Source organism: Anabaena sp. UHCC 0204, assembly GCF_009711975.1.
In the GTDB taxonomy this organism is placed as follows: domain Bacteria; phylum Cyanobacteriota; class Cyanobacteriia; order Cyanobacteriales; family Nostocaceae; genus Dolichospermum.
The window spans coordinates 1-57,671 of sequence record NZ_VIKW01000015.1 but is presented as its reverse complement, the minus strand read 5'-3'; the positions used below and the strand labels follow the sequence as shown (position 1 = coordinate 57,671).

Annotated in this window: 54 protein-coding genes, 1 tRNA gene and 1 pseudogene (1 of these 56 running past the window's edge); 35 read left to right on the top strand and 21 right to left on the bottom strand. The window is 36.5% G+C overall.

All coding sequences use genetic code 11. The features are described 5' to 3' along the window. Positions 1-8 carry the 3' end of a response regulator transcription factor gene (locus tag FJR04_RS14030; protein ID WP_168495748.1) on the top strand. It extends 763 nt beyond the left edge of the window, so 8 of the gene's 771 nt are visible here — the last part of the coding sequence; its start codon lies off the left edge, out of view; the stop codon is at positions 6-8. A 34-nt stretch (positions 9-42) separates the two neighbouring features. Here FJR04_RS14030 and FJR04_RS14025 read toward each other — a convergent pair whose 3' ends face one another. The 3 genes from FJR04_RS14025 to FJR04_RS14015 all read right to left on the bottom strand — a co-directional run bounded on the left by FJR04_RS14025 (position 43) and on the right by FJR04_RS14015 (position 2,218). Further along, positions 43-786, bottom strand: coding sequence for an ATP-binding cassette domain-containing protein (locus tag FJR04_RS14025; RefSeq protein WP_168495746.1), 744 nt, complete (start codon positions 784-786; stop codon positions 43-45). A 40-nt stretch (positions 787-826) separates the two neighbouring features. Further along, positions 827-1,387: a hypothetical protein gene (locus FJR04_RS14020; RefSeq protein WP_168495744.1), complete on the bottom strand. Its 561-nt coding sequence runs from the start codon at positions 1,385-1,387 to the stop codon at positions 827-829. A 129-nt stretch (positions 1,388-1,516) separates the two neighbouring features. Next, positions 1,517-2,218: a L,D-transpeptidase gene (locus FJR04_RS14015; protein ID WP_168495845.1), complete on the bottom strand. Its 702-nt coding sequence runs from the start codon at positions 2,216-2,218 to the stop codon at positions 1,517-1,519. Between the two features lie 313 nt (positions 2,219-2,531). Between FJR04_RS14015 and FJR04_RS14010 the strand changes: the two genes are divergently transcribed. From FJR04_RS14010 to FJR04_RS13980, 7 genes are all read left to right on the top strand, one after another. Next, positions 2,532-3,188, top strand: a complete 657-nt coding sequence (locus FJR04_RS14010; protein WP_168495742.1) for a sigma-70 family RNA polymerase sigma factor — start codon at positions 2,532-2,534, stop codon at positions 3,186-3,188. Positions 3,189-3,304: 116 nt separating this feature from the next. Next, positions 3,305-3,787, top strand: a complete 483-nt coding sequence (locus FJR04_RS14005) for an anti-sigma factor (protein ID WP_168495740.1) — start codon at positions 3,305-3,307, stop codon at positions 3,785-3,787. A 322-nt stretch (positions 3,788-4,109) separates the two neighbouring features. Next, the gene (locus tag FJR04_RS14000; RefSeq protein ID WP_168495738.1) at positions 4,110-5,006 is read left to right on the top strand and encodes a DUF4351 domain-containing protein; all 897 of its coding nucleotides are present in this window, start codon (positions 4,110-4,112) and stop codon (positions 5,004-5,006) included. Positions 5,007-5,107: 101 nt separating this feature from the next. Further along, complete coding sequence (locus FJR04_RS13995) at positions 5,108-5,293, top strand: hypothetical protein (RefSeq protein ID WP_168495736.1); 186 nt, start codon at positions 5,108-5,110, stop codon at positions 5,291-5,293. Continuing rightward, entirely contained in the window at positions 5,290-5,469 is a 180-nt protein-coding gene (locus FJR04_RS13990; RefSeq protein WP_168495734.1) for a hypothetical protein, read from the top strand. The genes FJR04_RS13995 and FJR04_RS13990 overlap by 4 nt, the downstream gene beginning before the upstream one ends. Positions 5,470-5,596: 127 nt before the next feature. Further along, positions 5,597-8,878 (top strand): class I SAM-dependent DNA methyltransferase, encoded by a 3,282-nt coding sequence (locus tag FJR04_RS13985; RefSeq protein WP_168495732.1) that lies wholly within the window; start codon positions 5,597-5,599, stop codon positions 8,876-8,878. Next, entirely contained in the window at positions 8,875-9,681 is an 807-nt protein-coding gene (locus tag FJR04_RS13980; protein WP_168495730.1) for a hypothetical protein, read from the top strand. Before FJR04_RS13985 ends, FJR04_RS13980 begins: the two co-directional genes overlap by 4 nt. Positions 9,682-10,189: 508 nt before the next feature. Here the strand turns inward: FJR04_RS13980 and FJR04_RS13975 are convergent. Together FJR04_RS13975 and FJR04_RS13970 are read right to left on the bottom strand one after the other, a co-directional pair. Beyond that, a tRNA-Ala gene (locus FJR04_RS13975) sits at positions 10,190-10,262 on the bottom strand. 27 nt (positions 10,263-10,289) lie between these two features. After that, positions 10,290-11,039 carry an HAD family phosphatase gene (locus FJR04_RS13970; protein ID WP_168495728.1) on the bottom strand — a complete coding sequence of 250 codons (750 nt, stop codon included), beginning with the start codon at positions 11,037-11,039 and terminating at the stop codon, positions 10,290-10,292. 276 nt (positions 11,040-11,315) lie between these two features. Between FJR04_RS13970 and FJR04_RS26650 the strand changes: the two are divergent. Both FJR04_RS26650 and FJR04_RS13965 read left to right on the top strand, forming a co-directional pair. Further along, positions 11,316-11,546: pseudogene (locus FJR04_RS26650) on the top strand (RtcB family protein); the annotation flags it as partial. Further along, positions 11,535-13,061 carry an RtcB family protein gene (locus FJR04_RS13965; protein ID WP_371717996.1) on the top strand — a complete coding sequence of 509 codons (1,527 nt, stop codon included), beginning with the start codon at positions 11,535-11,537 and terminating at the stop codon, positions 13,059-13,061. The pseudogene FJR04_RS26650 and the gene FJR04_RS13965, both read left to right, overlap by 12 nt. 134 nt (positions 13,062-13,195) lie before the next feature. Here FJR04_RS13965 and FJR04_RS13960 read toward each other — a convergent pair whose 3' ends face one another. From FJR04_RS13960 to FJR04_RS13950, 3 genes are all read right to left on the bottom strand, one after another. Continuing rightward, entirely contained in the window at positions 13,196-14,920 is a 1,725-nt protein-coding gene (locus FJR04_RS13960; RefSeq protein ID WP_168495724.1) for a cation:proton antiporter, read from the bottom strand. A 274-nt stretch (positions 14,921-15,194) separates the two neighbouring features. Then, positions 15,195-16,637, bottom strand: coding sequence for an S-layer homology domain-containing protein (locus tag FJR04_RS13955; RefSeq protein WP_168495722.1), 1,443 nt, complete (start codon positions 16,635-16,637; stop codon positions 15,195-15,197). Between the two features lie 157 nt (positions 16,638-16,794). Next, positions 16,795-18,603, bottom strand: coding sequence for an S-layer homology domain-containing protein (locus tag FJR04_RS13950; RefSeq protein ID WP_168495720.1), 1,809 nt, complete (start codon positions 18,601-18,603; stop codon positions 16,795-16,797). Between the two features lie 368 nt (positions 18,604-18,971). Between FJR04_RS13950 and FJR04_RS13945 the strand changes: the two genes are divergently transcribed. Continuing rightward, positions 18,972-19,865: an alpha/beta fold hydrolase gene (locus FJR04_RS13945; RefSeq protein WP_168495718.1), complete on the top strand. Its 894-nt coding sequence runs from the start codon at positions 18,972-18,974 to the stop codon at positions 19,863-19,865. A gap of 101 nt (positions 19,866-19,966) precedes the next feature. On the opposite strand, the gene FJR04_RS13940 is transcribed toward FJR04_RS13945, so the two are convergent. The 3 genes from FJR04_RS13940 to FJR04_RS13930 are packed head-to-tail and all read right to left on the bottom strand — an operon-like array spanning position 19,967 to position 23,154. Next, positions 19,967-20,896: a hypothetical protein gene (locus tag FJR04_RS13940; RefSeq protein ID WP_168495716.1), complete on the bottom strand. Its 930-nt coding sequence runs from the start codon at positions 20,894-20,896 to the stop codon at positions 19,967-19,969. A 3-nt stretch (positions 20,897-20,899) separates the two neighbouring features. Then, positions 20,900-22,000 (bottom strand): DUF3696 domain-containing protein, encoded by a 1,101-nt coding sequence (locus FJR04_RS13935; protein WP_168495714.1) that lies wholly within the window; start codon positions 21,998-22,000, stop codon positions 20,900-20,902. Further along, positions 21,997-23,154, bottom strand: coding sequence for a DUF262 domain-containing protein (locus tag FJR04_RS13930; protein ID WP_168495712.1), 1,158 nt, complete (start codon positions 23,152-23,154; stop codon positions 21,997-21,999). The genes FJR04_RS13935 and FJR04_RS13930 overlap by 4 nt, the downstream gene beginning before the upstream one ends. A gap of 271 nt (positions 23,155-23,425) precedes the next feature. On the opposite strand from FJR04_RS13930, the gene uvrA reads away from it, so the two are divergent. Both uvrA and FJR04_RS13920 read left to right on the top strand, forming a co-directional pair. Beyond that, positions 23,426-26,368, top strand: coding sequence for an excinuclease ABC subunit UvrA (gene uvrA, locus FJR04_RS13925; RefSeq protein ID WP_168495710.1), 2,943 nt, complete (start codon positions 23,426-23,428; stop codon positions 26,366-26,368). Between the two features lie 172 nt (positions 26,369-26,540). Continuing rightward, complete coding sequence (locus FJR04_RS13920; RefSeq protein ID WP_168495708.1) at positions 26,541-26,960, top strand: DUF29 family protein; 420 nt, start codon at positions 26,541-26,543, stop codon at positions 26,958-26,960. A 164-nt stretch (positions 26,961-27,124) separates the two neighbouring features. Here FJR04_RS13920 and FJR04_RS13915 read toward each other — a convergent pair whose 3' ends face one another. Then, on the bottom strand, positions 27,125-27,688 hold the full coding sequence (locus FJR04_RS13915; RefSeq protein ID WP_168495706.1) for an SRPBCC family protein: 564 nt from the start codon (positions 27,686-27,688) through the stop codon (positions 27,125-27,127). 360 nt (positions 27,689-28,048) lie between these two features. Here FJR04_RS13915 and FJR04_RS13910 point away from each other — a divergent pair, with 360 nt between their 5' ends. The 21 genes from FJR04_RS13910 to dhaL all read left to right on the top strand — a co-directional run bounded on the left by FJR04_RS13910 (position 28,049) and on the right by dhaL (position 52,496). Continuing rightward, complete coding sequence (locus FJR04_RS13910) at positions 28,049-28,243, top strand: hypothetical protein (protein ID WP_168495704.1); 195 nt, start codon at positions 28,049-28,051, stop codon at positions 28,241-28,243. Positions 28,244-28,283: 40 nt separating this feature from the next. Beyond that, positions 28,284-28,448, top strand: a complete 165-nt coding sequence (rd, locus tag FJR04_RS13905) for a rubredoxin (RefSeq protein WP_168495702.1) — start codon at positions 28,284-28,286, stop codon at positions 28,446-28,448. A 47-nt stretch (positions 28,449-28,495) separates the two neighbouring features. Then, positions 28,496-29,728 carry an NAD(P)/FAD-dependent oxidoreductase gene (locus FJR04_RS13900; RefSeq protein ID WP_168495843.1) on the top strand — a complete coding sequence of 411 codons (1,233 nt, stop codon included), beginning with the start codon at positions 28,496-28,498 and terminating at the stop codon, positions 29,726-29,728. 633 nt (positions 29,729-30,361) lie between these two features. Further along, a complete protein-coding gene (locus FJR04_RS13895) occupies positions 30,362-31,786 on the top strand; it encodes a sugar transferase (protein ID WP_168495700.1) in 1,425 nt (474 codons plus the stop codon). Between the two features lie 43 nt (positions 31,787-31,829). Next, the gene (locus FJR04_RS13890; RefSeq protein ID WP_168495698.1) at positions 31,830-32,810 is read left to right on the top strand and encodes a glycosyltransferase family 2 protein; all 981 of its coding nucleotides are present in this window, start codon (positions 31,830-31,832) and stop codon (positions 32,808-32,810) included. Between the two features lie 154 nt (positions 32,811-32,964). Further along, entirely contained in the window at positions 32,965-34,623 is a 1,659-nt protein-coding gene (locus FJR04_RS13885; protein WP_168495696.1) for an alkaline phosphatase family protein, read from the top strand. 50 nt (positions 34,624-34,673) lie between these two features. Further along, entirely contained in the window at positions 34,674-35,312 is a 639-nt protein-coding gene (locus tag FJR04_RS13880; protein WP_168495694.1) for a hypothetical protein, read from the top strand. Positions 35,313-35,379: 67 nt separating this feature from the next. Beyond that, complete coding sequence (locus FJR04_RS13875) at positions 35,380-36,318, top strand: aldo/keto reductase (RefSeq protein ID WP_168495692.1); 939 nt, start codon at positions 35,380-35,382, stop codon at positions 36,316-36,318. A gap of 14 nt (positions 36,319-36,332) precedes the next feature. Next, on the top strand, positions 36,333-37,379 hold the full coding sequence (locus FJR04_RS13870) for a glycosyltransferase family 2 protein (protein WP_168495690.1): 1,047 nt from the start codon (positions 36,333-36,335) through the stop codon (positions 37,377-37,379). A gap of 50 nt (positions 37,380-37,429) precedes the next feature. Continuing rightward, positions 37,430-38,863, top strand: coding sequence for an oligosaccharide flippase family protein (locus FJR04_RS13865; RefSeq protein ID WP_168495688.1), 1,434 nt, complete (start codon positions 37,430-37,432; stop codon positions 38,861-38,863). Positions 38,864-38,872: 9 nt separating this feature from the next. After that, a complete protein-coding gene (locus FJR04_RS13860) occupies positions 38,873-40,114 on the top strand; it encodes a hypothetical protein (RefSeq protein WP_168495686.1) in 1,242 nt (413 codons plus the stop codon). A 31-nt stretch (positions 40,115-40,145) separates the two neighbouring features. Beyond that, positions 40,146-41,249, top strand: coding sequence for a glycosyltransferase family 4 protein (locus tag FJR04_RS13855; protein WP_168495684.1), 1,104 nt, complete (start codon positions 40,146-40,148; stop codon positions 41,247-41,249). Between the two features lie 154 nt (positions 41,250-41,403). Further along, entirely contained in the window at positions 41,404-42,687 is a 1,284-nt protein-coding gene (locus tag FJR04_RS13850; RefSeq protein ID WP_254445287.1) for a choice-of-anchor Q domain-containing protein, read from the top strand. A gap of 176 nt (positions 42,688-42,863) precedes the next feature. Next, complete coding sequence (locus FJR04_RS13845; RefSeq protein ID WP_168495680.1) at positions 42,864-44,132, top strand: O-antigen ligase; 1,269 nt, start codon at positions 42,864-42,866, stop codon at positions 44,130-44,132. Positions 44,133-44,208: 76 nt separating this feature from the next. Then, a complete protein-coding gene (locus FJR04_RS13840; protein WP_168495678.1) occupies positions 44,209-45,276 on the top strand; it encodes a glycosyltransferase family 4 protein in 1,068 nt (355 codons plus the stop codon). Between the two features lie 53 nt (positions 45,277-45,329). Beyond that, a complete protein-coding gene (locus FJR04_RS13835) occupies positions 45,330-46,130 on the top strand; it encodes a WecB/TagA/CpsF family glycosyltransferase (RefSeq protein WP_168495676.1) in 801 nt (266 codons plus the stop codon). Further along, positions 46,127-47,308 (top strand): endo-1,4-beta-xylanase, encoded by a 1,182-nt coding sequence (locus tag FJR04_RS13830; RefSeq protein ID WP_168495674.1) that lies wholly within the window; start codon positions 46,127-46,129, stop codon positions 47,306-47,308. The genes FJR04_RS13835 and FJR04_RS13830 overlap by 4 nt, the downstream gene beginning before the upstream one ends. 167 nt (positions 47,309-47,475) lie before the next feature. Then, on the top strand, positions 47,476-49,680 hold the full coding sequence (locus tag FJR04_RS13825; RefSeq protein ID WP_254445286.1) for a polysaccharide biosynthesis tyrosine autokinase: 2,205 nt from the start codon (positions 47,476-47,478) through the stop codon (positions 49,678-49,680). Between the two features lie 36 nt (positions 49,681-49,716). Then, on the top strand, positions 49,717-50,760 hold the full coding sequence (gene lpxD / locus FJR04_RS13820; RefSeq protein WP_168495670.1) for a UDP-3-O-(3-hydroxymyristoyl)glucosamine N-acyltransferase: 1,044 nt from the start codon (positions 49,717-49,719) through the stop codon (positions 50,758-50,760). Positions 50,761-50,782: 22 nt separating this feature from the next. After that, on the top strand, positions 50,783-51,856 hold the full coding sequence (gene dhaK / locus FJR04_RS13815) for a dihydroxyacetone kinase subunit DhaK (RefSeq protein ID WP_168495668.1): 1,074 nt from the start codon (positions 50,783-50,785) through the stop codon (positions 51,854-51,856). Between the two features lies 1 nt (position 51,857). Continuing rightward, positions 51,858-52,496, top strand: coding sequence for a dihydroxyacetone kinase subunit DhaL (gene dhaL / locus FJR04_RS13810; RefSeq protein ID WP_168495666.1), 639 nt, complete (start codon positions 51,858-51,860; stop codon positions 52,494-52,496). 459 nt (positions 52,497-52,955) lie between these two features. Here the strand turns inward: dhaL and FJR04_RS13805 are convergent, their stop codons facing one another. Beyond that, entirely contained in the window at positions 52,956-53,357 is a 402-nt protein-coding gene (locus FJR04_RS13805; RefSeq protein ID WP_168495664.1) for an HNH endonuclease, read from the bottom strand. Continuing rightward, positions 53,354-53,716, bottom strand: a complete 363-nt coding sequence (locus tag FJR04_RS13800; protein ID WP_168495662.1) for a hypothetical protein — start codon at positions 53,714-53,716, stop codon at positions 53,354-53,356. Before FJR04_RS13800 ends, FJR04_RS13805 begins: the two co-directional genes overlap by 4 nt. Before the next feature lie 112 nt (positions 53,717-53,828). On the opposite strand from FJR04_RS13800, the gene FJR04_RS13795 reads away from it, so the two are divergent. Continuing rightward, a complete protein-coding gene (locus FJR04_RS13795; protein ID WP_168495660.1) occupies positions 53,829-54,371 on the top strand; it encodes a transposase in 543 nt (180 codons plus the stop codon). 131 nt (positions 54,372-54,502) lie between these two features. Here the strand turns inward: FJR04_RS13795 and FJR04_RS13790 are convergent, their stop codons facing one another. The 7 genes from FJR04_RS13790 to FJR04_RS13760 all read right to left on the bottom strand — a co-directional run. After that, entirely contained in the window at positions 54,503-55,081 is a 579-nt protein-coding gene (locus FJR04_RS13790; RefSeq protein WP_168495658.1) for a GTPase, read from the bottom strand. 17 nt (positions 55,082-55,098) lie between these two features. Beyond that, positions 55,099-56,289 (bottom strand): GTPase, encoded by a 1,191-nt coding sequence (locus FJR04_RS13785; protein ID WP_168495656.1) that lies wholly within the window; start codon positions 56,287-56,289, stop codon positions 55,099-55,101. A gap of 87 nt (positions 56,290-56,376) precedes the next feature. Then, positions 56,377-56,520 carry a hypothetical protein gene (locus FJR04_RS25735; protein WP_174763549.1) on the bottom strand — a complete coding sequence of 48 codons (144 nt, stop codon included), beginning with the start codon at positions 56,518-56,520 and terminating at the stop codon, positions 56,377-56,379. After that, complete coding sequence (locus FJR04_RS13775) at positions 56,517-56,801, bottom strand: hypothetical protein (RefSeq protein ID WP_168495654.1); 285 nt, start codon at positions 56,799-56,801, stop codon at positions 56,517-56,519. Before FJR04_RS13775 ends, FJR04_RS25735 begins: the two co-directional genes overlap by 4 nt. A gap of 106 nt (positions 56,802-56,907) precedes the next feature. Then, entirely contained in the window at positions 56,908-57,042 is a 135-nt protein-coding gene (locus tag FJR04_RS26485) for a hypothetical protein (RefSeq protein ID WP_256366796.1), read from the bottom strand. A gap of 68 nt (positions 57,043-57,110) precedes the next feature. Further along, the gene (locus FJR04_RS13765) at positions 57,111-57,320 is read right to left on the bottom strand and encodes a hypothetical protein (protein WP_168495652.1); all 210 of its coding nucleotides are present in this window, start codon (positions 57,318-57,320) and stop codon (positions 57,111-57,113) included. A gap of 109 nt (positions 57,321-57,429) precedes the next feature. Then, positions 57,430-57,671, bottom strand: a 242-nt coding sequence (locus FJR04_RS13760; protein WP_168495650.1) for a DUF4926 domain-containing protein, incomplete at its 5' end; no start/stop codon positions are given.

The window sequence follows — 57,671 nt, the reverse complement described above, 5'->3', positions numbered from 1 at the left end:
GTTCTTAAAGCAGGTAATTGTCAATTGTCAATTGTCAATTATTTAAGTCCATTCTGCTAGTGCTTGAGTTTCTGCTTGCATCAAGCTGGTTGTTAGCTTGTCCCAGTCTATCTCAGCAGCGGGTTGATTGACTACTAATTGACCTTGCTGAAGATGTAAGAGATGGGTACAAAACTCTTGAACTAAATCTATTTGGTGATTTACCATCAAAATCGCCGTTGATTGGGTTTGAGTTAGTTGGGTGAAGATATTGATTAAGTTAGAGCAGTTGGGGGCATCTAAGGCTGATGTAGGCTCATCTAAGAGAAGAATTTGGGGTTGGGTGACTAGGGCGCGAGCGATCGCAATTAACTGTCTTTGTCCAGAAGAAAGTTGCACCTCAGTTCGTCCTAACCATTGTTCAGGAATTTGCAGTTGTTCTTGCCAATAACTGACTTTTTCCTGAATGGTTTGCTTCGGTAAACCGCGCAGAATTAAAGGATAAGCCAAAGCTTCCTGAACTGTCATCCCCAACAACTTAGATTCTTGTTGTACAAGCATTACCTGTTGACGCAGTTGGATAATGGGAATTTGGCGATATTCCTGATTTTCGAGATAAATTTTGCCGCTAGTGGGTTCACTTAGGCGGTTAATGAGGCGTAATAAGGAAGTTTTACCAGCACCAGCTTCACCGACAATGGCCAAGCGATCGCCTGGTGATACCCGAAAGGAAATATCCTGTAAAATCGGGTATTGGTGTTGATGCTGTAACTGCCGATAAAGATTTATAGATTCTAGCCTGAGCATAGGGAACAATTGATAATTGACAATTGACAATTGATAATTATTAATTACCCATTAACAAAGCAGTTTGAATAGTCCAAACATCTACCAAAAGCAATAATAGGGTACAGGCTAACAGAATTAAATACATCCAAGGTTGTGATAGAGGGCGAACCTCTGTGGTATCAATGCCTGTTTTTGCTTGGACTATATTTACAAACTTAGCAAATCCAGACACACGCATGGGTAATAAATAAGCTTTACCATCTTGACTCAGGAAATAATAGACTAAACCGCCTTGACCAGTAGTACGGGGTTTTAACTCTTTGACATCTGACCATGATAAACTCCAACCTGGACGGAAAAACCGGGGAACCCAGGCTGGGTAAGTCACTTTAATCCCTTCTTCATCTAAAATTACCCTTTCAGTCAACACCGCATACAACAACACAAAGCCGCAACCAATTCCCACCCATAATAATGAAGGGGGAGTAGGTGCGGCTGTTGCTTGTGCTAAGAAGGGTAAAGGAACAGTCAATGCTAAATATAGACTTAACAGTGTGATCCGAATGAGGGGAGACAATCGAAAAACAGAAGTTGATTGATTAATTGGGTTTGCTGTCACGGCTTGATCATGATTGACATTAAGTTTATGGTATCCCCGCTTTCCACACTTCATTCGGAAATATACAAAGATTACGCCATTTGAGGACGGAATATAGCGATCGCATTGGTGTCATGTATCCTCAAATTTTCAATCACGCACTAATACTGGTGTACCTATACTCACTTGGCTATACAACATTTTGACATCAGAATTACGCATTCTCAGACAACCATGAGAAACAGCCGCGCCTACTAAATCAACATTTGGTGTACCATGAAAACCAATTTCGTTACGGCCATCTGACCAAAAACCAATCCATCTATCTCCTAAAGGACTATCAGTTCCACCTTCAAAGATTGCACCTGTAATGGGATGTCGCCAGATGGGATGGTGTTCTTTGTGCATGATTTGAAAATTGCCGGTTGGTGTTTCCCAACCCTTTTTGCCTATAGCAATGGGGTAACTAGCTATCACTTCATCATATCGAGAAACATAGGCGCGGCGATCGCTTAAATCCACCACCACTTGCGTCCCATCTTGTGCAGTTACTGGCTTTCTGGAGTTATTTATAGCATCTCTAACAGTAGCTAAACTTGACTGAGGCGTTTTCCCTGGAGAATCCAAATTGATCACAGCGGATTTTTGAGGAGAGGTAGGCACAGAAGCAGCAATTGCACTATCTCCCATTTCTACTTGTGAACGTTGCCTATAGACTCCTGTGGATGCAGATTGATTTAACTGTCCCGTTGTACTCCTCGTCTGTAAATGGACAGCCAGAGATAAAATTGCTGTACCAAAACAGAGAAACATGACCATAGTCACTACAGATTCATTTCTTGCCATTGCGATCGCCTATTATTTATCCCTGACATATCTGAGAACTGGTACTTAATAAAATTTTACCAATTACCAACTACCAATTACCAATCAAGTATTTTAGTGGACGGTTGTCAAACTGATCACTATTTTAAATTTAACAAAGACTTGATCCGTGTCATCTTTTTCCTTCTTTTCCCATACCTACACTCCGATTGCGAAACCTGTGAAAACTCCTTTTTATTTATATTTCCGTGTTCCGATTATAAATCCGTCACCTTACTGAGGAACTTTTGATTAATTATCCAGTCTAATAGAGGGGAGTGATTTAAAGCCAGTCCTATCTATGAGTCAATCCATTAGTGTATCTTGGTCAACAGTTGATGCCACCTACCCAGCAGCATCGGTGCAAGTTGACAAACTTTCAAACCACGATCTCATTTTGCGCTGTCAAGTCGGATTGCGTCCAGACCGTGCTGCCTTTGCAGAACTGTTACGCCGCTATCAAACTCAAGTTGATCGAGTGTTATATCATTTAGCGCCTGATTGGTCTGACAGAGCCGATTTAGCCCAGGAAGTTTGGATTCGTGTGTATCGGAATATCAGCCGATTACAAGAACCTGCTAAATTCCGCGGTTGGTTAAGTCGGATTGCCACAAATTTGTTCTATGATGAGTTACGCAAACGCAAACGGGTCGCCAGTCCCCTATCACTGGATGCCCCGCGGACGTTAGATGACGGTGAAATGGATTGGGAAATTGCCGGTGATACGCCAGGTCCTGAAGAGGAACTGACAACCAGAGAATTTTATGAGCAGTTGCGAGAAGCGATCGCGGATTTACCAGAGGTTTTTCGGACTACAATAGTTCTTAGGGAAATTGAAGGGATGGCTTATGAAGAAATTGCTGAAATCACCGGAGTTTCACTAGGAACAGTGAAATCTAGAATAGCTAGAGCTAGATCGAGATTACAAACTCAGTTGCAAAGCTATCTAGATACATAATCTACATCATGTTCCCTCAATTCTATGGCAGAATTTAAGAAATATTAAGGTCTGTCAAAGAAAATATATATTTTCTGCCATTGAGAACTAAAAATGAATCAACGGGTACTATGGATATGGAGAAGCGCGATTGTTTCGAGTTATTAAGTGCCTACCTAGATGGCGAAGTAACAGCTACTGAACGCAGGCAGGTAGAAGAATGGTTATCAACAGATGCCTCTATCAAATGTTTGTATAAAAGACTATTAAATCTCAGACAAGGCTTGCATAATATACCTATTCCCGCAGGTAATCAATCAACGGAAACCACGATTGAGCAAGTATTGACTCGTGCTAACCGCCGTTACCAGTTCAGCTTAATATTTGGTGGTGCAGCCATAGCTGCTTGTGTTTTGGGGGCAATTTCTGGTTTATTACCAGGTAACTCATCCAGAATGCTGGAAATGGCACAAACACGACCAATGACAGAATTGACACCAGAAGCTACACAGCCAGTAGCTGTAGATTTACCTTTAATGGTTGCTTTAAACAACCCAGTCATTGAAATTCCCAAAACAGCAATAGCTCCTACTCAAAAACCAGTTAATAACCTCAACTAATTAGCTGGTAAACTACAATCACTCCACCAGATATCAATTTACAGTATCGCCTCTAGCTGGTAGATATTTCGTGTTGTCATAAAATACATCTAAGTCAAGCCAAAGATGAGCCTTTTAGCTCGTAAACCTCTATACAGTAGCGATTGTAGAGGTTTTTTGATGTCTGTTGATTTAGGTGGTAATCTTCTAAATCATTGTTGATATAAGGGAATTTCGTTTATACACATATACATAGTGGTAAATTTGTACAGTGCGTAAGTCCTAACTGCTATATAATAGAAGTCTAAATTATTTCCCAGATTTTACTCAAGATTAAAATTCAATGACTAGGTTTATACATGATAAATTCGCCAAAGACTATCTAGAAGAATTATTAAAAGATTACGGAGAAGTCAAAGCATCAGAAAAAGTTTCAGGAGAGATTAAAGAAATAGATGTTTTATTTACACCTGCTAAACAACAAACTTCTAAATTACAAATACTGGGGTTACTAGGAAGACTTGCCGAAAATCCTGCAATAATAGAACCATACCGCAATCCAGCTTCTACCGATGAAATCTGCGACTGTATTCTCAAGTTATTAGAAGTAAAGGCTTTATTGCGACGAGAAGCCAAAGCCAATAAAATCAAACTTCAGGAGTCAGAAATTCCTAAATTGTGGATTTTAACCCCCACTATATCTGAAACTCGTTTATCTAGCTTTGGAACTATCCAAAAAGAAGGTTGGTTATCGGGAGTACATTTTTTAGCAGATGCCTTGCGAACAGCAATTGTGGCGATACACCAACTACCGCAAACACCGGAGACTTTATGGTTGAGGCTTTTGGGTAGGGGAAGCATACAATCACAAGCAGTTATCGAGTTGCAAGCGTTACCATTAGATCATCCTTACCAAAAAGCCACCCTGGAATTAGTTTACAACTTGCGCGAAAATTTGAGAGTAAATCAAGAACTAGAAACAGATGATAGGGAGTTAATTATGCGACTAGAACCACTTTATCAAAGAAATAGAGAACAAGCTAAAGAAGAAGGAAGACAAGAAGGAGAAAAAGACTTAATACTGCGTCTACTACATCGCCGGATTGGTGAAGTTGATGCGTTATTAATCGAGCGAATTACAGGATTATCAATTGAACAGTTAGAAAATTTAGGAGAGGCGTTATTAGATTTTTCTAGTGTGGCTGATTTAGAAGCTTGGTTAACCCAACACTCAATCTAATTCATTTTGATTGTTCGGGAGTTAATTATGCGACTAGAACCAATTTTCAAACAACCTCTTACAATTTATAATTATTTAATCTGCTTCAATAACTGCGGAATGTGGGTTTTAATCCCCCTCCTTCTCGGCAACAGTTGGAGGCTGTGGCTAAGGCTGTGGGGGTTGATGCTGATTTAGAGCAGATGTTACCACCTGCTGGGGTGGGAATGAATCTTGAACCTATTCGACTTTGTGCTGCTTGTTATGTGAGTCGCCTTGTCATCGGATTGAGTGGCAGTTTAAGGTGACTCAGGCGTGTCAGCATCATCATTTAAGTTTGCTGTCTGAGTGTCCTAATTGTGGGGCTAGGTTTAAAGTTCCAGCATTGTGGGTTGATGGTTGGTGTCATCGGTGTTTTATGGCGTTTGGGGAGATGTTAAGAGCGCAAAAACATATTTCCATAGCACTGCGAATTGAAATCTGAGAAATCCGGGTCAAAGATGGAGGGGTGAAGACGAACAGAAGTAAGGAATGCTTGCAAAGGGTAGCTGTAAGGAATAAGATGATATTTCAAATGGTTGTGTCCAGTCCAAATATTTAAGTCTAATCCAATGGTTGTAGGGTTAAGCTCCATTCGCGAACTTTTAGAAACCGCTTATTCCGCTCTTGATTTTAACGAGGGTGAACTTTTGGATGCAGACGCTACTCCTAATGATTTAACACTGGAACAATGGATTAACAAAGGGGACTGGTTGTCCCTGGCCAAGCAAGTTGGTGCAGAAAAGATTTTTTTTGTAGAAGATGATCCTGTAATTGTTTTTGCAAGTCGGGAAACCCAAGATAGAGAAACTCTGCGACAAGCTTTTAACAGTATCTGGTGTATGGCTAGACCTCAAATTTTGTTTCTCGCTATAAAAGGTGAACTTTCTGTTTATGATCTCACAAAACCTCCTGCTAAAACACTTCAAGAATGGGAAAAAATTAAGCCTTTAGCAATTGTAAAAAAAGCATCTGAAGTTGCGAAAAAACTAAATAATTACCACCGAGAAATAGTAGAATCAGGTAAGCTTTTTGAAGAAAAACATTTTGGTCATGATGACCAACGTGCAGATCAATCTCTAATTAGGGATTTAAAGACAGTTCGTGCTAGACTAACCTCTCCTAGCGTGGATAAAAAACTAGATGATAAATATGCTCATGCACTAATTGGTAGATCAATTTTCATTCGTTACTTGGAAGACAGAGAGATTTTGACTCGGGATTACTTCGAGGAAGTTGCTGCAAAAAACCCTGCATGGAAAGTCATACTTAATAGAGAAATAGGTAAATCTGACATTCATCAGGATATGGAAAGGCTTCTATACCCACGAGTTTTAGAAGATAAAGAATTTACATATGCTTTATTTGATAAGCTATCAGAAGATTTTAATGGGGATATGTTTCCATCTGATATTCAAGAAAAAAAAGCAGTAGACATAGAACATCTTAAGTTAGTGCAAGGTTTCTTGAGAGGCGATGTAGATCCTCAGCAAAAACTTTTCTTTTGGGCATACAAGTTTGACATTATTCCTATTGAACTTATTAGCAGTATTTATGAAGAATTTTATTTAACTTCAAATGCTGATTCAGGAAACCACGGTACACACTATACTCCAAGCTCGCTTGTAAGATTTGTTCTTTCTAAAGTTCTCACACCACAATCTCTTGAAAAGAATCCTAGAATTATCGATCCATGTTGTGGTTCAGGGATTTTTTTGGTTGAAGCTTTTAGAAGAATTGTACGTTATCTTACCTATAAGCAAAATGGAACAAGACTAGGTTCGGAAGAGCTTAGAAAAATTATTAGAGAGCAAATAGCGGGGATTGAGATCAATGAAGAGGCTGTGCGTGTTGCTGCTTTTAGTTTGTATTTAGCTCTCTTACATTATCAACAACCACCAGCGATTTGGGAGCAGATAAAAAATGGACAAACCCTTCCTAGTCTCAAGTACCAAAAAGATATTTTAACATCTAATGAAAGATTCAATAATTTAATTGAAGCCAATGCTTTTGATATAGAATCAAAAGTTAATGATATTAATGTACTAAGTGATTTTGGCAGTAGTTGTGCTGATATTGTAGTTGGTAATCCACCTTGGGGTGAACCTAAAGACGATGATAAATTAGGGAAAGCAGCTTTAGAGAAAGGACTTAAATGGTGTAGTGAAAGAGGTTATCCAGTTGGTGATAAAGAAAGGTCTCAAGTTTTTATTTGGAGAACACTTGATCTTCTACGAGATGGAGGTTATGCAGGGCTATTAGTCTCTACTGGTATATTTTTCAAACGTCACCAAAAGAGCAAGCAGTTTCGGCAGCAGTTATTAAGCTCAATTAAACTGATAGAAGTTATCAATTTTTCCCATACAAGAGATATATTTTTCAAAGCAATTTCTCCATTTGCATCTATAGTTTTTCAAAAAACATCTGATATTGATACTCAGCAACAAATAGTTGATTATTTTTCTGCAAAAAAATCTGCTCATGCTGCTAGTTTAAAATCAGTAGTCCTAAGCCATGTAGATATTCAACGAGTTCGGCAAAGTGATTTTATTGAAAATGATAAACTGTGGAAAATTTATTGGTGGGGAAATCACAGAGATCATGATTTGATTGATGTTTTAGAACTAAATCCGCCACTAAGAGATTTTTGCGATATTGAGAATTCAGGCCAGGGTTTCCAGAAAGGAAAAGGAAAAGATTCATTTTCAAGTGAAAAGCTTCCCAATTACAGAGAGTTTCCGACTAGATTTTTTACAAAATATGGTCTTCTGGATATGCAGCAACTTAAAACTATTCCTGAGCGACTTTACCGTACAGGAAAAAGTGAAAATTTATATTCAGGAATGCGGATTTTAATAAAACGTGGTATTTCTCAGACTACTTCACCTAAAGGACAAATTATTTCTCGTCTTGAGTCAAGTACGTTTTGTTTTCGTCACTCTATCTATTGTATAAAACTAGCAGAGCCGACTGATTGGCGGTACAAAGTTATTTTAGGAATTTTATGGTCATCACTTGCCAGATACTATTTCTTTCTAACTAGTAGTAACTGGGGAAACTGGCATTATGAAATTTATTATCATGAACTACTCGACTTACCAATTCGGTTTCCAGAAATTCAGGAACAAAGAGACAAACTTGTTCTTATTGTTGATAAATTGATAAATTTTAACCTAACTCCTCGAAATATGTTGGCGTTAAATGGCAAAACTCAGTTAGAAATAAATAAGGAGATTGCCAAGCTTGAATCTCAACTTGATGGAGCAGTATTTGATCTATATGAACTAAGAGTATCAGAGCGTGACTTAATTCGTGATATGTGTGATACTGGCATCGAATTTTTTTACAATAATATTAAAAGTCAAGCGGTTAAGCCTGTAATTGCTCATGGACTTCAGCTAAAGTATGGAGTTCTTCAAGATATTTCATCTGCAATAGGAATTTCAGACGAGTTCAAAGATTACTTGAGTGTGTTCTTGAAAATTTGGAACCGTGAGATTTATCCAGAAGGAGAGTTTAGCTGGAGAATAATATCTTCTTGTAAAATAACAACTATGTTATGTGTTATATTTTCTACACAAGAAGTAGGTCAATCATTCTCTCAACTTCCAGAAAATGATGAGGATGCATGGATACAAGTGTTGAGAGAACTTGACGACAGCTTATTAGTGCCTTACGATAGTAATCGTATATACATAGATGGTATGATTCGTGTAGTAACAGACACTAATATTATAATCATTAAGCGTAATCAAAAAAGACTTTGGACAAAGAGTATGGCTCGTGAAGATGTCGAGGCAACTCTAATTCAAGCCATCAATTTGCAGGAGTCTAACCAGGATATTTCTTTATGAGCGGTCTTTTACTAGGTAAGTTAAATTCGTGGGCTAACTTTGAGAAGTGCGTATTAGAAATAATTATTCTAGCATTAGAAATGCTTAACAAAAGCTCCTCTCTTCCATTGATTGAAGATGCTCAAAAGGGTGATAGCCTAAATCGCAGGTTGGATATATGTATCCGTCGTGCTATTCTTGAGTGGGAAAAAATTAATGAAACTGATATTGCTACAAGCCCAAAACTTAACCTCAAAAAACAACCCGATCTAGAAAATGAGCAAGTTTTTGAGGATTATGAAATAAAAAAACCTGATTTTCAATGGGAGTTTAGAGATCGATTAGGAAAAAAGGATAACCTAAATTCAATATTCAAAAACTATGAAATAGAATGTAAACGTTTAGGGAAGAAAGATATTTCAGGAAGGAGTTTTGTTGCGGAATATGTCAACAAAGGAATTCTTAGATTTACGACAAGTACACACCGTTACGGTCAATTCACTTCTTCAGGTGCAATGATTGGTTATGTTCAGGATATGGAGCTACAAGATATCTTAAATGAAGTAAATAGTTTTGCTGTATCTGCTTCTTTACCAGAGATTCTTCTTTCACCGGAAGGTTGGAAAGTGGAAACCAGTATACTTGAACATAGGCTAGATCGCCTGGATGTTCAGCCTACCCAATTTGATCTAAGACATCTCTGGTTAGATATGCGGAACAATTATGAAAACAATGCCAGTCCTCCTGTGAAAAAGCAAACAGCTAAGAACAGAAGCAGACAGGTTAAAAAAACTGAATCTTCTAAAACAATCCAAAGCAACTGAGTTTTTAAGTTCTTATTATCAAGTAGTTGGCGCTTATTTTTCTCTTAAATATGTCCATTGGTAAAGTAATATTTGTCAAATTCCTTTATACTAATTCTCTATAACTTTCAAAAAATACATTTTTATACAGCTTACTAAGTAATAATTTTAGATTTTCCATCTTAATGTGTTTCTTAATAGTATTTCTGCTGTCAGCACAACACGTGCTACGAATGGAAGATACACTCTAAATCAAAAAATTTGTATTTATTTAAAGTCAATGGGCAATAGAGACCTATAAGTTTCATTACTTATGGCTAGTTATTTCATAATTTAGCGTGTCAATTTCAGTGTCAACTGTTTATAAATAACATCCAGCCACACAGGAATCACAGCCTTACCTTCATCCAGGGAAGCGATCGCTCTTTTCCGATCAAATTCTACTAAATAAAGTGAATTTGCGAATACCGTATCTGGAGAATAACGACATTAATTTGCGAAATGCGACATATAATGTGCGAATGTACAATGGAGAATAGGAGACTCGAACCCCTGACCTCTGCGGTGCGATCGCAGCACTCTACCAACTGAGCTAATTCCCCTTATTAATCTGACATACATACCATATCTTAACATTCAGGGACAATAGTTTCCACATCTTTTTGCGAAAAAACTTCCTGTACCCGCTGTAAATCCAAATCAATCAGATAATCAATCGTCCAGTTAGCTTGACGTTGGAGCATATGGAAGGGATAAGTATTTGCTACTCCTACCACTTGCATTTGAGCGCGTTTGGCGGCTTGGATACCTACGGGAGTGTCCTCAATCACTAAACACTCATGAGGTTTTAGACTTAATTCTGGATATTCCTGATTTAGTCGGTCAACAGCCAACAAATAACCTTCTGGGTTAGGTTTACTCGTGCTGATATCATTCCCCGACACAATTACAGAAAAGTATTCAGCTAATTTAGCAGATGTTAATACTATTTCTATTTCTGGGTATAAAGCATCACTGACTAACCCCAACTTGAGATGACGGGAACGAATCTGAAAAATTACATCTTCAATCCCAGAATACAAAGGCAATTTTTCTAGTTTCTCCAATTCCTGCACATAAGCTTGAGCTTTGCGAGTGAGTAACTGCATCATGTATTCTTCCGTCACGAGCCTACCACGATTTTTCAGCAGGTTCTGAACATAAGCGCGATGGCTTTGCTCTCCACAGGTACTAATTTTACCTAAACTAGCTTGACGTTCCTGCACCCGTTGGGGTTGAAGATTTTCCTGAACGAGAATCTCATCTATTAGTTGGATATGAATTGGTCCATCCTTAATGATGACACCATTAAAATCAAATAAAACTGCCTTTAAACTCATAGTGCAAACTGGAAACAATCCTCCAGATTATTATTATTCATTTTGGTATCCAGGAAAATATGATCACAGTGAATTACCGGAATATATTCAAGATTAACCTATTTTTGTAAATATAGGTTGACAAAATTATAATTCATGTAATATATATGTAGTATGTAATGATTGGGTTTAAAAAGTTCTTGTTAAAAAGATATATTTATTGAGTTTCTCCACTTATCAAGAGAGAGAGTTTCTCAAACCGATCATCATATTCATCTAAAATTGTTAATTAAAATTATGCCCTACGAACAATTAGGAATTACTACACCACACCCGGTTTTATCTTGGGCAAATCATTCTTTAGGCTCAGATGAAACTAAAATGGCCAAGAATGTAGCCTCATTGCCATTTGTATTTAAGCACGTGGCTTTAATGCCCGATGTTCACTTAGGAAAAGGCGCATTAGTTGGTTCAGTTATTGCTACTAAAGACGCTATTATTCCTGCGGCTGTTGGCGTGGATCTTGGTTGCTTTATCGGAGAAACTTTGATTCCTTTAGTTGATGGAAAATCCTATCCTATCAAAGGATTAGTTGACAAAAATGAAGAATTTATAGTTTATGCCTGCACCCAAACCGGAAAAATTGTAGCTGCTAAAGCTACTGCAAAATTAACGAGAACAAATGCGCCTCTTGTTAAAGTAATTTTAGATAATGGTGAAGAGATAATCTGTACTCCAGATCATCAATTTATGCTTCGAGATGGCAGTTACAAAGAAGCACAATTACTGGAAATAGGTACTTCTTTAATGCCTTTTTATTCCCAAGTTGATAAAGATGGTTATACACTCATATCTCAACCATATTCTGGAAGATGGCAAAAGGCACATTGGATGATTGCTCGTTCTGGTTTATTAGGTAAAATTAATGAATTGGATAACCGTCCAGGAAATATTGAACTGATAGATGATCTCATTCATTATAATCACAAAATTGTTGCAATAATTCCCCTAAATTACACAGAAAATGTGTATTGTCTCACAGTACCGGAGTATCATAACTTTGCTCTCAAAGCAGGAGTATTTGTTCACAATTGCGGTATGAGTGCTATCAAAACACAATTTACAGGTGAACAATTAGAAGGCAAACTAAAGAAAATTCGCCTGGATATTGAAGCAGCAATTCCCACAGGATTTAATGAAAACAAAGATGTAGAAAAAGCAGTAACTAACTGGCAACGTTGGCGCGATTTTTCTAACTTGCATCGTGGTGTGCAAGATTTAGAAAGTAAAGCCATGAAACAAATGGGTTCTCTAGGGGGAGGAAATCATTTTATTGAAATATGTCTGGATACAGAAAACCAAGTTTGGTTAATGCTGCATTCTGGTTCTCGCAATATTGGTAATAAATTAGCACAATGCCATATTAATACTGCTAAAGAATTAGCGAAAATGGCAAATAATAAATTACCAGATCCCGATTTAGCTCACTTTGTCGTAGGGACACCAGAATTTAAAGCCTATTGGCAAGATTTACAATGGGCGCAAAATTATGCACATTTTAACCGTGATGTAATGATGTTCCGATTTAAAAAAATCGTTGAAAAACATATTAATGGAGGAAAAGTTACCAAACCTTTATTAGAGGTAAATTGTCATCACAATTACGCCGAAAAAGAAGTACATTTTGGCGAAGATGTGTATGTAACTCGTAAAGGTGCAGTTCGCGCTCAAACAGAAGATTATGGGATTATTCCTGGTTCAATGGGAGCAAAATCTTTCATTGTTAAAGGTAAAGGTAATGCTCATAGTTTTTGTTCTTGTTCCCATGGTGCAGGGAGATTAATGTCAAGAAGTAAGGCTAAAAATGTCTATACTCTTGATGATTTAATTGCCCAAACTGAAGGTGTAGAATGTCGTAAAGATACGGGAGTGTTAGATGAAATTCCTGCTGCTTATAAACCTATTGAGCAAGTAATGGCAAATCAAGCCGATTTGGTGGAAATAGTCGCAACACTTAAACAAGTTCTTTGCGTTAAAGGTTAAGGTAGGGTGGGCAATGCCCACCTGATTTGACAATTTTTTTGAGTCCTTATACCAAATAGAATAAGATTTCAAGAATAATTAACCGCAGATGAACGCAGATGAACGCAGATAAATACGGGTGTTTGTTATTTCGTTTATTCTTTGTCTGGTCTAACACTTAAGTATCTATCTTTGCGAATAGTATTGATCACAGTTTGGATGTAATTTTCTGCTGCACCCAAGGTTTTTAGTAAATGATTTCCTAACTCTAATGCGGCTTCAAATTCAGGTTGTACGACTTCTTTCGCACCCATTTGAGTCAAGATGTCAATTTCTTTGTTACTGTGTGAACGAGCAATTACATCTAAATTAGGGGCAATAGTCAAAGCATTTTTCAAAAGTAAGCGGGTACTGGCAGGATCTGGAAGGGCGATCGCTAAAGCTTTGGCAGTTTCTAAATGTGCTTTTTCTAATACTAATTCCGAATCTGCATCACCGAAAATGTAAGGAATTTGGCGTGTTCTTAATCTTTGTACAGATGCTTCGCTATTTTCAATTACTAAAACTGGATATCCTTCTGTTTGTAAGATGTTGACAATTACTTGCCCAACTCTACCATAACCTGCTACTACTACATGACCAGTAATTATTTCTGGCATAGATATTGTTTTTGGTGCAGAAAAGCGTTGTAAGAACTTTGTGAGGAAGGGATTTTGATTCAGATAATCGGCAATTAAAGGTGCAACTTTGAGTGAGAAAGGTGTAAGAATTAGTGTAATTGCTGTTGTGCCTAATAGTAAAGAATAGGTTTGTGGAGACAGCAATTCTAATTTTAACCCAGCTAATGCTAATACAAAAGAAAATTCACCAATTTGGTTAATTCCTAAACTGACTATAATAGCATTTTTGAGAGAATAGCCAAACTTTAAAACAATGCCTAAAATAATTGCTGCTTTACCCAACAATACCAAAGTTACAAGTCCTAATATTAGTCCAAAATTGTTGATCAGAATAGTTGGATCAATCAGCATTCCAATTGATGCAAAAAACAGACTAGCAAATGTATCTCGCAACGGTAAAATTTTTGCTAGTGCCTGATCAGCATAATCAATTTCCGATATCATTAAACCAGCAACAAACGCTCCCATAGCAATGGAAAGACCTAAATATGCAGTTATTAAAGCAACTCCTAAACATAAAGCAATGACAACTAACAGAAATAATTCATTACTTTCTGTGGCAGCAATATTACTTAAAATGCGGGGAACTATCCACACACTTAATATAATTGCTGTTATTGCAAACAGGGCAATTTTGAGTAAAGAAAATCCCAATGCTACAGCAATATTTTCGGGTTGTTGCAAAGCAGGAAGTATTGCTAACATTACACCCAAAGCTAAATCTTGGGTAATTAAAATTGCCAGCATAATTTGTCCATGCACGGTATTAGTTTCACCCTTTTCTGTGAGTGTTTTTAATACTATTGCTGTGGAAGAAAGAGATAAAACTGCTCCTAAGAAAATGCCTTTTGTAATTCCAGAAGCCCAACCTGTGGAGACAGTTACTATTGCAACTAGAGCAATTGTTAAACCAATTTGTAGTAAACTACCTTTGATGGCAATATCTTTAACTCGTTTTAATTCTGCTAAAGAAAATTCTACACCCAGAGCAAACAGTAGAAAAGCGACACCAATTTCTGCTAAAGATTTAATATCAGCAACATTGCTTAATAACTTTAAACCAAAGGGTCCAATAGCAAAACCACTCACTAAATAACCAAGTATCACAGGTTGATGTAACCGATGGGACAAAAATCCTCCTAGTGCTGTAGCGACTAAGACGATTGTTAAATCCAAAATTAGACTATGTTCTGTTTCCATATTCTGTGTTTTATTTTGTTATCAACTTATGTCAATCACTTTTCAGAGTAACTTGAGTTGGTAACAGTCAACATCTACACCTCGATAGCTAAGTTGAAAAAGTAGGTAAGGGAAAAGGGGCGTTGCTGATAGCCTGCGTGGCGATAGCCATATTGAGGTATGAAATTCCTAAATTGAACCTTTAAAACTCTTACCTTTGCGTCTTTGCGCCTTTGCGTGAGACTAAAATTCATACCGTTAATCAGCAACGCCGGAAAAGGTTAGGTTAGACAGTTTATTTTGATGGTAAATCTGCTACTTTACCAGCACTAACCATTGCTCTGTACAGTAAAGCACATACATCTGCTCTGGTGGCAACTTTTTTAGTATTTAGCAGTTTTTTATTGGGATGATTGATAATTACACCATTTTCTGTGAGTGCAGCAATGAAATTACGATGTTCGCTTCTAATACTTGAAGCATCGCTATAAACTGAAAGAACATTTGTTGCTGAACCCGTAAATTTATAATTCAATCCTTTGGCTAAAGTGATCAAAATATCTAACCGTTTCAGCTTTTGTGTGGGGTTAAATTTTTTACTATCAAGGATGGTAAAAAAGCCCATTTCATAAGTTTCACGAATAGCATCATAAGCCCAATATTGACGAGGGACATCTTTAAAATTAACTGCTTTGCGGACTTTACTTTTGATAAAGACTTTTTGTAATAAGGCTGCTAATTCGGCGCGAGTGACTGGTGCATTCGGACGGAAAGTACCATCAGGAAATCCGCCAATTACTTCCATTGCTGCTAATTCGGCAATATATTCTTTAGCCCAATAGTTGTTAGGAATATCAGAAAATGATACTTGGATACCTTTGGCTACACCTATTTGGCGGTATTGACTTAATAACTGTCCGAGTGCAAAACTAGAATTTTGGTTAATTTGAGTTAACGGTACTAAACTACCAGGAGTAACTGTTAAGGCTTTTGCTAAGTTAGAATTAAAAGCATTGATGGATTTACCAACTAAAGCAAAATCACCCTCTGTAAAGGAGATAGGATAAGCACCAGTTGTGGCAACTTGAGAAAATCCGGCAGCTTGATATTGGGTAATATTAATATTTTGGGAACTATTGAGGAAAGTAACTTTTTGATTATTTACTTCTGTAAAATAGTCGTAAGTGGTAGTATTATTATCAACAACACTATCATTATTCATGTCAACACCATAAAGGCTGCGAACTACTTGATATTCACTAGGATTAGCTGATAAAATCAGATTGACGGCAGTATTTCCCGGTAAACAGGCAAATTCACTGTAGCCAATAAAGCGATCGCTAGTATCATATAATCGCACAACGATGCGATCGCCTAATTTAAATCCTTTCGTAAATTTAGCTTTTTGCTTAATCTTATATTTATAATCACCTAAAAATCTTTCTTGATGATACTTTTCGCCATATTTACTCTTAATAGAAACACGGGCAATTACTTCGGAAATTGTACCACCAGGTTGCCATATAGCAAGCGTAAATTCTGATTTTTTTTCTGGGGAAAAATCCCTAATAATGGGAATATCAACTGGTTGTCTGTCAAATTGATTTGCTAAAAGTTGCGTTGCTGGGGAATTACTAAGTTTTGATTCTGCTAATACCGAAGATATTGGCGATAATGCGACAACAGAGACGGCTGCAACAAATAGTTTACTCCAATAAGTTAAGTTAATAGGATTCATTGTATTTTACTCTCGCCAGTGTACTAATCTTCCCTAGATCAGAAATTTTTGATGCTAGTGAAGCTTACTGATAACACAGAGCATTTTATATTACTTTTGACAAAGAGGCAAAAGGCAAGATCAATTTCTTACCTATTACCAATTACTCTAAACTAAATTACTTTTTACCACCCGGAGTTCTTCCTCCTTCATCATTGCTACCACCACGAGGACTAGATTTACCAGGATCGCAACCTTCCGCACCATTACCAATACCTTGGTTACAGTTAGTGCGATTAGGTTTTACTTTTCCTTTGTCATCATCATCATCGTCGTCATCATTATCGTCGTTGTCGCTGCGGTTAGGTTTTACTTTTCCTTTGTCATCATCATCATCATCGTCGTCGTTATCATTATCTGAGGAAGAGTTAACTGTGTATTGTGAACCAATATCAACAGCATCACCTTTGCTTACTAAAGCTCTGTATAGTAAAGCACAAACTTCTGATCTGGTAGCTACTTTGTTAGCATCGAGTAAATTTGTATTGGGATAGTTGACAAGTACGCCATTTTGTGCTAGTGAAGCGATGAGGCTACGAGATTCACTACTAATGCTGGAGATGTCGCTGTAGGCTGATAAAATGCTTGTATTGGAATTGGTGGTTTTATAGTTTAATGCCTTTGCTAAGGCGACTAAAACCTCTAAGCGAGTGAGATTTTGTGTAGGATTGAAGTTGTTACCAGCAGTATTAAAAAAGCCCATTTGATAAGCTTCACGGATAGAGTTATAAGCCCAGTAGTTGCGGGAAACATCTCTAAAACTGGTAACTTGGCGAACTTTGTTGTTACTAAAAACTTTTTGGAGGAGAGTAGCAAATTCAGCACGGGTAACGGGTGCGTCAGGACGGAAAGAACCGTCGGGGAAACCTTGAGCAATTTCCATTGCTGCTAGTTCGGAAACGAAGTCGTTAGCCCAGTAGTTTGTAGAGATATCAGAAAATGCTGTTTGAATGCTTTTGGCTACACCTATTTGACGGTAGGATGTTAATAATTTTTGCAGATTAAAACTGGAGTTGTTAGTAATTTGTGTTAACTGTACTAAACTACCAGGTATAGCTGTGAGGGCTGGTGCTAAGTCTGAACTAAAGATATTTAAAGACTTACTGAGCAAGGAATACTCACCCTGTTTAAATGATGTCGGATAAATGCTGGTTTTAGCAACATTAGTCAAGTTTGTGGCTTGAAACTTGGTGGTGTTAATATTTTGAGAACTGCTGAGGAAAATAACTTTTTGCTCTTTGACTTGGGTGAAGTAGTCGTAGCTGGTAGTGTTGCTATCAACAATGTTATCTTCGTTAGCATCTACACCGTAAACAGTCCGAACTATTTGAGTTTGTGTAGGTTGGGGTGATAGAACTAGGTTAACGGTTTGGTGTCCTGGTAGACATTCAAATTCACTATAGCCAATGAAGGTATTTTGGGTATTGTACAATCTTACAACAATGCGATCGCCTTTCTTGAAACCTTTCGCAAATTTGGCTTTTTGCTTAATTTGATATTTGTAATCACCTAAAAATCTTTCTTTATGGTATTTCTTCCCATGTTTACCTTTGAGAGAAACCCTTGCAATTACTTCTGATAGTGTACCACCTGGTTGCAAAACCACTAAGGTAAATTCTGATTTTTTCCCTTTCAGAGAATTACTTTTAGTTGTATTTATGATCTTACGTTCTCTAACCGTATTTCTTTGACGGGTAGTACGTCCTGTTTTTTTATCATCATCATCATCATCGTCATCATCATCATCATCATCGTCGTTGTCATTATTATCAGCTAAAAGTTGCTTTGTAGATGAATCCGTTAATTGAGATTCAGCACTATTGGATAAACTTGTAGCTGCTAATGTGGCGGATACTGGCGAAAACAAAACTACAAAAACCGCAATCACAACAAGCTTCGGCCAATAACTCAAGTTCATAGAATTCATATTGATTTTATCTCACACCTGATGTCCAGTATTTCTAGAGTCTTTCCTATATCTAAAAGTTCCTGAATACAGGCACTATTTAATGCTAGTAAAAATGATGATAAAAAAACAGTATTATACAAGACCTTGGATCTTATAGATAGTTATAAATGAAAAAATTGAGCTTTTTCGATTTAAGAATTGTTAAAACTCTGATCTTTACGCTTTTGCGTGAGATTAATTCATCTTCAATTATCCAACCCCGAAATAAACCACAAATCTCAAATATCACAAAACGCTGACATTTTTATCTGTCTTGCAATACCACTTAATTTGCGAATAATTTAATATTGTTATATAAGTAAATAATACTTTAGGAAACTTAACAAATGACAACTAGCACCCCAGATTTGCAGACATTAGAAAAACAGATTTGGACTTGGCGAGATTACAAAATTCAATATACAGTTATGGGTACAGGTCAGCCTTTGGTGCTAATTCATGGCTTTGGTGCTTCCATTGGTCATTGGCGTAAAAATATCCCAGTTTTGGCTAATGCTGGTTATCAAGTCTTTGCTTTAGATTTGTTGGGATTTGGCGGTTCTGATAAAGCAACTATAGATTATAGCATGGAAATATGGGCAGAACTCTTAAAAGATTTTTGGAACGCACATATTCAAAAACCAGCTATATTTATTGGTAATTCCATTGGCGCACTTTTAAGTTTAATCATTTTAACAGAATACCCGGAAATTGCGGTTGGAGGAGTATTGATTAACTCTGCGGGTGGTTTGAGTCACCGTCCCCATGAATTGAACCCTGTTCTTCGCATTTTCATAGCAACCTTTAATAAATTGGTATCTAATCCCATTACAGGTAAATTCGTCTTTAACCGCATTCGCCAAAAATCGCAAATTCGCCGGACACTATATCAAGTATATAGCGATCGCAATGCAGTAACAGATGAACTCGTTGATTTACTTTATAACCCATCTTGTGATCCAGGAGCGCAAGAAGTTTTTGCTTCTATTCTGACTGCACCTCCCGGACCTAGTCCAGAGGAATTATTACCTAAGTTAGAATTTCCGTTATTAGTAATTTGGGGTGCAGAAGATCCTTGGACACCAATTACGGGAGCGAATATCTATGAAGCAGCACGAGAAAATGGCCAAAATATTAAAATTGTCCCTATTCCCGGTGCTGGCCATTGTCCCCATGATGAAGTTCCAGATATTGTGAATAGTGAAATTATTGATTGGTTAGGACAGGTAATTGATAATTAGTGAGTCCTTAAAAAGTAGAAGTTCAATAATTAGGCTATAAATCTCATGTAACCCTAGCAAATAGTGGAATAAAACCTTGGATATCATGGATATAAGTCTATTTATTGAATTTTAATATCAATATAGCCAATCATAATTTCAGTTGGTTTTAAAGGATAAAAATACAATCTCCATGCACCTGGAGTCATGCGAATATGCAAACTAAATAATCTTTTTTTTCCGTCAGGACATTGAAAAGTTAACTCTTTTTCAAATTTTTGTAATCTGGATTCACTTTCGGGAGTTGCTTTACTAGGTAAACTATTGAGATCAAAATTACCTGATGTCCAATTTTTAGAAGCATTTTCAACTTCTGTTAATTTTTTAATAATTGCTTGAAATATAGGATGACTGTTTTTAATATTTTGTAATTGTTTTTCTACAGAATCACAAAATTCTAAATGAGGAAATATCTTTTTTCTTTTATTCCATAAATCTAAGCCACTATCAATATTATCTTGAAGACGATTCTTAATCCATTTTTGATGTTCAATAACATGATTTATACTGCTTGCGTGTCTAACTTCTATATTTTCTTCTAGTAATTCTCCATCTTCATTAGTTGTAACTTCTAGGAGAGAGATCACACTATTTTCCCATAATTCTGATGTTTTTAAACTAACAGATAATGCTTTTAATCTATAAGCATAGACAAGTCCTTTCGGTTCGTTATTACAATATGTGCAAGCATATAATAATTCAGTTTCTTGATCTTGATCAAAAATTTCATCAACCTCAAAAAATTGCATACTTAAAATAAAATCTTGTTCAACTTGATCAACACTTGGATCATTGAGCCATTTTCCTATAGGATAATCAGATGCAAGATTAATATTATAAAACTTATCATTACTGAGTAATTGTTGTTGTAAACCTTGTTCTAATGCTTCTCTTAAAGTTTGAATAAAGTTAGACATTAATTCTCTAGCTTTATATTCGTCATTTTCTAAATTCAAAAGACATAATTCATTAAATACCAGTTGAATATCCATTATTTAATCTCCCACTGGTGCTAATAATGCTCTTGAACTTTTATTCCATTCATCAAAGAAATTTTTAGGAATTGTATTAATACGTCCTTTTTTGTCTAATTTAGGAGAAATAATTTTAATTTCATTCATTTGACTTTGTATTTCAAAAAAGTGTAATTGTACATCTTCTGGCTTAATTTTACCATCATGAACAGCAATTCTTATACCATTTAAAATATGATCACTGTGACTTTCAATAATAACTTGAATACCATGATTTGCAGCTAAAGCTAATAATTGACCTAGTTGTGATTGTCCTTGAGGGTGAAGATGAGATTCAGGATTTTCAATAATTATCATTGTTCCTGGTTTAGAGGAAAGAACTGCTGTTAGAATGGGTAAAGAATAAGTGACACCAAAACCTACATTAAAAGGAGAATATTCTTTACTAACTCCAAAAGAATATTTTATTGTCATTGCATTGGCAACTTGTCTTATGTTAATATTAATATTAGGACTAATTTCTCCCATCCAAGCATCAACTTGATCTTTCAAACTTTGAGATTTACTGCGAGGATGACTTAATTCACTAAGGGGAATATCTTGATTACCAAATTCATATAAAAAATGTGCGGTATATTCTCCTTTTTTACCTAATTGTCTATGTTTAACCACATCATTTTCAGATAAAGGATAAGATTCCTCTGGTGTAATTCTTTCTGCACCTAAATAGTGAAAATTATCATTAAATAAATTAAATTGATTAATTTGAGCATCATTAATTATTAATGCAATTGGTAGCACATTACTACTAGGAGAATCATAATCAAAATTCCAGATTGTGTGCTGATCATTTTCCCAAGTAATTCCAAAGCTAATTAATTCTTCTTCCGCATTTTCATATAGAGCATCTTCAGCAGTACCTATATAAGCTATTTCACTATCAAGTTTTAGCCCATTACTCGGTAAATAGTCTGTTATATAAGCATAGCGCAATAAAATTAATGATTGAATTATAGAAGATTTACCTGTACTATTTAAACCAGAAATTAAGGTAAGAGGTTTAAAATCAAAATTTTCATCTGCAAATGCTTTGAAGTTCTTTAAATGTAATTTTTTAATCATGATAATATACTTTGAATAATTCCTTGAATATGTTTAAATCGTTCTTTGACGCTGTTAGCATCTCCAGCACTTTTATATAAGATACTATCAAACTTACCATCTTCTTGCTCTTTTAATAAAACTTGATGTAAATCTTCTTTTCTTTGTTTAATAATATTGATTTCCTGATCATCTAATTTAGCAAGATTGATTGACCATGCTTCCAATAATGCTTTATTAATAGGATATCTTTTTTGTTGCTTTATGGTAGATAGTTTTGGTTTTCTAAATGCTTGTCTATCAAATAAATCATAAGCAAGATTCATAATCAACAAAAATTCTTGTTTAATGTTCTCTATTTCAGAATCATCCATTTGATTCATCTCGGTCATTTTTTTATCTAAAAAATAATCATAATCTTTGAAATTTAGGTTATCTATATTACTTGTCATTAAAGATAAAACTTTTAAAATACATTCTTGATCAATCATTCTTTTATCTTTAATTCCGTTATCTGTTGTTTTTTTAAATTCTGGAGATTCAGAAAGTTCTTTTAATAAATTTGTGATTTTATTTGGAGAGTTTTTAGCATAGCGCATTTCTTGAGCAGAAAGTGCAGTTCCTCCTTGATTAATACGTTTAAATATATTAAAAGTAATTTCGGATGATGTTCCTCTTAAAATTAAATATACTGTTAATTTTGTTTCTTTAATTCTTCTTTTCCAACGAGGTGTAAGTTCCTGATATTTTTTACCATGTAAATCAGTGAAAAAATCTAATCCATTCAGATTAAAACTTTGATCAGTGACAAATTCCTTAAATGTTGTTATTCTTTGGATTCCATCTATGACTAGCCATTGATCATCATTAGTTGCATCAATATAAAAAGCAGGTAAAGGAATTTGCAATAAAAGAGATTCAATTAACCGACTTTTTGCAGTTCTAGTCCAAATACCTTCTTTTCGTTGAAATTCAGGTGCGATCATTCGATGATTATTTAATCTGTCCAGAATTTGCTGTACGGTCATGATATTAGTTCCCATACTAATGCAAGTCGGATCAAATCCTTGAGAAAGTGTTGGTTCTTCATCCGGTTCTTCTTCCGCTTCAATATCTATATCTTCTTCATATTCTGAGTTAATGTGGTTCTGTTCTAAATTCTTTGCTTCTGTCATACTAAATACTTTGAATTACAAGTAACTTACTTTAAATATAAAAAATCATATCGCAAGTGGAAAAACTAAAATAAAAGCCTTATTCAGTAAGACTTTAAATCTGAGTATATTTTCAAAATTTAAGTCATGTTCCTATAGATACTGAAGAACCGAAAACATGAGGTTATGTCCTGGGTAGGAAATTAAGATAACTGATACTCTACTATAACCTGAGCAAAGATAGTATTATTAAGGATTGTTTCACCGTGCAACCTTTCCTTAGCCTGTCAATATGTCAGAAAATCTCGCTGCTTCTTTAAACGATGTGCTTCCATCCGCTCACAATAGCCAAAATACTATCCGCATTCGGGGCGCTAGGCAGCATAATCTGAAAAATATTGATTTGGAATTGCCCCGCGATCGCCTGATTGTCTTTACTGGCGTTTCTGGTTCGGGTAAATCGTCCTTGGCGTTCGATACCATTTTCGCTGAAGGTCAACGTCGTTATGTGGAATCCCTCAGCGCCTACGCTCGACAATTTTTGGGACAGTTGGATAAACCTGATGTCGAAGCAATCGAAGGTTTAAGTCCGGCAATTTCCATTGACCAAAAATCAACTTCCCATAATCCCCGTTCAACTGTGGGAACGGTGACGGAAATTTATGATTATTTGCGATTGTTATATGGTCGGGCTGGTGAACCCCATTGTCCGCACTGCGATCGCTCTATTGCCCCTCAGACCATTGACCAGATGTGCGATCGCATCATGGAACTTCCTGACCGTACCCGCTTCCAAATTTTAGCCCCTGTAGTCCGGGGTAAAAAGGGAACTCACCGCAAATTAATTTCTGGTTTAGCCGCGCAAGGATTTGTTCGCGTGAGGGTAAATGGAGAGGTCCGCGAGCTATCAGATTCCATCGAGTTAGACAAAAATAATACACATACTATAGAACTGGTTATTGACAGATTAGTTAAAAAAGATGGAATGCAAGAGCGTTTGGTAGATTCTCTAGCAACTTGTCTTAAGCAATCTCACGGTATTGCCATAATTGAGGTATTAAATGAGACATCTACCAAAATAGCGCTGGAGCGCTCTGATAGTAAGTATATAACAACTGAGGCAGAAAATCAAGGTATTTCTGAACAAGAATTACCGATAGAAATGGTATTTTCTGAAAACTTTGCTTGTCCGGAACATGGTGCGGTAATGGAAGAATTATCCCCAAGATTGTTTTCTTTCAATTCCCCTTATGGTGCTTGTCCCCATTGTCACGGGATTGGGACTTTGAGAAGATTTTCCCCAGAGTTGGTTGTACCTAATGCAGATTCGCCCATGTATGCAGCGATCGCTCCTTGGTCAGAAAAGGAAAACTCCTATTATTTGGAGTTGCTGTATGCTGTCGGTTTGAATTATGGCTTTGAGTTACAAACTCAATGGGGTAAGTTGACACCGGAACAGCAAAAAGTTGTTTTGTATGGAGAAGAAAACAAAAAAACCACAGAAGAGAAAAAGCAGACATTTAAAGGTGTAATTCCCATTTTACAAAGACAGTATGAAGGGGGAACAGAGTTAGTTAAACAGAAATTGGAAGAATATTTAATTGACCAACCTTGTGAAGTTTGTGGAGGGAAAAGATTAAAACCAGAAGCCTTAGCAGTAAAGTTAGGACAATATGGAATTTTAGATTTTACCAGCGTTTCCATTCGAGAATGTCGGGAAAGAGTAGAAAAATTAAAATTGAGCGATCGCCAAACTCAAATAGCTGATTTAGTTCTCAGAGAAGTAAAAGCCAGATTGCAATTTTTATTAGATGTTGGCTTAGATTACCTCACCTTAGATCGTCCCGCCATGACATTATCAGGTGGAGAAGCCCAACGGATTCGATTAGCGACACAAATCGGTTCGGGACTAACAGGAGTTCTTTACGTTTTAGACGAACCAAGTATCGGTTTACATCAAAGAGATAACGGCAGATTACTCAAAACATTAACCAAATTACGCGACTTAGGAAATACCTTAATAGTCGTCGAACATGACGAAGAAACTATCCGCGCAGCTAACTATATAGTTGATATTGGACCTGGTGCAGGAATTCATGGCGGAAATATTATTTCCGAAGGCAGTTTCGAGAATTTACTCAATGCTGAAGATTCTTTAACTGGTGCTTATTTATCAGGCAGAAGAGTCATCAATACCCCAGCTAAAAGACGGGAAGGAAACGGACGGGCTTTAACTATTAGAAATGCCCATCGTAACAACTTACAAAATATAGATGTAGAAATTCCCTTGGGGAAACTTGTTTCTGTGACAGGTGTTTCCGGTTCAGGAAAATCTACCTTAATTAATGAATTACTTTATCCAGCTTTACAACATCATCTCCTCAAAAAAGCTCCCGCACCCAAAGATATAGATGAAATCAAAGGTTTAAATTGCGTTGATAAAGCGATCGTCATTGACCAATCACCTATTGGTAGAACTCCCCGTTCTAACCCAGCCACCTACACCGGAGTTTTCGATATCATTCGTGATGTCTTTTCCCAAACTGTAGAAGCTAAAACCAGAGGTTATAAACCCGGACAATTTTCTTTTAATGTCAAAGGTGGACGTTGTGAAGCTTGTAGTGGACAAGGTGTAAATGTCATTGAAATGAATTTTCTCCCTGACGTTTATGTACAATGTGAAATTTGCAAAGGTGCGAGATATAACCGAGAAACTCTCCAAGTTAAATATAAGGATAAATCAATTTCTGATGTTTTGAATATGACGGTTGAGGAAGCCTTAGATTTTTGTCAAAACATTCCCAAAGCTGTGACTAGATTACAAACTTTAGTTGATGTTGGTTTAGGTTATGTACAGTTAGGACAACCAGCCACAACTTTATCTGGTGGGGAAGCCCAACGGGTGAAATTAGCCACAGAATTATCTCGACGCGCGACAGGAAAAACACTTTATTTAATAGATGAACCCACCACAGGTTTATCTTTTTATGATGTCCACAAATTGCTAGATGTTTTACAAAGATTGGTGGATAAAGGAAATTCAATTTTAGTCATTGAACATAATTTAGATGTAATTCGTTGTTCTGATTGGGTGATAGATTTGGGACCAGAAGGAGGAGATAAAGGTGGAGAAATAATCGCAGTCGGAACACCGGAAGATGTGGCGAAAAATCCCCGTTCTTATACTGGACAATATTTACGGCAGGTGTTGGAACAATATCCGGCAGTTGTCTGAATTAGGATTTACAGGATTCACCTACCTAAAAACTCTTCTTCCTTTGTGTATTTTGCGGTTTGTTATAAAATCTGAATTTCTCACGCAAAGGCGCAAAGGAAGAAAAATTTTAGATTATAATGTAAATGTTGATGTATGAGAGGTTGTGTATAAACAGGAGTCATAAAAGACGATGGAAGAATTATTAACTTTAAAGGAATTATTACATGATGGTAAAATTCCTGAAGCTTTGGAATTGGTGGAAGAGTTGGAGGAAATGAGTAAGTCGGATAAATTAAATAAGATTTTTAGTTATGGGATTATTGTTTTATTGCATTTAATTAAACAAAAGGCGGAAAAACGCTCTACTAGGTCTTGGGAAACTTCTATTTTTAATTCGGTTAAACAAATTCAACGTACTAATCAACGCCCCAAGGGTAAGGGTAATTATTTAACGGAAGATGAGTTATTGGAAGCTTTGCAAGATGCTTATGATTCAGCTTTAAGAAAATCTGCTTTAGAGGCTTTTGAAGGTAGGTATGCAGCAGATGAGTTGGGGGAATTGGTAAATCGGGATGAAGTAATTCAGGAAGCAATGGATTTAATTTTCTGATAGTGTAGCGCAAGCCATATCAGGATGTACAGGATTTAAGGATGTACAGGATGAAAACAGAAATTTACCAATCACCAATTACCAATTACCAACCCTTCGGCTACGCTCAGGGCAAGTCACCAATCACCAATCACCAACCTTAACTAGATAACTAGCAACTTGGGTTATTTATTACAGAGAACCTGTCGCATTTTTGAAAGGTTTGCTGGTAACTCCAAGTTCATTGCTTGTTGAATAAAAATAGAAGGGATAGGAATATTTGGTGTTGCTTGAACTGTATAGGCTAAAAGAGTTCCGTTACCCATATCTTTCAATTCTAAACTGGCTTGAAAATCTTCAAATGTACCTTTCTCCATGCGGAAGTGAACTTGTTGTCCTAAAACTTCCACCACATTAAGATAAATTTCTACTTGGGCTGTGAAAAATAAAAAAGCTTTTTGTGCAGCTTGATACAGACGTTTGACATCACCTTTAGATATAACTTCGCTTTTGGTAATATCAGGAAAATATTGTACCCAGCGGGGATAATCTGTAATTTGCTGCCAGACATGGGATCTAATCAGGGGGACATACATCCAGGCAGTGACACCACCTCCCCAATTGGTATGAGATCGGGTTTGCAGCAATACTTCCCCTTGAATCAACAATTTTTGCTTATCTTGACTCCAAAGCATATCTGATACCGCTAGGGTGGTGTTAGCCATACTCTTATGATTTGCGTTTGCCATATAAAATACAGATATAGTGATTTTCGTTACTTTTTTAACCGATTGATCAGATGATCTAACTGAGTTTAACTCACTCAATTTCAATTACGGTTTAATTTATAGATTTTTCGTAGATAATTAGTCTAAAGTTCATATTCCTGACTGGGCGCAAGTCATATTCCTGACTGGGCGCAAGTTATATTCTTGACTGGGCGCAAGTTATATTCCTGACTGGGCGCAGGCCCTGCGCCCCTACTAGTCCTAACAAAAAGACTGTGACAATAACCCCACTCCTAAACTACTTCCTACAAGCGAGGAGGGGGCTATGATCTACCTGATATGATTAGATCAAGTGTAAATTAAAGTTGAGAGGAAAATTCAGTGAATCAATCTTCTTTAAATCGCAAATTAACCCAGACTTTTGGTGTTTTGCTGGGTATGGGTATATCCCTGTTTGTACTCAGAGGGTTTGGTATTATAACTTTTCTACCTGGTGGTATCATTGCTCTTTTACTATTGGGGGCGATCGCTCTGGCAATTTTCAGTTATGCTCAAAAGAGATGGTGGCGTTTTTAATTTCTTTCTCTAGCCTGCTAATTTGCCAGAGGAAAAAAATATGCAAAAGTATATATGCAGCGTTTGCGGTTATATCTATGATCCAGAAATAGGTGATCCAGATAGTGATATACTACCAGGAACAGCCTTTGAAGATATACCAGATGATTGGGTTTGTCCAGTTTGTGGTGCAGAAAAAGCTGATTTTGAATTATATGAAGTGTAAATAAATAGTTAATCTAGTCAATAGATGCTATTAATAAATTTTTGAAGTTGTTACCCTTGCAAATTGTAGTTATTGGTGGTGGGGCGGCGGGATTTTTTGGTGCGATCGCTTGTGCTGAAGCTAATCCCCAAGCCCAAGTTACTTTAATCGAAGCCAGTCGTCAACCTTTGGCGAAAGTTCTCATTTCCGGTGGGGGACGTTGTAATGTCACTCACGCTTGTTTTGAACCCAAGAATTTAGTCCAGAATTACCCTAGAGGTGGTAAAGCTTTGTTGGGTGCATTCAGCCGTTTTCAACCTCTAGATACCATTGCTTGGTTTGCGGCACATGGGGTAAACTTAAAAACAGAAGCTGATGGACGAATGTTCCCCATTACAGATCGTTCGGAAACAATTGCAGAATGTTTAATTAAAGCTGCTTTCACTGCCAAAATAGAACTCCAGATTGGTACACCTGTCACTGCTGTAACTCGACAAAATGAGGGTTTTGAAATTCTCCTCAAATCGGGAGAAACCAAAAAATGCGATCATTTACTTTTGGCTACAGGTAGCAGTTTAGCAGGTTATAAAATCGCTAGAGAATTAGGTCATCACATCCAACCCCCAGTTCCCTCTCTCTTCACCTTTAATATTACGGATAGCCAACTCCGGGAACTAGCAGGAATTAGTGTTAATTCAGTAAATATACGGTTGTCAGGTACAGGTAAAACCCCATTACAACAAACTGGACCCTTGTTAATTACCCATTGGGGTATAAGTGGTCCAGCAGTTCTCAAACTTTCCGCTTGGGGTGCAAGAATACTTCATGAAAATCGCTATCAAGGCAAATTAATTATCAATTGGTTGCCAAACTTACAACAAGAAGAAGTTAGAAAAAGGCTGTTAGTGGTAAAAGAAGAATGGGGCAAAAAAGCGATCGCTTTACATCGAGGAGTAGATTTACCTCATCGTCTGTGGCAATACATTATCACTCGTAGCCATATTACTACAGAAGACCGTTGGGCAACCATATCCAATAAAACTTTAAATCAGCTAGTCCAAGAAATTACTCAGGGAGAATACTTAATTACAGGTAAAGGCGCATTTAAAGAAGAATTTGTCACCTGTGGTGGTGTCAACCTCAAAGAAGTTAACTTTAAAACCATGGAAAGTAAAATAGTTCCCGGCTTGCATTTTGCTGGTGAAATCTTGGATATTGATGGTGTCACCGGAGGCTTTAATTTCCAAAGTGCTTGGACAACAGCCTCTTTAGCTGGACAAGCAATGGTAATTCAAGACTAACAATAGCACATTGGTACTCTCTGTCAAGCTCCGATCCTCAAACTCAAAGGTTTTCATTCTACAGTATATTTCAGGTGTATAAAGTACACCCCTTCCCAACTCTGCCCTTAATCAGGGAGAAATGTGTAACATCGCGGATGGGGTATTTTTGTACCTGATGAATTTAAAATATGCTGTATGTTATGCAATTTAATTCTTTAATAACTAATTTATCCATAGTTATACAAGGTATTACCGTTGATTTTTATACGCATTCCATTTAAATCTACAAAAATAAATCCTGGGTATATACTTAAGTAACATCACCTAAGGAAGCAAAAAGTGTTTGTCTAAATCTAATGTGAAAATAGCAATAAGATAATATAAAGAAACTTTTTGACTTATTTACAGTATCAAAAAATATGATATTTTAGGAAGATGTCGAACTAAAAAAATATTTCTTTGACTCATCGTTTTTAATGAGTCCACTAAAAAGCTGTCTTTAGTAATTAAGAAACTGCTTATCCAACGCTTTATTGCGTTCAAAGGATAAGTTTTTCTAATGCCTATTGTTTTGGTTAATAACGAAACCATTTTAAACAGTAAAAATACTGAATAAACCTTAATTTCCAATTTGTTACCAGGGATAGAGTCATGAACAATCAAAGCTTAATTAGTAGTAACCTCAGTGAGGCGGAATTAGATTTGCGCGCACCTACGTTTGCTAAAGTACGTAAAGGAGGATGGTGGCTGCGATCAATGACACTAATTTTAGTAGATACTATTTTACTATTAATTGCTTGGATATTAGCTGAATATCGTTTAGCTTGGGTTGGACAGTACGAATATTCATCAATATTGATAGCGGTTTTTATTCAAATAGCATCACTATACTTTCAAGGTAATTATGAACCAGGCACAAAACGTGCGAACTATGGGAATATTATCAAAACACTATTTTTTGCTCATTGTGTGATCTTAATGTTCAGTGTTTTATATCAACCAATTGAAGATATGAGACGTTCAACATTAATATTTTTTTTGTTAATGAGTACATCTTTAGTTTGTGTTGGTAGATTAGTAATCAACATCAGTATTGAATATTTGCGGAAAAAGAAAAAAATTGGTTGTAATCCAGTTTTCATTATTTGTGATTCCCAAGACGAAGAAATAGTTTTTAGCTTTATTAAAAAAGAAAATCGTTACATCATAGCTGGGAGTAATAACACTAACTGTCTAGATAGGAATAATCGTCAAAAAACTTTAGAAACACTTAATAAACTTGGAGTAACAGAAGTATTTATTTCTTGGAGTGCTATCCAAAATAGAATGTTTTTATGCTGGTTATTTCAAGCATCAGGTATTACGCTACATCTTTTACCTGTAGAACTAAAAGCAATTTACCGAGATATAGAAATACACAATGTCGGAGGTATGACTTGTTTAAGTTTTATGTGTCCAGTAATTATAGGTAAAGATTTCTGGATTAAGCGAATTTTTGATATTTGCTTTGCGACTTTATTTCTCATCTTTACCTTTCCTGTATATTTAGCGATCGCTATTGCCATTAAATTAGACTCTCCAGGTTCAGTATTTTATAGACAAACCCGCATAGGCTTACGTGGAAAACAATTTAAAGTCTGGAAATTCCGGACTATGAGAACAGATGCGGACAAACTCCAAAAAGAATTAGAAGCCTTAAATGAAGTCAAAGATGGTATTATCTTTAAAATCAAAGACGATCCTCGCATCACTCGTATAGGTAAATTTCTCCGTCGTTATAGCTTAGATGAACTACCCCAACTATTTAACGTTATTCTTGGAGAAATGAGTTTAGTTGGTCCTCGTCCTTTACCCACTAGAGATGTAGATAAATTTTCCGAACGTCATTTTATCCGTCAAGAAGTCTTACCAGGAGTAACAGGAATGTGGCAAGTTTCAGGACGTTCCAACATTTTAGACTTTGAACAAATCATGAAACTCGACCTCAGATACATTGAAAACTGGTCACTGTGGTTAGATTTCCAGATTCTATTGAAGACAGTGCAAGTCGTTTTGAATAAGGAAGGAGCTTATTAATAAATAATAAATATAAAACAAATAATCCACCTTAGAAAACAATATGAATCCAGAAGTATCAGTCATAATTCCTGCCTACAATACAGAAAAATATATAGCTAAAGCTATTGAATCTGTATTACAACAAACCCTGAATAACTTAGAACTCATTGTAGTAGATGATAGTTCTTCTGATGATACAGTAGCAATAGCCAGTAGCTTTGCTGATCCACGAGTTAAAGTGTTGGTTAATTCGGAAAATCTGGGTGCTGCTGCAACACGCAACCGGGCTATCAGCGAAGCAACAGGAAAATGGATAGCTGTTTTAGATTCAGATGATTGGTATGCTCCTGAAAGACTAGAAAAACTTGTGCAAATAGCATCCACAGAAAAGGCAGATATGATTGCAGATGATTTATATCTAATTAGACAATGTGAAAATGCTCCCTGGAGTACACTAATCACAGAAAGTAGAGAATCTATTTGCACAACCAAACAAATAGATCCAGTATATTTTGTGGAAACAGATGTATATGGGAAAAGAGGTCTACATCTAGGAATATCAAAACCTATGTTTAGACAAGATTTTCTTATTCAAAATCAGATTCAATATGATCCAAGTGTAAGAATGGGTCAGGATTTTTGGTTATCTTTAACTGGTCTAGTCAGGGGAGCGCGTTTTTTTCTAGTCCCAGAACCATACTATTTTTATCTTTCTCGTTCAGGTTCTTTAGTTTATGGTTCTAAAGTAGAACGTCTTATACAATCTTGTCATAAGTTTGTTGATTTTGTAGAAAAAGAGGAGATAGCTACCAAACAACCACGTTTATACAATGCTTTATGCAGAAATTATACAGCGTTTAAAAGGTATTTATCTTACTACAGTGTTGTAGAACCCCTAAAAGAAAAGAAATGGTTAAATGCTTTGAAGGAAATGCTAAAAAATCCCTATTTTTTTATACATTTCTTCATACAACTTCCCTTGATTTTAAATCGTCGGATACAGTTTTTTTGGAAAAATGAATCAGGAAATGAAGTTACATAACCGACCACATTTCTTGATACTCTCCAATGTAGATCCAGAACCAACTACAGCAGCATCAAAGCTCAAAAACAGTACAGGTAGTTTTGAACAAAGAAGGAGCTTATGAAACTTGTACGGTAGAAATTAAAGTATTTAGGGAATGTAAAATAATCACATGAAAAAACCTGTAATTGCTATTGGTCTAGATTCTGGAGACCCAGTTTTAATAGAAAAATGGATCTCCCAAGGATATCTGAAAAATATTAGTAAATTGCGACAGCAAGGGGCTTATGCTAATATTAGTAATACGGTCAAATACTGCGGTCAAAAGACAGAATATGCAGTAACAGAAGGATTGTGGGCGCAATTTGCCACAGGTTGTAGTTCTGATAAAATTGGCTATTGGGATTCCCTAACATATAAACCAGAAACCTACGATATAGATTGCGATGTGCCTCTTTGTGGTTATGACTATCAAGAATATCTTCCATTTTACGCATTAGGGGATAGATACAAAGTAGCAGTCTTTGATGTACCCGGGACAAGAATTTCTGAGGGAGTAAATGGTGTCCAAGTTTCAGGTTGGGGAGGACATTTCCCCTCTGCACCTAGTCAATCTCATCCTCCTGAACTTCTCACCAATATCATTAACCAATATGGCAAAAATCCAGTTCTCTACAATGACACTGGCATTTGGTGGGATAAAGATTATGTTAAATGGCTGCAACAAGCTCTCAAAGAGAGTATTAGCTTTCGCACAAATATTTGTTGCGATTTACTCAAACAAGAATCTTGGGATCTGTACTTAACAGTTTTTGGAGAACCACATACAGCAGGCCACGATATATATAATTACAGCCAACCAGATCACCCACTGTACTCACACCTGAGTAAAAATGGTACTATTCCTGACCCATTGCTAGAAACATACGAAAACATTGATCTAGGAATAGGAAAGATATTAGAGAAAGCACCCGAAGACGCTTATATCTTGTGTTTTTCATTGCATGGTATCGGACCAAATTATAGTGATTTGCCAAGTGCTGTTTTTTTAGCAGAAGTGCTTTATAGGTACAACTTCCCAGGAAAAGTTGCTATTGCACCGGGAAACCCAGACATTCATCCACCACCAATGATAACTAATCCGATTCGCAACTCTTGGTTAGGGGAGATGTGGATGAAAAACTATGAACCTAATCCCATTAAGCGGTTTTTGAGACCTTGGATTCCTAGTAAATTTTTACACTCTGATCAAAATGGTTTAGCCAGCCCTTACTCAATGCTATCTGTTCCATTTGGTTGGATGCCTGCTACTTGGTATAAACCGCTTTGGCCTAAAATGAAAGCATTTGCTTTGCCAACTTTTGCTAATGGACATATTCGCATCAACTTGGAGGGAAGAGAAGGAAATGGAATTGTTTCAGCGTCTGAGTATGAAGATATCTGTAATGAACTAACTCAGATGCTCTATCGTCTCAAAGATGCGAGAACTGGAAAACCCTTAGTCAAACAAGTCGCACGCACCAGAAAATCTGCTACAGATAACGATCCTAAACATCCAGATTCAGATTTGATAGTTTTGTGGCACGAACAAATAACAGATGTTATAGATAGCCCTGATGTTGGACGCATTGGACCTATCACTCACTTCCGTGCTGGTACTCACTGGAATCGAGGATTTTTTATGGCCAAGGGTCCAGGGCTTACTCCTGGTTCTAGTTTGCCAGATGGTGAATCGGTGGATTTAGCCCCAACTATTTTGGAACTAATGGGTGCAACTTCGCCCGATTATTTTGATGGTAAGTCACTTTTAAAAGTTCCAGTGAATGACTAAGGCAAAAAGGGATGCACAGAAAATCGACGATTGAAAATTAGGAATTTAAGATGGAAAAGCTTCTAAAAAGTTTGGGTTTAGTGAAGAGAGTTGCGGTTTATCTCCTCAGAAGGTTAAAACTCAAAAAAAGTTTTAGCAAATCTGATTTACAGGTTCCTCTAGATTTTGAAGTTCAAAATAGTGTTCAGCCTTTTACTCGTCAATGGTTTGAACAACTATATAGTGAAGTTGGTGATGGAAATCCCTGTTATCGCCCTTTAAATACCCCTGATTATGATGGCGGTGTTTTAAAGGGTTGCACTTGTTGTTCAGCCAACACACAACTTCATTTGTTGCCCAATGAAGAAAAGATGTTTGTGGATGCCATCAATGACTGGGATTTTCGGTTAACGGACAATGAAGATTTACTAGGAAGAAAAACTATTTACTGTAGCAAAATGGGCTTATGTAATGGACACAAACCATTTATTTGTCGAACCCACCCAGTGTATTTTTCTGAAGGAGCTATTTTATTTGTTGAAGGGCAATGTCGCTTGACTGCGTATAAGTTTTTCCAGTTTCAACATGAACAAATTGAAAAAATTCGCAGCATAGTCTATAAATATGGCTTAGAAAAAGTTATCCTTGGCTATGCTAAAAAGGCTGTCTTGGACGATGGTAAAGAAGTTGTTGTAGATTACCATTGCTAACCCCCAAATTTAGCCTGATACTAATTTGAGATCACTATATGTCAAATTCAAAAAGTGAGATTAAGTCATGGAAATGAAGCAACTTGGTAATACTAATGTTCAGATTAGTGAACTTTGCCTTGGTGCAATGGGACTTTCCTTAATTACTAAACCCCCTGAAGCACAAGCAATTGAAACTATCCATCGCGCCCTAGATTTAGGCATAAATATAATTGATACCGCTGACTCTTACTGCAAAGATGAATCAGACAAACATCACAATGAGCGCCTAATTCATAAAGCTTTTAACCAGTACAACGGTGATACTAGCCATGTTTTAGTAGCGACAAAAGGGGGCTATATCCGTCCACAAGGAGAATGGGTATTCAGTGGCAGTCCTGAGCATTTACGGCAGACAATTCGAGAAAGCTTTGAAGCTCTTGGTGGTGATAAACCCATAGATATTTGGCAACATCATAGACCTGATCCAAACTACACTATTGAACAATCGCTTACCCCAGTCAAAGAAGCAGTCGCAGAGGGAATTATTCGTTTTGTTGGCCTGTCCAATTACTCGGTAGAAGAAATCAAACGCGCTCGTGACTTAGTTGAAGTTGTTGCTATTCAACACCAGTTAAATCCTTGGTATCGCCATCATGAGTTTGATGGAGTGTTGAATTATTCTAACCAAGAAAAATTAACCTTTTTAGCATCGAGTCCCTTTGGTGGTATTCAAGGTGTGCGTCGTACCAGCACTCTGGAAAATCTCACGGTTTTCACCCAGGTAGCCCAAGAAAAGGGAATTTCTATATACAACCTCATGTTGGCATGGTTACGAACCAAGTCAGTGATGATTGTTCCTATAATCGGAGCTAGTAAACCTACTAGCGTTGAAGCATCAGTGGACGCTTTGACAATCAAGCTATCAGATGAAGAAGTAAATAGGCTTGATAGATCCGTGCCATTTAATCACTTAAAACAAAAACTTAGATGGGTTAAAAAACAATTGCAACAACTTATTAAATAACAGAAACGTTCATCATGAAACCAGAAGTATCGGTAATTATTCCTACATATAATACATCAGCCTACATTTCTCGCTCAATAGAGTCAGCACTAGGACAAACTCTAAAAAATATTGAGGTAATTGTCGTAGATGATGCCTCAACAGATAACACATTAGAAGTAGTTAGAAGGTTTACAGATGAACGCCTGAAAGTTTTTGTTAACCCTAAAAATCTCGGTGCTGGTGGTACACGCAACCGAGCCATTAAGGAAGCTAAGGGTAATTGGATTGCTGTTTTAGATTCAGATGATTGGTATGCACCACAACGACTAGAAAGACTTGTGCAATTAGCATACCAAGAAAATGCAGATATGATTGCTGATGATTTATATCTGATTAAAGATGGTGAAGAACATCCTTGGAGTACCCTCATTAAAGAAAGTGAAGAGTCTATATCAACAATTAAGCAAATCGAGCCAGTCTATTTTGTGGCAACAGATGTATATGGAAAACAAGGACTGCATTTAGGTATATCGAAACCTTTGTTCAAACGCGAGTTTTTGATTCGAGAAGATATTCAATATGATGCAACCATAAAAGTGGCTGAAGATTTTTGGTTAGCCTTAACTTGTTTAGTCAGGGGAGCGCGGTTTTTTCTAGTTCCAGAAGCATATTATTTTTATCTGGCTCGCTTAGGTTCTTTAGTTTATACAGACAAAGTAATCCGTCTTGCTCAAAATTGCCAAGCAACATTAACTTTCATAGAAAAAGAGCAAATTCAGAGTCAATCACCTGATCTCAAAGATGCTTTATTGGCAAATTATCAAATCTTGAAAAGACATTTAGCTTACTACCTGGTTATAGAGCCGCTCAAGAAAAAGCAATGGTTAAAAGCCTTCAAGACAATGCTCTATAACCCTTATTTCTTTCTCCATTTATGTCTGAATATTCCCAGTATTGTCAATCGTCGTATCCAATTCTACCTGTTTGGTAATAAAGCTGCCTATGACATTTTCTACTCAACTAAAAAACAAAGAGAAATTTCTAATGTTACCCCCAAAGTATCAGGTAAGAATCTATAGTCAATTTCATGCCTAAATTATCTAAATAAAGTAAGAATTAATCAAACATAATGGGAAAACACAAACTAGCAAAAAATACTTTTGCATTGTTGCTGAACCGATTAGTACAAAGTATTAGCACTTTTTTACTAACAGCAGCGATAGCTCGTAATTTAGGAGCTTATGCATTAGGGCAGTATCTCTTGGCGTTCAGCTACTACTTGATTTTTGTCAGCATTGTTTCACAAGGTCTTAAAACCTTATTTACACGAGAATTATCTCGCAATCCTGAAGAAATGCCAGTTTATCTAGTTAGTGGCACTTTCCTACAATTTCTGTTAAGTATTATCGGTTATATCGCACTGGTAGTTATGGTGTTTATACTACCCTATAATCCTGACACCTCGATGGTTTGCTATATATTGGGCTTAACAATTATTCCTTTTGCCCTTTCTAACATCACGGAGGCAATTTTTCAGGCACAAGAGAGAATGAATTTAATTGCTATCTCTACAATTCCTATTTATATTCTCCGTTTGCTGGTAATGATATGGTGTATGTCTCTGAAGTATGGAATCAATTATATAGCTGGAATATTTGTAATTTCTGAAACCTTTATTTTTGTAATTCAGTGGATTTTAATTATCCAAACAGTTAAACCCAAATGGCATATTGACCAAGATTTTATATGGCAACTATTAAAATCTGCTCGCACATTTTTAGCTATTGATGCAGTCGGCATAGTTTCTAGTAGATTAGATATCCTCATTATCTCACTTTTAGGCAGTGAGCTTATGGTTGGTATTTATGGTGCTATTGGACAACTACAACAGCCCTTGATGATGATTGTGAATAGTTTAAGTCTGGCTGTTTTTCCCAGCATGACCAAGGCAGTAGACAAACCCAAGGAAAATCAACGGCAAGTCACTGAAAACATTATTGAAGTCCTCATGGGAATGGTATTACCATTTGTGGTAGGAATTTTCTTTATCGGAGGAGATTTACTCAAGTTCATTTATCAAGACTCTAATTTTAATCAGGCAACTTTAGCTCTACAGATCAGTTCATTAGCCCTAATTTTATATCCGGTTGTCAGAATATTTAACTATCTACTTTTAGCCTATGGATTGGAGAAATTTAATCTCATTGAAACGATTTCTACAACTTTTATCGGAGGAGTATCAGGTGTAATACTAATTTCTCAATATAAGTTAATGGGTGCGGCATTAATGGAAGTAGTAGGAACAATTGCTTCTTGTACTATACTTATTTATGCGGTTTATAGTCGGATTTTAAGATTAAATGTAGAGAAAATAATGTTTCGTCCCTTCATAATTACTCTATGGATAGCATTAGTATTTATTGTATTGCAAAAGTTCAATTTCAACTTAATATTAAATGTGATAATTTCTACCATTGCCTATAGTTTATTCGCTGGCGGTTTGATGATTCAGGCTCTAGGCGGTGTCAATGCTACATGGAAAAAAGTGTTCAACAAAGTATAAATTTAGATCATGAAAATTATTAATTTAACGAGTGAACAAAAAGGTGATTTATTTCAGGTGAGGGCGACTGTAGTCTGGGAAGATCGCGATCGCGCACCCCAAGAAATTTATATTGCCACTACCCAAGAGTATGCTCAAGACCTATCATGCAATCCCCATAGTTTTTTAATCGCTTGCACAATGGTGGCTTTCTACTATGGAGAAGAAAGGATTTTTATAGATGAGGAAATTTGCCCACAGTTACTAGAAAATTTACAAACAGCGATGGCTTTGGTTACAACCTGGTACAAACGCGATCGCTTACGAGTTAAGATCGAAGCCAAAATCAGCAGCAGCGTACCAACACCAGCCACATCTAAGCGAGCAGGTATATTTTTTACAGGAGGTATTGATACATTAGCTACTTTACGACTTAACCGGATTAACTACCCCTTAGAACATCCTGGATCAATCAAAGATGGATTATTTATCTATGGGTTTTCGGAAACAACTCTAGAAAACTTTGAAAAAGCATACATCTCTTTTAATGAGATTAAAAAAGATGCTGGACTTACCCTCATTCCTGTTTATACAAACCTTTATGCTTTCGTTAAAGATTTAGATATAGAACAAGGTGGTATAGAATTCTGGAAAGACTATTATACTAGTGCAGCACTAGCCTCTGTTGGTCATGCTTTCAGCAACAGACTAGCCAGCGTTGCTATTAGTTCCAGCGATGAAATTTCTTACTTACAACCTTGGGGAACACACCCCCTCCTTGACCCCCAATATAGCAGTTATGATTTAACAATTCGCCATGAATATATTGCCCTTTCCCGATTCTCTAAAACTAACTTAGTTATTGGATGGGATATAGCTATGCGAACTCTCAGGGTGTGCGACCAGTTAAATTTGCCGACTGGATATGTAAACTGTGGTGAATGCCCAAAATGCGTGGCTACAATGGCTCAACTTGCTGCTTTAGGGATGTTAGAACAGGCAAAAACTTTCCCAAATAATGATATTTCTGGAGATCTTTTATTAACAAAATCAAAAGTTCAGCATTTTGACGAAGAAGCTTACTATCTTGATTTAGTCGAATTATTTGAAAAACAAAACCGTTATGATTTAGTTAATAGTATTAAACTAATGAGCGCTCAATTTCGATCTAAAGAGTTTGTCAAAGAAATAGATAGAAATATCTTCAAAGGTGTAGCTTTTCGGTTTTACTCAAAAGTTCTCAAACCTGCTGTCTTGAAAATATTTAAATAGGTTTATGTAAACTAATAACTCAGGATTATCTATGCTCAAAATCGCCTTGCTACATTTTTGCTTTGAAGACTACACCATTGAATTAGCTAATAGTCTAGTTAAATATGTTGATTTAACACTAATTCACCCAGAAACAGTATCTGCTGTATGCCGGAATAATCTTGATAGCCGTATTCGCACAATTAGCTTTCCTAAGCCCAGGATTAGAGACCCGCGAAATCTCTTGTCTATGGCAGCGATGATGCGGATTATTAAAGAACTAAAACCAGATGTGTTGCACGTCCAAGAGACTAACGATCCTTGGTATGACTTGACATTATTTCTTAACAAAATGCCACCATTGGTAACAACCATTCATGATGTATTTCGTCATCCAGGCGATCGCCAAAGTGTATTTGGTTCAGAATACACCAAGCGTATTGCTTTCAAGCGTTCTCAACAACTAATTGTCCATACTCAGTCTCTCAAAGATGCTTTGACTAAAAATTTTCAAGTCTCACAGCAACAAGTTAATATTATACCGCATGGAGAGCTTGGTAGTTTATATCAACGCCGATCTGGGAAAAATAATGTAGCCAGAGAGCCATACACATTGCTGTTTTTTGGGCGGATTTGGCCTTACAAAGGTTTAAAATACCTCATAGAAGCAATGCCTTTAATTGCTGCCAAAATTCCTGAAGTTAAGTTAATTATTGCTGGAAGAGGAGAAAATATTGAACAATACTTTCCCAGCGGTTATGACAGTACCCGCATCGAACTATTAAATGATTTTATTCCTCTAGAACAGGTAGCGGGATTATTCCAACGCAGTACCATTTCCGTTTTACCTTATATTGAAGCATCCCAAAGTGGTGTAGCCGCATTATCTTATGGTATGGGAACACCAATTGTGGCCTCTGATATCGGAGGATTAAGTGAGATAGTTCAACATCAAAAAGATGGATTTTTAGTTCCACCGGGTGATGTCCAAGCTTTGGCTGATGCGATTATTAATTTATTGAGCGATCGCAATTTACAACATCAGATGCAGACTGCCGCATTAGCTCGTTCTCAGCAAGATTTAAACTGGTCAAATATTGCTGAGAAAACAATAGAAACATATCACACAGCCATAAAAATGGAAAAAGTAATGTAAAATTTCTTGTTATCCTCTATAGTAGTATTACGTAAGTAGAAAATTTACCTTTCCTTTATTTATGGCAACACCTGGACTCAGTTTGACAGCATCCCTTTTGCTCCCTTGTCTACTTAGCACAATAGTAAGCGGAGACAAAATAAACACCTCTGTTTTGGACAAAGCAAGTCAGTTATTGACTAAACCGACACTATACAGCCAAACTACACCCAAAACCTACTATGTCAGTGCTACTGGCAGCGATAGTAATACTGGACTCTCTACCACCTCTGCCTTTAATACTATACAAAAGGCAGCAAATCTCACCAACCCTGGTGACACCGTTCTCATTATGAATGGCATATACAAAAATACGCCTTCTCAAGGACAAGTAGTAAAAATTACACGTTCTGGAACAGCAAGTGCATGGATTACTTATAAAGCATTTCCTGGACATTTTCCGAAAATTCAACACAACGCATGGCATGGAATTTTGATTCAAGATGGAGCATCTTATATTGAAATTAACGGTCTTGAAGTGATCGGCAACAATGCTAATATCACTCTTAATTATGCCTTGAGTCAGAAAACCAATACTTCCAATCCTCTCACAAGTGGAAACTGCATCAGTATTGATGGACGCAAAAATGGTCATCCACATCACATCCGTATTCTTAATAATAAGGTTCATGACTGCGGCGGTGGCGGCATTTCAGCCATTCGAACAGACTATGTGACAATTGAAGGTAATGAAGTATTCAATAATTCCTGGTACTCACCCTATGGCAATAGTGCCATTTCCTTATGGCAAAATTGGCGTTTTGATAGCAACACAGGGTACAAAATGTTTGTCAGGAAAAACAAAATCTACAACAATCGCCAATACATTCCCTGGTTTGCTACTGGAAAGATTACAGATGGTCATGCCATCATTATTGATGATTCCAAAAATACTCAAAATAACTCTACCTTGGGTGCATATACTGGGCGTACTTTAATTGAAAACAATCTCACATACAAGAATGGTGGAGCGGGTATTACTACTTATCTAAGTGAACATATAGATATTGTTCATAATACAAATTACTTGAATAACCAAAGTCCAGAAATTATTAAAGGAGGGCAAATAACGGCTAATTCAACATCTGATGTCAAAATCCTTAGTAACATTCTTTATGCTTTTCCGAATAAGAATGTGAATTTTAGCTGGAATAATACAAACCTAACAGTCAACTATAACTTATACGCAAATAGTACCTTAATATCAGTTAAAGGAACTAACGATATAGTTGCTGATCCGAAGTTTGTGAATCCTTCTGTAAACGACTTCAAACTTCAGTCAACTAGTCCAGCAATTAATAAGGGTTTAGTGCGGACAGGTTTAACATCCGATTTTTCCGGAAGTATTCGTCCCTCTGGTACTGGTTATGATATTGGGGCTTATGAGTACAAGTTTTGATAATTTCTGGTAGAAACCATGTCCAGCTTGATGAAAACTGGAGAGTGTGAAAAGCCAGTTTAAATCCAACAAAATTCAGGAATTAAGTGCATTTACTATTTCTCTTGATATCTATATCTGAGTTTTTCCGCCAATATTGTCCAAGCTTATGGTTTTAGCCTGCATGAGGTTTAGTTATGAACAAGCTACTAGTTTTTGCTGAAAAGGGATTTACAGTAGCAGTCCTGTTAGTTTATTCAGGTGCAATTCTGCTTCTCCTTCTATCAGGAGGAGCGCAGGAGAATGAGTTTGTTGAGTTTGATAGTTCATTGATTAGGATTATTAATTTCTTAATCTATATAGTTACTTTCTTACTATTGGGTTTACGTTGGAAAAATACGCTTTATTTTCTGAGTAAAGACCGCTGGCTTTTTCTTTTAGTTGTGCTTGCGGCTATTTCTATGCTTTGGTCTTTTGAGAAAGGAACAACATTAAAAGATAGTATTACCCTGATTGGTTCTAGCTTATTTGGACTTTATTTTGCTTCCCGTTACACCTTAAAGCAGCAACTGAATTTATTGGGTTGGACATATGGGATTATCGTCGTATTGAGTTTTATTTTTGCTGTAGCATTACCAAAATATGGGATCATGGGAGGTATTCATCAAGGAAAGTGGCGAGGAGTATTTCTACATAAAAATGGTCTAGGAGCAAGGATGGTATATAGTTGTATGGTTTTTTTAATCCTTGCCTATCAGAGTAAAAAGCATAGTTTACTGATGTGGATAGGTTTTAGCTTATCAATCCTGCTTATCCTAATGGCTGCATCAAGTTCATCTCTTCTCAACATATTAATTTTAGCATTAGTATATTTTATTTTTCAGAATTTGCGTCTACCCTATTTATTGATGCTACCAATGCTAACTATGATCCTCACTTTAGGACAAATTTTATATTTTTGGTTTATTAATAATGCCTCGGTTGTTTTTGCCTCAATCGGTAAAGATGCAACCCTAACTGGACGAACAGAATTGTGGCCATTGGTAATGGACATGATTTGGAAACATCCTTGGATAGGTTATGGTTACGGTGGCTTTTGGCAGGGGTGGGATGGTGAATCTGCCTACATTTGGCGTGGCTCTGGATGGACACCAACCCACCCTCATAATGGTTTCCTAGCTCTTTGGCTAGATTTAGGTCTCTTAGGCTTAGGGATATTTCTATTAGGATTTAGGCGCAGTTTATTACAATCATTATATTGGGTGCGTATCACTAGCCAATCTGTAGATTTATACCCTTTATTACATACATCTTTTTTAATTATTGCTAACTTGACTGAAACAAATTTACTTGAAACAAATAGTCTTACTTGGATACTCTACATAAGTTCATCCATATATATTTCTGAGGCTATTGATAGGCAACAAACAACAGGCAATAAAGAAATAAGGGGGGTAGATATGTAGGTTATTTTTAAGCGCAGAGCGCAGTCCTATAGGATAAAATGTTCAGCATTTAATAGAAAATAAATACAGTTGGATTATGCAGAAATTAAAAATTCTCATGTTAGGTGAAAGTTTAGATAGACAAGGAGGGATAGTTTCTGTCGAAAAATTAATCATGAAACAAGCTCCTACGGAAATCGAAATTATTCATATATCTACTTTGCCAAATGGATCAACAATACGTAAAATATTCGTATTTATTCAAGCTTTACTATTATTATCATGGCGACTTTTAAAATCAGAAGCTGATATTGTTCATATCCATGTTTCCGAGCGAGGTAGTGCTTTTCGTCAAGCATTTACTACCACGATTGCTTGGCTACTGAGAAAACCAGTAATTATTCATACTCATAGTGCTGATTTTCATGTGTTTTACGCCAATTTGCCGCAAATTATTAAAGTCGGATTAAGTTGGATATTTTGCAAATCAACTCGCTTTATTGTTTTATCCGAAAGTTGGAAAAAATTCTATATGGAAAATCTTGGTTTGAAAGTAGATCAAGTAGTTATTCTACCTAATCCAGTGAAATTTCCTTTAGAAATTCCCCAACGGATTAAATCTCAAAAAGTTAATTTTTTATTTTTGGGAAGGATTGGAGAACGCAAAGGAGCATTTGATTTAATTGATGCTTTTGCTGCTATTCCTACAGATCAAAAACAAAATGCACAATTGATTATGGCCGGAGATGGAGAAGGAGAAAAAGCTAGAGATATAGTTAAAAAGCTGAATTTAAGTGAATATATTACTATTTTGGATTGGGTAAACGAACGACAACGGGATGAACTTTTGGCAAAAGCAGATGTTTTTGTATTGCCTTCATATAACGAAGGTTTACCTATGGCACTACTTGAAGCTATGAGTTGGGGATTGCCTGTAATTACTACACCAGTGGGAGGTATTCCTGAGTTAGTTATTGATCATAAAAACGGGTTGTTAGTGCAACCAGGCAATATTCAAGAATTATCAACAGCAATGCAATTATTACTCGCTAATCAAGAATTAAAAAGGAGATTGGGTGAAAATGCTAGAAATAGTACCAAGCCTTTTGATGTCAAAAATTATTTTGTCTCTTTATCTAATATTTATCAATCTGTATTGAGTTAACAGACTGAAATAACTGTAAACTGTTTCTAATTGATTTAATTTTGGCGAATACTATGACAATACAAACTTTTCCCGAAATCAATGTCTTAAATACAAGATTTCATAAATTAACGGTACAAGATTTAATTAAATACATTGTAGAAGCTGGAAAGATTGATAAGAAAACAATCATAGGACACGTAAATGTGCGAGGGATGAACTTTGCTTGTCAATTGCCTTGGTATCGAGATTTCATGAATAATGCTGATTTAGTATTTTGCGATGGAACTGGTGTCATCCTGGGGGCAAAAATTCTAGGATATGAGATTGAATCCAGACATCGTATGACTTGTCCTGATTATATAGAAAATTTAGCCTTAGCTTGTGAGCAAAAGAATGTTTCTTTATTTTTGCTTGCTGGTGAACCTGGAGTTACGGATAAAGCAATTCAAAAATTACAAGTGATCGCACCTAATTTATCTGTAGAAGGACATCACGGTTATTTTGACAAAAATGGTAGTGAAAATGATGCAGTAATTGAGAAAATTAATAAATTTAAACCTGACGTTTTATATATTGGTTTCGGGATGCCATTACAGGAAAAATGGATTTTGGATAACTGTAATCAAATAGAAACTCGCGTGTTTTTACCATTAGGAGCTTGTTTAGATTTTTATACTGACTCCGTATATCGTGGTCCACGCTGGTTGACTGATAATGGCTTTGAGTGGTTAACCCGCTTAATCACTGAACCTACTCGTCTTTGGGAACGTTATGTTGTAGGCAATCCGTTATTTCTTTATCGGGTGTTCAAACAACGAATTAATGAAGGGCTAATCGCAAATCAATCAGAAAAATCATCAAAAATAAAATGAGTAATATCTTAAAATTAACTCGCAGACGCAGCCTTTTATTCGGCTTAGGTAGTTTAGCAGCTATCAGTGCAGTGGCAACAAGTCGAGGTTTTTCTCATCATCAGCAAATACAAACACTTGATGATCCTGAAAGAGATTTTACAGTTTCTCAGGAGCTTTCTTTAAAGCAACGTGCTGCTAAGAAAGGATTGATTTATGGGACAGCTAGTACCAAAAAATATCTTGCATCAGATCCGGCCTATATAGCTGCTATAGTTGAAAATTGTAGTATGTTTGTCCCAGAATGGGAATTTAAATGGACTGCTGGTGATGCAATGCTTCGTCCTGGATTTGATCAGTTTGACTTTACTGATGCTGATTGGATAGCTAATTTTGCTGCTACTCATAAACTCCTGTTGCGTGGGCATACTTTAGTTTGGCATGAGTCCTTACCCAAGTGGTTTAAGGAGACAGTTAATAATAAAAATGCACAGCAGTTATTACAAAACCATATCCAAACCGTTGTTAAACGTTATACTGGAAAAATTCATTCATGGGATGTGGTAAATGAAGCTATAGAACCAAAAGATGGTAGGGATGATGGTTTGCGAATCACTCCTTGGTTAAACTCTTTGGGTACGAATTACATTGATTTAGCTTTTCGTCTCACGGCTGAGTATGACCCAAAAGCATTGTTAGTTTATAATGAATTTGGTTTAGACTACGATACGCCGGAAGCTGACGCTAAAAGAACTGCTGTTTTGAATTTATTAACAGGTTTAAAGGCTAGAGGAACTCCAATTCATGCTTTTGGTACTCAAGCACATTTAAGTCCAGGTAGTAACAGAAAATTTAACCCGGAAAAGCTACGCCAATTTCTGCGAGATGTGGCTAGTTTGGGCTTAAAAATTATGATTACAGAATTGGATGTGACAGATAAAAATCTGCCCATAGATATTAAAGTCCGCGATCGCATTGTGGCCGCAGCTTATGAAGATTATCTTTCAGCAGCTCTAGATGAAAAAGCTGTCATTGGTGTAATTACTTGGGGATTAAGCGATAAATATACATGGCTTGGTGAATTTCAACCTAGACCGGATCGCAAACCAGTCCGTACCCTACCGTTAGATGCACAGATGCAGCGCAAATTAGTCTGGAATGCGATCGCTCGTGCTTTTGATAATTGTCCCAAACGCTGAGAGGATTTTGAACCTTTTTTAACAGAGAAAGTCTATGATGTTATCAAATAGGATTATTGATAGATATTAATAACAAATATTTGATCCTACTTTCAAGCAATAGAAATTTAGTTGAACACTTTGTTTAAACCTAGCTTTTTGAATATTATATTATGTCCCAAAGCTCTATGGAATCTAGAGAAGCCATTGATATAGATCCAAGTCATTATTTATTAGTTGTAAAAAGGCAATTTACCCCTGCTGCCAGTGTTTTTCTAGCTACATTTTTTCTGAGTGCCATAGCTATAAATTTTATCAAACCATCTTACGAAGCAGAAGGAAAACTATTATTCAAAGCCCCCTCTTTTCAAGTATTAGGATCTAATCTTTTACCTAGTAAATTGGATGAAGGATCAACAGGCGATTTAACATCTCTCGTATCAACTCAAAACCCTATCAATACTCAGATGGAAGTGATTTATTCTCCTCCTATCTTGCAGCAGACAATAGACCAACTACAACTCAAAAACAAAACAGGTGAACCCCTAGAAATTGAAGACCTAGCAGAAGGTTTGAAGTTAAAAATTATTGGTGGTACAGATGTTTTACGACTTTCCTATACCAGTCAATACCCTGACAAAGCAGCAGCAGTAGTCAATACAGTAATGAATTTATATTTAGAAAATGGTATTCTTACAAATCGCTCTGAGGCAGAAGTAACTCTGGCATTTATCACTAAGCAGCTTCCTGAAAGTCAATCTGATGTTTATGCTGCGGAAATCGCTCTACGCAAATTTAGGCAGGAGTATAAAATTGTAGATTTAGCAGAAGAAAAAAAATCAGCCGTTACTATTATTAGCAATTTAACCGAGCAGATTAATACGATTACGGCTCAACTAGAAGATTTAAAAGCCCAAAGTAATGCACTGCGTGACAGCTTAGGACAAAATTCCCAAGAGGCAATTGCCGTAAGTGCCTTAAGTCAGTCACTAGCAGTACAGGGAATTCTACAACAACTACAAGAACTAGAACGGCAGTTAGCAATTGAGCGTAGCCGTTTTTTAGCTGACACACCCATAATTATTAATCTGGAAGCAAAAAAAGCTAATTTAAGTAATCTTCTCGAACAAGAAATTCAAAAAACAATTGGTAGCCAAATTCAATTTCCTCAAAGATTATTCCAAATTGGAGAACTTAGACAAAGCCTGATTAATGATTTTCTGCAATTAGAAGTTCAACAATTTGGCTTGAATAAAAAATTGGCTTCCCTATTTAAATCTCGTACTGCTTATGAAAAACGGGTGAGAATATTACCTTACTTAGAACAAAAACATAATAATCTACAACAAAAAGTTGAAGTTGCCCAATCTAGCTATCAAACTTTTTTGAAAAAAGTTCAAGAATTAAAGGTAGCAGAAAATAAAAATACAGCTAATGCCAGAATTATTGCTGAAGCTGAAGTTCCCAAAAAGCCAATATCAGGGAAAAAACAAATTGTTTTGGCACTCGGCATGATGTTAGGACTGTTTTTGTCTACTACCACTATTCTAGTTTTAGAGATGAGGGATAGTTCTCTAAAAACTCTGAAAGAAATTACAGATATTTATAAATATACTGTATTGGGGAAGATTCCCTTATCAGGCAAAAAATTGAATTCTCGTGAAGTTGCTAAAAAATTAGCAAGCTACGAGATTGTTGTCAGAGATCAGCCTTACTCTTTAGCTAGTGAAATGTACCGGATGATTCAAGCTAATCTCCGATTATTGAGTTCAGATAAGACAATCAAAACAATTATCGTCACAAGTTCAGTTGCTAACGAAGGTAAGTCTACAGTATCAGCTAATTTAGCAACAGCACTAGCTCAATTAGGGAAAAAAGTTTTACTTGTGGATGCAGATATGCGAATTTCTTCTCAGGATTCTTTCTGGAAACTACCTAACTTAACAGGTTTAAGTGAGTTACTTGTTAGTCAGAAAAAATCTCAGGCTATTAGTTTTCAAGTTATGCCGAATCTAGATGTGATAACTGCCGGAATGAGACCCCCTAACCCTTTGGCTTTACTCGATTCAAAACGTATGGCTACACTAATTGAAGAATTTTCAGAAGAATATGATTACGTAATTATTGATACTCCTCCTCTATTGATTGGGGCTGATGCACTGACGCTAAGTCAAATGACGGATGGTATATTGCTGGTAGCTAGACCTGGAGTGGTAGATTATACTAGTGCCAATACTGTGAAAGAAATGCTCAAATCTCCTAGCTATAATGTTTTGGGTTTACTGGTTAATGGCGTAATTGAGCAAAATGAATCTAGCAATTATTTCTATCATGCTGAAGAATATTATTTGAATCCTGAAGTAGTGAACAAAAAAGACCGGATCAAGGCATGATGAGTTTTATCACCCTGAAATTCTCAGAATCAAATCATGAAATTCAGCATAATTATCAGCAAATTAAATGACGCGATAACTTCCCACAGCCTCACTGCTAACCCAGAGCAAGATTTAGACATTATGGGAGTTGCAGCCATAGATGAAGCTACTACAGGCACTATCAGTTATGTAGAAGGAACAAGATTTGGCTCTTTAATAGCCTCTACAGACGCTAGTGCTTTAATTTTACCTCAAGATGAAAAATTACAAGTTCAAGCCACCCAGAGGGGTATAGCCTGGTTAGTAACCCCAGAACCACGCTTATTATTTGCCAAGGCGATCGCTCTTTTTTATCAACCATATCAACCCACTCCAGAAATTCACCCCACCGCAGTTATTCACCCCACCGCCAAAATTGGTAATGATGTCTATATTGGCGCTCATGTTGTCATTTCTCAAGGTGCAGAAATTGCCAATGGTGTAATTATTCACCCCAACGTCGTTGTTTATCCAGAAGTAAAAATAGGCGATCGCACTACCTTACACGCTAACTGTACCATCCACGAACGCAGCCAAATCGGTGCAGATTGTATGATTCATAGCGGTGCTGTTATTGGTGCAGAAGGCTTCGGCTTTGTCCCTACCCGGACAGGTTGGTTGAAAATGGAACAATCAGGTTACACTGTTTTAGAAGATGGGGTAGAAGTAGGTTGTAATACAGCCATAGATCGTCCCGCAGTGGGAGAAACGAGAATTGGTAAAAATACTAAAATTGATAATTTAGTCCAGATAGGACATGGCACTCAAATTGGTTCTGGTTGCGCCATAGCAGGTCAAGCAGGCATGGCTGGAGGTGTGAAGATTGGAAATCGGGTAATTTTAGCAGGACAAGTGGGAATAGCCAACCAAGTCAAAATTGGAGATGGGGCGATCGCTTCGGCTCAAAGTGGTGTTCACAGCGATATAGCACCAGGAGAAATTGTCTCAGGTAGTCCAGCCATACCCCACAAACTTTACCTCAAAGTATCAGCAGTTTATAGCCGCTTACCAGAAATATATCAAAAACTCAAACAATTACAGCGACAATTGGGTAATTAGTCATTGGTAGCAGACTTCCACTATGAAAAAGCTGATTAATCAACCAGAAAACTTTGTGAGGGAAAGTCTCCAAGGGATGATGTTAGCTCATAGCGATTTAATTAAAGTTAACTATGAGCCTACCTTTGTCTATAGAGCCGATGCACCCGTCCAGGGAAAGGTCGCCATTATTTCCGGTGGTGGTAGTGGTCATGAACCAATGCACAGCGGTTTTGTCGGTTTAGGAATGCTGGATGCTGCTTGTCCGGGAGAAATTTTCACCTCACCCACCCCTGACCAAATGTTAGCAGCCGCAACACAGGTAGATGGTGGTGCGGGTATTTTGTATATTGTGAAAAATTACAGCGGTGATGTGATGAACTTTGAAATGGCTATAGAATTAGCTCATAGTCAAGGTATCTGCGCCGTTAACATTTTAATTGATGATGATATCGCCGTCAAAGATAGTCTTTTTACCCAAGGCCGCCGGGGTGTAGGAACAACAGTATTAGCAGAAAAAATCTGTGGAGCAGCCGCAGAACAAGGGTATAATTTACACCAATTAGTAGATTTGTGTAGAAAGGTGAATGTTCACGGTAGAAGTATGGGTATGGCGTTGACTTCTTGTACAGTTCCCGCCAAAGGAACACCTACTTTTACCTTGAGTAAAGATGAAATAGAATTAGGAATTGGTATTCATGGAGAACCTGGCAAAGAAAGAGTTCCCATGAAATCAGGTGATGAAATTACAGAGATTTTAGCAAACTCTATTATTAATGATACAAACTATCGGCGCATAGTGCGAGAATGGGATCATCAAATTGGTAAATGGAGAGATTTGGAACTATTAAATAAACCCTGGCAAAAAGGCGATCGCCTCCTCGCTTATGTTAATAGTATGGGTGGGACTCCCATTGCGGAACTCTATCTTGTCTATCGCAAACTCGCAGAAATTTGTGAATTGGAAGGACTGCAAATAGTGCGGAATCTAATTGGCCCCTACATGACATCATTAGATATGCAAGGTTGCTCCATCACACTGCTAAAATTAGATGATGAGATGATTCGTCTTTGGGATGCACCAGTCAAAACGCCAAGTTTACGCTGGGGAGTTTGAAATGGTTACTCAGGTGCAAATTATTGAATGGTTACAAGTATATGCTCATGTGATTGAGCATCATAAAGATAAGTTGACAGAATTAGATGCAGCCATAGGTGATGCTGATCACGGTAGTAATATGGATCGTGGGTTTAAAAAAATTACTAACATTTTACCCAATTTTGCTGATCAAGATATTAGCAGCATTTTCAAAACTGTGAGCATGACCTTGATTTCTAGCATTGGTGGTGCAAGTGGTCCATTATATGGTACATGGTTTTTAAGAGCTAGTGCAGCCACCGCTGGCAAGGAAGCATTAGCAGAAGAGGATATGCTGGAATTACTAAAATCTGGTTTAGATGGTGTCATTGAGCGTGGTAAGGCACAATTGGGAGACAAAACAATGGTGGATGTATTATCTCCTGCTGTTACAGCTTTTGAACAAGCAATTAGAAATAATTTAAATATTGTAGCAGCCTTACAGGCATCTGTACAAGCGGCAGAACAGGGATTAAAAGATACTATTCCCATGTTAGCAAAAAAGGGGAGAGCGAGTTATTTAGGCGATCGCAGTATTGGACATCAAGATCCTGGTGGTACTTCTGCTTATTGGATGTTGCGGAGTTTATTAGAAGTGGTAGAAGGTTCTGGGGGTTAATTGTCTAGGAATGAATTCCCAGTATAATAGCGAAAGTCGGCTGAAGCCGACTGGAAGATTTTTATTCTTCAATTAATTCGGATAGGCTCAATGCCGGATAAAGTCTTAAAGAAAAAAGGGGCGTTGCTGATTAAGAGTATGATTTTGTTTCACGCAGAGGCGCTCCAGTCACAGAGAGTAAGAGTTTGAAATCATTGATTTTTGAATTTCATACCCTAATTCAGCAACGCCGAAAATTCTATTTACCAAATGTGGGCATTTCTTCTTCTTTTGCAGGTTCTAAAGTAGCTATGACACGGGTGTTTTTTATAGTTATAACAGGAACTTTATAAACTCCTATCGAATACATTGGTTTTTTAAATTTTCTAAAAATCGCAGTTAAATTTTACCATAACCGTGGGGGAATTAATGCTTTTCTATAGTTGGGGGAAATATTTTTTTCATTTCTAATTTTCCATTTTATGGAAATAATCCCAAACGAATCCATAATTGTCTTGCTATCACTTGAGATTGACTATTTAGCTCTAAACTCTTTACAGTTACTCTTCCAATAGGCGTTATACCTATAATTAAACCAGTTTCAGAATTAACTTGAAAATGCTCTTCCCATCGGTCTTCTCTAGGATTAAAAAGACGAACTTCTGTATTAGATTCGGGATCTATTTCACCAATACGAGATCCTTTTCGTAGATTACAAGAACGACAAGCAAGGGCTAAATTAATTTCAACATTAACACCCCCACGAGAAGTAGGAACTATATGTTCAACTTCAAAGGGAAAATTAAATACTAATTCCGGCGCATGACAATATTCACAGCGATGAAAAGCGCGATCTGCTACTAGATGATAAAATGGATTCATTGACTCAACTGTTGTGCTAAAGATGCAGTTCTAGCTGTAGCGGCATTGAGTTCAGCATTAACAAGATTATCTAATTCAATTTGTATTTCTGGGGGAAGTGTTTGTCCTTGATCTCGTGCTGTTCTCCACATATTCATTAGTTCGGATAAACGTTGTTTTTGCTCGTTAGTGAAAAATTGATCAGCATGAAAATTATCAATAATTAATAATGCCCGAAATTCAACTTCACCTAACTGTGTAGTCAAAGCATCTAAAGCTTGACCGGCAGTTTTGCCAACAGACTGTTTATCTCCAGCGATCGCGCGATAAGACTTTTCTCCACTGGCATTTGATGTAGGTACAATAGCAACTGTAGTCATAATGCTAATTAAGGATATCTGTTATTTATCAATTATACTATTAAGTAGGTTGGGTTGACGCAAGGAAAATCAACATCATAAAACATAACTTTAATCACAGGATATTTATAGTATGGAATATCGCCGCGCCAATGTGGTAGGAGGAGCATACTTTTTTACGGTCGTGACAGATAAAAGACAAAAAATATTATGTTTACCAAAAAATGTTTCTTTATTAAGAGATGCTTTTGGTTATGTAATGCAGAAACATCCATTTATTATAGATGCTGTTGTTATTTTACCTGATCATCTCCACTGTATTTGGACTTTACCAGAAAATGATCATGATTTTTCTACCCGTTGGCGGTTAATTAAAAGTTATTTTAGTCGTAAATGTGAAACTATTTCACCAGAAAATATATCTGCATCTAGAAAAAAGAAAAAACAACGGGCTATATGGCAATATCGTTTTTGGGAACATTTAATTAGAGATGAAATTGATTTTCAAAATCACGTTGAATATATTCATTATAATCCTGTGAAACATGGTTTGGTAACAGCACCAAAAGATTGGGAATATTCAAGTTTTCATCGCGCTGTGCATCAAGGTATGTATGACATGATGTGGGGTGCGGGTGAGGAAATTATTTTTGATGATGATATTGGCAATGAGTAGGTTGGGTTGTAGCTTGCTTCCCGAAGGGTATGAAATGAAACCCAACATTAATTGTAAAGAAATACAGGTTGGTTTTATTGAATCTTCTAAACCCAACCTACGTTTGGTGAAACTAATGAAAATATAAGATATTAGGTTGTTAGAAGAGATATAACAGAAACTGCATTTGAAGCCCAATTATTTACAATATTATCTACTAACCAGCATTGATCAAAGTTTTTGAATAGTGGAGTGGTTTTATTCTCTGCTGTTACAGTTTGCAGATATTCCTGAATATGTTCAATTCTTCGTAATGCTATTTCTTCACGTTTTTCTTCAGAAATAGACGCAGCAAAAGTTAAAACAAGGATTGATTTATTCCAAATAGATACACCTAATTGCTTAGTTAAAAGTCGCAGTGTTCGCTTTTCATCAGGAGAAAATCGAGTTTCGTTCAGTTTACTCACATATATTGTTGCATAAATTTGATTGAGATCAATTTTCTCTTTTATTAAAGCTAGGTATTTCTTATCACAAGCCTCATCATCTTCAGCTAATCCAGGTGTATCAATAAGTCCTACATTACCCAAGGGGGTATTGTATGCATAATGCTCAACAAATTTTGTGCAAGCTTCAAATTCGGACGTTTTAGCAATGTAGTTGCCAAAAGTACCGTTGATAAAACTAGATTTACCTACACCTGTTCTTCCAAGCAGTAAAAATTTACGCATTTACATTTCATTTTTATCTAAAAACCGAATAACTTGGCAACACCCTTTGCTATCTTAACAACAGGAATAGTTGTTTTAGTAACAACTTCGATTCCTCTCTCCATCAATTTACCTACCGTCTCTATGCTGTCGAAAAAACGTTCTGACCAAGTTCTTTTAGCGTTATCTTTAATTTGCTTATATTGATCAGGATTCACGAAAATTGGATGGTTATTTTCTTCTTCTTTTTTTTGTGGTAGTCCTCGTTCTTGTTTAGAATATTCATGAATTGAATTGTCAATCTTATCTGGTAGTCGTGGTAGTTGTTGTTTATCAATTGGCTTTTCAATTTCTATATAAATTGGCTTTTCAATTTCTATATAAATTGGCTTTTCAATTTCTATATAAATTGGCTTTTCAATTATTTCTGGTTGTTGTCTTATTCGCTCGACGGTTGCCATCAAGAATGGTACAGCACCATTCGTAGACATTCTTACATAAACTTGAGTGTAAAGTTCACCTAGCCATTGTTTCCCATCAGGAGTAGTTTTATTTTGATTATCTACAGCCACTGAAGGAATGTTATTTGCAATGGTAACTCCAACATACTTTGCTATTTCTTTACGAATTAATTCGGTTCTTTTCTGTAATACATTCTCATACTTTGATTTCTCAATATTCCCAGCAAAAGTGAAGATAATTACAGCTTGCTCCCAAATTTTATGAGAAAATGCTTCTGAAATTAGTTTTATACCTCGTTTTTCATCGTGAGTAACTCTTGTTTCATCTAAACGACTGACAAACCACATTGAGTCAACTTGCTTTATCTGTGAACGCATGAGTTCTAGGTATTTATGGTCATTACCAACTTCTTCAAGATCATCGCATAAACCAGGGGTATCAATTATTGTTAATTTAATTCCATTTTTACTAGTGTCATAATCATAACTTTTAATTTCCATAGTTGTCGGCTCAAAATCACCAACTGTGGCAATGTCTTTACCCATTAAACTATTTACAGTGCTTGATTTTCCTACTCCTGTACGTCCAACTAAAAGAAAGGTAAATTTTTGTTGACGCAGTAATTGTAGTTCATTCGTAAGAGTTATAAAATCATTAATTTCTATGGTTTCCTTATCATTACTAGCATCACTCTGAAGCTTTGTAAGAGTTTCAATATCATTAATTTCCACGTTTTTCTTATCATTACTACCATTACTCTGAAACATTAACTACCTACCTTCCTTGGGTTAAGAATTAAAATAAGATAAATAATTAAATGTGGTTACACACATTTTTAGATTTTGTCCATACCTTTATCTTCTATAAGTAATATACATATCCATTAAACCAGCTTCTGTATGTAACGTCACTATTTTAAAATAAAGGCTTTCATCTGACAATTTGGGATTTGTGACTAAACCTATAGGTTTTGCATTCAGCAAAATAACTCGATTCACCAAGTTACGCCTTTTAATTCAACTGGGAATAATTGACGATTGGATAAACGATTTTCATCTAAAGCATTAATTAAATATTCTCCTGTTTCTTGCTGTTCTTGTTCATCACTTTCATCTATCCAAGACTGAAGTACATTAACTATTTTCAATTGTTTTTCTTTTTCTAGAATAGATTTTTGGATAAGTTCCAATGTATAAGTTTCCACAGAAAGTCCTTGCTGTTGTGCTTCCTGTATTAAATACTGTTCTAATTCTGGTGGTAAGCTGAGGGTTAGTGTCATAAGTCTATTGTGAGTGACTTTATATATTGTAAACCTGCAAAAACAAAAAATTAACCCCAAAATACCAATGTGTAATGTTGGGTTTTCTCCAGTCAAGCGAAGGGGCTTAAAATGGTGGATGACGGCCAAGTAATTCCTCTTCTCCTCGAATTGCTAACATCATCTCACGATTCATTTTTAATGCTTCAATAGTTCCTCTTCCTGTAGCTGTTAATCCTACTGTCCTGCTTGAGACAAACAACAATATTCACATCTATCTTTTGCACGCTGGATAACTAATTGACGTAATGAACTTGGAATTTTACCCATTTATCCCGCCCGCATGATACGCTGAGAACGCAAGGAAAGCAAAGATAAAAATTCCGCCAAATCAACTAAACCTTCAGCTTCATTTCTTTCTGCTAAAGTCAATTCTTCCCCAGCATCTTGACGATCTAATAAAAATTGTAACCGTGTTTGTACAGCTTCAGGAAGTTTAAAATAAGTCAAACTAACCGGTATCTCAATTACTTCAGTCATATAATATTTCCCTACAGATGTGATCTATTGTCTGAAAGTATGACTATAAATAGCTTATCAGTATTTCTGTAGGTTGGGTTTCACTTTGTTCTACCCAACCCACAATTACTTACGCTGTAACCATTTCTAGCACTAAATTAGGGGATGCTGGCTCAAAATGTAACACCATAATTTGCTCTGAACGCAACCCAACAGATTCATAAGTTTGTCCATTACTATCACTAAATTCTACTTCAAACACAGCACCATCGGCTAATAATTCAACTATTGTACCAACTTGACCACGCAATAAATTATATTCAGGTAAATCAATTGTGAGTGCTACTACATTTAATAAATTGAACTGATTTT

Bases quoted from the DNA above. Each gene is read 5' to 3' on its own strand.
- FJR04_RS13795 (WP_168495660.1), top strand. From the start codon at position 53,829: ATGGAATATCGCCGCGCCAATGTGGTAGGAGGAGCATACTTTTTTACG.
- dhaL (WP_168495666.1), top strand. From the start codon at position 51,858: ATGGTTACTCAGGTGCAAATTATTGAATGGTTACAAGTATATGCTCAT.
- FJR04_RS13860 (WP_168495686.1), top strand. From the start codon at position 38,873: ATGAAAATTATTAATTTAACGAGTGAACAAAAAGGTGATTTATTTCAG.
- FJR04_RS14000 (WP_168495738.1), top strand. From the start codon at position 4,110: ATGACTAGGTTTATACATGATAAATTCGCCAAAGACTATCTAGAAGAA.
- FJR04_RS13885 (WP_168495696.1), top strand. From the start codon at position 32,965: ATGAAAAAACCTGTAATTGCTATTGGTCTAGATTCTGGAGACCCAGTT.
- FJR04_RS13855 (WP_168495684.1), top strand. From the start codon at position 40,146: ATGCTCAAAATCGCCTTGCTACATTTTTGCTTTGAAGACTACACCATT.
- FJR04_RS13880 (WP_168495694.1), top strand. From the start codon at position 34,674: ATGGAAAAGCTTCTAAAAAGTTTGGGTTTAGTGAAGAGAGTTGCGGTT.
- FJR04_RS13790 (WP_168495658.1), bottom strand. From the start codon at position 55,081: ATGCGTAAATTTTTACTGCTTGGAAGAACAGGTGTAGGTAAATCTAGT.
- FJR04_RS13920 (WP_168495708.1), top strand. From the start codon at position 26,541: ATGGAAGAATTATTAACTTTAAAGGAATTATTACATGATGGTAAAATT.
- lpxD (WP_168495670.1), top strand. From the start codon at position 49,717: ATGAAATTCAGCATAATTATCAGCAAATTAAATGACGCGATAACTTCC.
- FJR04_RS13865 (WP_168495688.1), top strand. From the start codon at position 37,430: ATGGGAAAACACAAACTAGCAAAAAATACTTTTGCATTGTTGCTGAAC.
- FJR04_RS13955 (WP_168495722.1), bottom strand. From the start codon at position 16,637: ATGAATCCTATTAACTTAACTTATTGGAGTAAACTATTTGTTGCAGCC.
- FJR04_RS13960 (WP_168495724.1), bottom strand. From the start codon at position 14,920: ATGGAAACAGAACATAGTCTAATTTTGGATTTAACAATCGTCTTAGTC.
- FJR04_RS14010 (WP_168495742.1), top strand. From the start codon at position 2,532: ATGAGTCAATCCATTAGTGTATCTTGGTCAACAGTTGATGCCACCTAC.
- FJR04_RS13840 (WP_168495678.1), top strand. From the start codon at position 44,209: ATGCAGAAATTAAAAATTCTCATGTTAGGTGAAAGTTTAGATAGACAA.
- FJR04_RS13970 (WP_168495728.1), bottom strand. From the start codon at position 11,039: ATGAGTTTAAAGGCAGTTTTATTTGATTTTAATGGTGTCATCATTAAG.
- FJR04_RS13825 (WP_254445286.1), top strand. From the start codon at position 47,476: ATGGAATCTAGAGAAGCCATTGATATAGATCCAAGTCATTATTTATTA.
- FJR04_RS13785 (WP_168495656.1), bottom strand. From the start codon at position 56,289: ATGTTTCAGAGTAATGGTAGTAATGATAAGAAAAACGTGGAAATTAAT.
- FJR04_RS13945 (WP_168495718.1), top strand. From the start codon at position 18,972: ATGACAACTAGCACCCCAGATTTGCAGACATTAGAAAAACAGATTTGG.
- FJR04_RS14005 (WP_168495740.1), top strand. From the start codon at position 3,305: ATGGAGAAGCGCGATTGTTTCGAGTTATTAAGTGCCTACCTAGATGGC.
- FJR04_RS13775 (WP_168495654.1), bottom strand. From the start codon at position 56,801: ATGACACTAACCCTCAGCTTACCACCAGAATTAGAACAGTATTTAATA.
- rd (WP_168495702.1), top strand. From the start codon at position 28,284: ATGCAAAAGTATATATGCAGCGTTTGCGGTTATATCTATGATCCAGAA.
- FJR04_RS13800 (WP_168495662.1), bottom strand. From the start codon at position 53,716: ATGACTACAGTTGCTATTGTACCTACATCAAATGCCAGTGGAGAAAAG.
- uvrA (WP_168495710.1), top strand. From the start codon at position 23,426: ATGTCAGAAAATCTCGCTGCTTCTTTAAACGATGTGCTTCCATCCGCT.
- FJR04_RS13835 (WP_168495676.1), top strand. From the start codon at position 45,330: ATGACAATACAAACTTTTCCCGAAATCAATGTCTTAAATACAAGATTT.
- FJR04_RS13845 (WP_168495680.1), top strand. From the start codon at position 42,864: ATGAACAAGCTACTAGTTTTTGCTGAAAAGGGATTTACAGTAGCAGTC.
- FJR04_RS13805 (WP_168495664.1), bottom strand. From the start codon at position 53,357: ATGAATCCATTTTATCATCTAGTAGCAGATCGCGCTTTTCATCGCTGT.
- FJR04_RS13830 (WP_168495674.1), top strand. From the start codon at position 46,127: ATGAGTAATATCTTAAAATTAACTCGCAGACGCAGCCTTTTATTCGGC.
- FJR04_RS13930 (WP_168495712.1), bottom strand. From the start codon at position 23,154: ATGACAGAAGCAAAGAATTTAGAACAGAACCACATTAACTCAGAATAT.
- dhaK (WP_168495668.1), top strand. From the start codon at position 50,783: ATGAAAAAGCTGATTAATCAACCAGAAAACTTTGTGAGGGAAAGTCTC.
- FJR04_RS13875 (WP_168495692.1), top strand. From the start codon at position 35,380: ATGGAAATGAAGCAACTTGGTAATACTAATGTTCAGATTAGTGAACTT.
- FJR04_RS13935 (WP_168495714.1), bottom strand. From the start codon at position 22,000: ATGATTAAAAAATTACATTTAAAGAACTTCAAAGCATTTGCAGATGAA.
- FJR04_RS13765 (WP_168495652.1), bottom strand. From the start codon at position 57,320: ATGACTGAAGTAATTGAGATACCGGTTAGTTTGACTTATTTTAAACTT.
- FJR04_RS13985 (WP_168495732.1), top strand. From the start codon at position 5,597: ATGGTTGTAGGGTTAAGCTCCATTCGCGAACTTTTAGAAACCGCTTAT.
- FJR04_RS13950 (WP_168495720.1), bottom strand. From the start codon at position 18,603: ATGAATTCTATGAACTTGAGTTATTGGCCGAAGCTTGTTGTGATTGCG.
- FJR04_RS13940 (WP_168495716.1), bottom strand. From the start codon at position 20,896: ATGGATATTCAACTGGTATTTAATGAATTATGTCTTTTGAATTTAGAA.
- FJR04_RS13890 (WP_168495698.1), top strand. From the start codon at position 31,830: ATGAATCCAGAAGTATCAGTCATAATTCCTGCCTACAATACAGAAAAA.
- FJR04_RS13870 (WP_168495690.1), top strand. From the start codon at position 36,333: ATGAAACCAGAAGTATCGGTAATTATTCCTACATATAATACATCAGCC.
- FJR04_RS13980 (WP_168495730.1), top strand. From the start codon at position 8,875: ATGAGCGGTCTTTTACTAGGTAAGTTAAATTCGTGGGCTAACTTTGAG.
- FJR04_RS13895 (WP_168495700.1), top strand. From the start codon at position 30,362: ATGAACAATCAAAGCTTAATTAGTAGTAACCTCAGTGAGGCGGAATTA.
- FJR04_RS14025 (WP_168495746.1), bottom strand. From the start codon at position 786: ATGCTCAGGCTAGAATCTATAAATCTTTATCGGCAGTTACAGCATCAA.
- FJR04_RS13915 (WP_168495706.1), bottom strand. From the start codon at position 27,688: ATGGCAAACGCAAATCATAAGAGTATGGCTAACACCACCCTAGCGGTA.